Annotated in this window: 44 protein-coding genes and 8 pseudogenes (1 of these 52 running past the window's edge); 32 read left to right on the forward strand and 20 right to left on the reverse strand. The window is 62.4% G+C overall.

Translation table 11 applies throughout. The features are described 5' to 3' along the window. The 6 genes and pseudogenes from F1599_RS22800 to F1599_RS22830 form a co-directional block, all read left to right on the forward strand. Window positions 1-194 (forward strand): annotated as a pseudogene (locus F1599_RS22800) (ATP-binding protein); the annotation flags it as partial. Window positions 195-196: 2 nt separating this feature from the next. After that, window positions 197-1,621, forward strand: a complete 1,425-nt coding sequence (locus tag F1599_RS22805; protein ID WP_150084669.1) for a TniQ family protein — start codon at window positions 197-199, stop codon at window positions 1,619-1,621. Between the two features lie 1,249 nt (window positions 1,622-2,870). Next, window positions 2,871-3,614: a hypothetical protein gene (locus F1599_RS26360; protein WP_223819829.1), complete on the forward strand. Its 744-nt coding sequence runs from the start codon at window positions 2,871-2,873 to the stop codon at window positions 3,612-3,614. Further along, the gene (locus tag F1599_RS22820; protein WP_150084670.1) at window positions 3,611-6,574 is read left to right on the forward strand and encodes an HsdM family class I SAM-dependent methyltransferase; all 2,964 of its coding nucleotides are present in this window, start codon (window positions 3,611-3,613) and stop codon (window positions 6,572-6,574) included. Before F1599_RS26360 ends, F1599_RS22820 begins: the two co-directional genes overlap by 4 nt. Continuing rightward, on the forward strand, window positions 6,571-7,224 hold the full coding sequence (locus tag F1599_RS22825) for a hypothetical protein (RefSeq protein ID WP_223819830.1): 654 nt from the start codon (window positions 6,571-6,573) through the stop codon (window positions 7,222-7,224). The genes F1599_RS22820 and F1599_RS22825 overlap by 4 nt, the downstream gene beginning before the upstream one ends. A 37-nt stretch (window positions 7,225-7,261) precedes the next feature. Then, window positions 7,262-7,477 carry an AbrB/MazE/SpoVT family DNA-binding domain-containing protein gene (locus F1599_RS22830; protein WP_150084671.1) on the forward strand — a complete coding sequence of 72 codons (216 nt, stop codon included), beginning with the start codon at window positions 7,262-7,264 and terminating at the stop codon, window positions 7,475-7,477. Window positions 7,478-7,497: 20 nt separating this feature from the next. Here F1599_RS22830 and F1599_RS22835 read toward each other — a convergent pair whose 3' ends face one another. Further along, window positions 7,498-9,051 (reverse strand): sensor domain-containing diguanylate cyclase, encoded by a 1,554-nt coding sequence (locus tag F1599_RS22835; protein WP_223819832.1) that lies wholly within the window; start codon window positions 9,049-9,051, stop codon window positions 7,498-7,500. Window positions 9,052-9,421: 370 nt separating this feature from the next. Here F1599_RS22835 and F1599_RS22840 point away from each other — a divergent pair, with 370 nt between their 5' ends. From F1599_RS22840 to F1599_RS22850, 3 genes are all read left to right on the forward strand, one after another. Further along, a complete protein-coding gene (locus F1599_RS22840; RefSeq protein ID WP_150084672.1) occupies window positions 9,422-9,679 on the forward strand; it encodes a hypothetical protein in 258 nt (85 codons plus the stop codon). 289 nt (window positions 9,680-9,968) lie between these two features. Further along, on the forward strand, window positions 9,969-10,253 hold the full coding sequence (locus tag F1599_RS22845) for a hypothetical protein (protein ID WP_116359808.1): 285 nt from the start codon (window positions 9,969-9,971) through the stop codon (window positions 10,251-10,253). Between the two features lie 160 nt (window positions 10,254-10,413). Next, window positions 10,414-10,653, forward strand: coding sequence for an AbrB/MazE/SpoVT family DNA-binding domain-containing protein (locus F1599_RS22850; RefSeq protein ID WP_116359809.1), 240 nt, complete (start codon window positions 10,414-10,416; stop codon window positions 10,651-10,653). Between the two features lie 640 nt (window positions 10,654-11,293). Here F1599_RS22850 and F1599_RS22855 read toward each other — a convergent pair. Together F1599_RS22855 and F1599_RS22860 are read right to left on the reverse strand one after the other, a co-directional pair. After that, entirely contained in the window at window positions 11,294-12,070 is a 777-nt protein-coding gene (locus F1599_RS22855; RefSeq protein WP_223819833.1) for a DUF305 domain-containing protein, read from the reverse strand. Between the two features lie 101 nt (window positions 12,071-12,171). After that, window positions 12,172-12,474, reverse strand: a complete 303-nt coding sequence (locus tag F1599_RS22860; protein ID WP_217435658.1) for a DUF305 domain-containing protein — start codon at window positions 12,472-12,474, stop codon at window positions 12,172-12,174. A 129-nt stretch (window positions 12,475-12,603) separates the two neighbouring features. On the opposite strand from F1599_RS22860, the gene F1599_RS22865 reads away from it, so the two are divergent. From F1599_RS22865 to tnpC (F1599_RS22885), 5 genes are all read left to right on the forward strand, one after another. Next, window positions 12,604-15,603, forward strand: a complete 3,000-nt coding sequence (locus F1599_RS22865) for a Tn3 family transposase (protein WP_150084673.1) — start codon at window positions 12,604-12,606, stop codon at window positions 15,601-15,603. Beyond that, window positions 15,596-15,940: a Tn3 family transposase post-transcriptional regulator TnpC gene (gene tnpC / locus F1599_RS22870; protein WP_053821762.1), complete on the forward strand. Its 345-nt coding sequence runs from the start codon at window positions 15,596-15,598 to the stop codon at window positions 15,938-15,940. Before F1599_RS22865 ends, tnpC (F1599_RS22870) begins: the two co-directional genes overlap by 8 nt. 423 nt (window positions 15,941-16,363) lie before the next feature. Then, entirely contained in the window at window positions 16,364-16,828 is a 465-nt protein-coding gene (gene tnpA / locus F1599_RS22875) for an IS66-like element accessory protein TnpA (protein ID WP_017514071.1), read from the forward strand. Next, entirely contained in the window at window positions 16,828-17,178 is a 351-nt protein-coding gene (tnpB, locus tag F1599_RS22880; protein ID WP_017514072.1) for an IS66 family insertion sequence element accessory protein TnpB, read from the forward strand. Before tnpA ends, tnpB begins: the two co-directional genes overlap by 1 nt. Before the next feature lie 31 nt (window positions 17,179-17,209). After that, window positions 17,210-18,799, forward strand: a complete 1,590-nt coding sequence (tnpC, locus tag F1599_RS22885) for an IS66 family transposase (RefSeq protein ID WP_034021473.1) — start codon at window positions 17,210-17,212, stop codon at window positions 18,797-18,799. Window positions 18,800-19,510: 711 nt separating this feature from the next. On the opposite strand, the gene F1599_RS22890 is transcribed toward tnpC (F1599_RS22885), so the two are convergent. The 3 genes and pseudogenes from F1599_RS22890 to F1599_RS22900 all read right to left on the reverse strand — a co-directional run. Next, window positions 19,511-19,849 carry a copper-binding protein gene (locus F1599_RS22890; RefSeq protein ID WP_053821763.1) on the reverse strand — a complete coding sequence of 113 codons (339 nt, stop codon included), beginning with the start codon at window positions 19,847-19,849 and terminating at the stop codon, window positions 19,511-19,513. After that, window positions 19,846-20,703: pseudogene (locus tag F1599_RS22895) on the reverse strand (efflux RND transporter permease subunit); the annotation flags it as partial. The pseudogene F1599_RS22895 and the gene F1599_RS22890, both read right to left, overlap by 4 nt. Further along, window positions 20,703-21,473 (reverse strand): annotated as a pseudogene (locus F1599_RS22900) (type II restriction endonuclease); the annotation flags it as partial. The pseudogenes F1599_RS22895 and F1599_RS22900, both read right to left, overlap by 1 nt. A 280-nt stretch (window positions 21,474-21,753) precedes the next feature. On the opposite strand from F1599_RS22900, the gene F1599_RS26555 reads away from it, so the two are divergent. The 5 genes from F1599_RS26555 (at window position 21,754) to F1599_RS22925 (ending at window position 26,270) form a co-directional block, all read left to right on the forward strand. Then, window positions 21,754-21,924, forward strand: coding sequence for a DUF2933 domain-containing protein (locus F1599_RS26555; protein WP_223819837.1), 171 nt, complete (start codon window positions 21,754-21,756; stop codon window positions 21,922-21,924). A gap of 13 nt (window positions 21,925-21,937) precedes the next feature. Then, on the forward strand, window positions 21,938-24,379 hold the full coding sequence (locus F1599_RS22910) for a heavy metal translocating P-type ATPase (RefSeq protein ID WP_116359819.1): 2,442 nt from the start codon (window positions 21,938-21,940) through the stop codon (window positions 24,377-24,379). Between the two features lie 64 nt (window positions 24,380-24,443). Continuing rightward, the gene (locus F1599_RS22915) at window positions 24,444-24,860 is read left to right on the forward strand and encodes a DUF411 domain-containing protein (protein ID WP_053823085.1); all 417 of its coding nucleotides are present in this window, start codon (window positions 24,444-24,446) and stop codon (window positions 24,858-24,860) included. A 28-nt stretch (window positions 24,861-24,888) separates the two neighbouring features. After that, complete coding sequence (locus tag F1599_RS22920) at window positions 24,889-25,452, forward strand: c-type cytochrome (protein WP_395896956.1); 564 nt, start codon at window positions 24,889-24,891, stop codon at window positions 25,450-25,452. A gap of 620 nt (window positions 25,453-26,072) precedes the next feature. Beyond that, the gene (locus F1599_RS22925) at window positions 26,073-26,270 is read left to right on the forward strand and encodes a hypothetical protein (RefSeq protein WP_082371627.1); all 198 of its coding nucleotides are present in this window, start codon (window positions 26,073-26,075) and stop codon (window positions 26,268-26,270) included. Window positions 26,271-26,484: 214 nt separating this feature from the next. On the opposite strand, the gene F1599_RS22930 is transcribed toward F1599_RS22925, so the two are convergent. From F1599_RS22930 to F1599_RS22955, 6 genes are all read right to left on the reverse strand, one after another. Beyond that, on the reverse strand, window positions 26,485-26,832 hold the full coding sequence (locus F1599_RS22930) for a CzcE family metal-binding protein (RefSeq protein WP_082371461.1): 348 nt from the start codon (window positions 26,830-26,832) through the stop codon (window positions 26,485-26,487). 385 nt (window positions 26,833-27,217) lie between these two features. Then, window positions 27,218-27,694: a cupredoxin domain-containing protein gene (locus tag F1599_RS22935; RefSeq protein WP_053821774.1), complete on the reverse strand. Its 477-nt coding sequence runs from the start codon at window positions 27,692-27,694 to the stop codon at window positions 27,218-27,220. A gap of 69 nt (window positions 27,695-27,763) precedes the next feature. Beyond that, window positions 27,764-28,681, reverse strand: a complete 918-nt coding sequence (copD, locus tag F1599_RS22940) for a copper homeostasis membrane protein CopD (RefSeq protein ID WP_053821775.1) — start codon at window positions 28,679-28,681, stop codon at window positions 27,764-27,766. A 7-nt stretch (window positions 28,682-28,688) separates the two neighbouring features. Then, the gene (copC, locus tag F1599_RS22945; RefSeq protein WP_053823086.1) at window positions 28,689-29,075 is read right to left on the reverse strand and encodes a copper homeostasis periplasmic binding protein CopC; all 387 of its coding nucleotides are present in this window, start codon (window positions 29,073-29,075) and stop codon (window positions 28,689-28,691) included. Between the two features lie 38 nt (window positions 29,076-29,113). After that, window positions 29,114-30,400 carry a copper resistance protein B gene (locus F1599_RS22950; protein WP_223819834.1) on the reverse strand — a complete coding sequence of 429 codons (1,287 nt, stop codon included), beginning with the start codon at window positions 30,398-30,400 and terminating at the stop codon, window positions 29,114-29,116. Window positions 30,401-30,417: 17 nt separating this feature from the next. Next, window positions 30,418-32,304, reverse strand: a complete 1,887-nt coding sequence (locus tag F1599_RS22955) for a copper resistance system multicopper oxidase (protein WP_053821776.1) — start codon at window positions 32,302-32,304, stop codon at window positions 30,418-30,420. Window positions 32,305-32,506: 202 nt separating this feature from the next. Between F1599_RS22955 and F1599_RS22960 the strand changes: the two genes are divergently transcribed. Beyond that, a complete protein-coding gene (locus tag F1599_RS22960; RefSeq protein ID WP_053821777.1) occupies window positions 32,507-33,193 on the forward strand; it encodes a heavy metal response regulator transcription factor in 687 nt (228 codons plus the stop codon). Next, window positions 33,190-34,584 (forward strand): heavy metal sensor histidine kinase, encoded by a 1,395-nt coding sequence (locus F1599_RS22965; RefSeq protein ID WP_053821778.1) that lies wholly within the window; start codon window positions 33,190-33,192, stop codon window positions 34,582-34,584. The genes F1599_RS22960 and F1599_RS22965 overlap by 4 nt, the downstream gene beginning before the upstream one ends. Before the next feature lie 118 nt (window positions 34,585-34,702). Here F1599_RS22965 and F1599_RS22970 read toward each other — a convergent pair. The 6 genes and pseudogenes from F1599_RS22970 to F1599_RS22995 all read right to left on the reverse strand — a co-directional run bounded on the left by F1599_RS22970 (window position 34,703) and on the right by F1599_RS22995 (window position 41,727). Beyond that, window positions 34,703-35,739: pseudogene (locus F1599_RS22970) on the reverse strand (IS630 family transposase). A gap of 70 nt (window positions 35,740-35,809) precedes the next feature. Next, window positions 35,810-36,883, reverse strand: a complete 1,074-nt coding sequence (locus F1599_RS22975) for a porin (RefSeq protein ID WP_053821779.1) — start codon at window positions 36,881-36,883, stop codon at window positions 35,810-35,812. Between the two features lie 918 nt (window positions 36,884-37,801). Continuing rightward, window positions 37,802-38,086: a periplasmic Cu(I)/Cu(II)-binding protein CopK gene (gene copK / locus F1599_RS22980; protein ID WP_150084674.1), complete on the reverse strand. Its 285-nt coding sequence runs from the start codon at window positions 38,084-38,086 to the stop codon at window positions 37,802-37,804. A gap of 89 nt (window positions 38,087-38,175) precedes the next feature. Next, window positions 38,176-38,562 carry a hypothetical protein gene (locus tag F1599_RS22985; RefSeq protein WP_144200242.1) on the reverse strand — a complete coding sequence of 129 codons (387 nt, stop codon included), beginning with the start codon at window positions 38,560-38,562 and terminating at the stop codon, window positions 38,176-38,178. Window positions 38,563-38,800: 238 nt separating this feature from the next. Then, on the reverse strand, window positions 38,801-39,793 hold the full coding sequence (locus tag F1599_RS22990) for a copper resistance protein B (RefSeq protein WP_223819835.1): 993 nt from the start codon (window positions 39,791-39,793) through the stop codon (window positions 38,801-38,803). Further along, entirely contained in the window at window positions 39,790-41,727 is a 1,938-nt protein-coding gene (locus F1599_RS22995; RefSeq protein WP_053821781.1) for a copper resistance system multicopper oxidase, read from the reverse strand. Before F1599_RS22995 ends, F1599_RS22990 begins: the two co-directional genes overlap by 4 nt. Before the next feature lie 265 nt (window positions 41,728-41,992). Here F1599_RS22995 and F1599_RS23000 point away from each other — a divergent pair, with 265 nt between their 5' ends. The 5 genes and pseudogenes from F1599_RS23000 to F1599_RS23020 form a co-directional block, all read left to right on the forward strand. Next, on the forward strand, window positions 41,993-42,319 hold the full coding sequence (locus tag F1599_RS23000) for a four-helix bundle copper-binding protein (protein ID WP_062799392.1): 327 nt from the start codon (window positions 41,993-41,995) through the stop codon (window positions 42,317-42,319). 197 nt (window positions 42,320-42,516) lie between these two features. Then, on the forward strand, window positions 42,517-44,331 hold the full coding sequence (locus F1599_RS23005) for a glycoside hydrolase family 15 protein (RefSeq protein ID WP_053821782.1): 1,815 nt from the start codon (window positions 42,517-42,519) through the stop codon (window positions 44,329-44,331). Continuing rightward, window positions 44,332-45,327, forward strand: coding sequence for an SDR family oxidoreductase (locus tag F1599_RS23010; RefSeq protein ID WP_053821783.1), 996 nt, complete (start codon window positions 44,332-44,334; stop codon window positions 45,325-45,327). It begins immediately after the preceding gene. A gap of 21 nt (window positions 45,328-45,348) precedes the next feature. After that, window positions 45,349-48,039: a vitamin K epoxide reductase family protein gene (locus tag F1599_RS26560; protein ID WP_116359820.1), complete on the forward strand. Its 2,691-nt coding sequence runs from the start codon at window positions 45,349-45,351 to the stop codon at window positions 48,037-48,039. Between the two features lie 249 nt (window positions 48,040-48,288). Beyond that, a pseudogene (locus F1599_RS23020) lies at window positions 48,289-50,040 on the forward strand (Tn3 family transposase); the annotation flags it as partial. Window positions 50,041-50,386: 346 nt separating this feature from the next. Here F1599_RS23020 and merR read toward each other — a convergent pair. Beyond that, window positions 50,387-50,794 (reverse strand): Hg(II)-responsive transcriptional regulator, encoded by a 408-nt coding sequence (gene merR, locus F1599_RS23025; RefSeq protein ID WP_062799388.1) that lies wholly within the window; start codon window positions 50,792-50,794, stop codon window positions 50,387-50,389. 71 nt (window positions 50,795-50,865) lie between these two features. Between merR and merT the strand changes: the two genes are divergently transcribed. The 6 genes and pseudogenes from merT (at window position 50,866) to F1599_RS23055 (ending at window position 57,055) form a co-directional block, all read left to right on the forward strand. Beyond that, window positions 50,866-51,216 (forward strand): mercuric ion transporter MerT, encoded by a 351-nt coding sequence (gene merT, locus F1599_RS23030; RefSeq protein WP_062799386.1) that lies wholly within the window; start codon window positions 50,866-50,868, stop codon window positions 51,214-51,216. A gap of 13 nt (window positions 51,217-51,229) precedes the next feature. Next, window positions 51,230-51,502: a mercury resistance system periplasmic binding protein MerP gene (merP, locus tag F1599_RS23035; protein ID WP_062799383.1), complete on the forward strand. Its 273-nt coding sequence runs from the start codon at window positions 51,230-51,232 to the stop codon at window positions 51,500-51,502. Window positions 51,503-51,530: 28 nt separating this feature from the next. Beyond that, complete coding sequence (merC, locus tag F1599_RS23040) at window positions 51,531-51,950, forward strand: organomercurial transporter MerC (protein ID WP_062799381.1); 420 nt, start codon at window positions 51,531-51,533, stop codon at window positions 51,948-51,950. Window positions 51,951-51,990: 40 nt separating this feature from the next. Then, window positions 51,991-53,676, forward strand: a complete 1,686-nt coding sequence (gene merA, locus F1599_RS23045; RefSeq protein ID WP_062799379.1) for a mercury(II) reductase — start codon at window positions 51,991-51,993, stop codon at window positions 53,674-53,676. Then, window positions 53,636-53,899 (forward strand): annotated as a pseudogene (locus tag F1599_RS23050) (DoxX family membrane protein); the annotation flags it as partial. The gene merA and the pseudogene F1599_RS23050, both read left to right, overlap by 41 nt. Window positions 53,900-54,117: 218 nt before the next feature. After that, window positions 54,118-57,055 (forward strand): annotated as a pseudogene (locus F1599_RS23055) (Tn3 family transposase). Window positions 57,056-57,113: 58 nt separating this feature from the next. Here the strand turns inward: F1599_RS23055 and dsbD are convergent. After that, window positions 57,114-57,671 (reverse strand): annotated as a pseudogene (gene dsbD / locus F1599_RS23060) (protein-disulfide reductase DsbD); it runs 1,379 nt beyond the window's last position.

Genomic DNA, 57,671 nt, shown 5'->3' on the forward strand with positions numbered 1-57,671 from the left:
AGTTGTCACCGCAGCAGGCGCGACGGCGGCATGAGTTTCCGATGCAACACGTTGCCAAGGCGACCGAGAGCGTGCTGTTCCAACTGGCCCGCGGCATGGACTGGGACGAGGCGACCTGCTACGAGAATTGGCTCAGAGAATTGGCCAAGACCAACTTCTCTGACCACATGAGAATCATCGCCGCGGGCAGTTAGCAGTGGCGGGCTATCCTTCGGTCAACTGGTGGCCACGCAATCTGCGCCCCTACGAGTCGGCGCTGTCGTTCGTCGCCAGGTTTTGTGCGCTCAATGGCGTCCCCGCGCGGGCCGGCACCGCGTTCCTGGGCGTCGAACCGCGCCATCTGGGGTTCGCCTCCGATGATGACGTCGCGCGGGTGTCTTCGCTCTTGGGCGAGGACCCGGCTCGGTTGGCCGATGTCCTCCAGCACGCCCTCGATTTTCGTCAGTGCGGCACCTATGCGCCCCCTGCGGCTTACAGTCAGGGGCCGAGCGTCCGGTATTGCGCAGCCTGTGCGCAACAGGGCTATCACAGTTACCTGCATGAGGTGCCCTGGCTAACCAAGTGCCCCATCCACCTGACGGCGCTGACCACCGTACCGGCCAACCGGACCGGGAACATAGGCGAGCGCCGCTTGGGGGCGTTCAAGCGCCTGATGCAGGGGCATTGCGCCGCTTGGCCGCACTTCGCCCCGGACGGATTTCCGACGCGCGAGCCCGGGGCGCTGCTGACCTTGGCAGCGTGGGTGCGCGACGCGTGCGACGCTTCCAAGCGGATGCAGGCAGGCGAGCTGTGGCGGTCCGAGGCAGGGACGCATCGTGGCGCAGTCACGATGACGCAGGCCCTTGGCCAGCTGCATACGCTTACCCCCCTGCCCACCGAGCTCGAGCCACTGCTTGCCGACCGCGGTGGCGCGTGGGTCGTCCATCAGGCGCGCTTTCCGCGCGCAGTCAGTCGCGAGCTGGCGCGTCTTGGCGAGCGTGGCTTGCGGTTTGACTCTTTGTTTGCGTTCTACAAGGACAGCGGCGATACGTCCGAAGGCTCGCCAGCGTGGTACTGCCAGGCCGTTCAGCAGCAGATCCGGCAGCGCCATGGCACCTGCGGGTGTCGGTGGGAGCGCGTCAAAGCCGGGTTCGGCGAGTTCTGTTGGATCCAGATCCCTCCTGATGAGTTGGGCGAAGCATCACGGCAGTGTCCGTTTGAAGTGGCACTGCAGGACCTGGAGCTGGACTGGGGAAGCCGGGGCAGGGCGCTGCCGTCGCGGCTCGCGCAGCAAGAGATGTATCGCTTTCTGAAGGAATCGCACGCGATGCGCGATGCTGGCGTGCTCTCCTATAAGGAGGGAGCGCAGGTGTCCCCGGACGGTTATCTTTACCTCATGCAACGGGTATGGCCCTGCTGCGAATGGATTTGGGACTCTCCTTTGCTTGGACTGTTCCGGACTGCCGCGCGTTGGGAGATCGACAGCGAGCATCGCGCCATCACGCGCTGGTTGGACGATATTGAAGCCGGCAGCCCCCCTTCCCACCGACAGGATCCCGTCTACTGTGTGCGCTTGCGCAGTGATGAGCAGGGAGCGTCGCTTCTGCATTGGCGATCGGCCGACCACCGGGGTCGAGGGTGAGGGGGCGGCGCTGGCGGGCCGGGCGCACGAGGGACCGCCGGCGGCCGCCAACCCTCTACGGTCAAATCCCAGCCCGAAATCAGGGCACCGACCGGGCCGGCAGCTATCAGTTGGGCATCGTGGTCGCGTTCCGCGGATGTTCTGGGACAGCCGGCCGTAGCGAGTAGGCTGGTGCGGCCAGGGATGAAGCGCACCGATCGGCTGCCGGTACGGTGGGGCGACAAAAAAGCCGCCTGTGACGGCAGGCGGGCTAAAACGGTCGACGCGGAGGCGCCTTAACGCGCCGTTCCAGCTGCAGGGCACTGGCGGCAGCGCGGTCGCGGCGCGCGATCTGCACCGCTACGAGTGACGCCGGGCTGGCGAGGCGGTGCCCTGTTTCAATCAGCCGACCATACAAACCACAAGCGCGCGTCGCCTCAGCCATCGAATAGTGATGGCCATCAATCAACGCAAGGCGCACTTGGTCGCCATAGCGTATGCGCGAGCCATCCACGGGTTTCATGCATCGATTGTATAGCAGCCTGGAAGAGGAGCCGCTGTGCCCGCAGCCATCATGGCCGGCGTCTGCTCGGTGAATGGGGCTTGGCAGACGTCGTTTGATGGCCGGATGTCTGCCGTTCTTGGCCCACGGCCGGGCCGAAATCCACTTCACCGTGGCGGTTTTCAGGTGTGATGCCGGTGATCAGAGCCTCTACGTCATACTCATCCCTGGTCGCTGCCACGATCTCGGCCGGGAGCCGGAGCGAGGCGCCCTTGCCCGACTTCCGTATTCTTGTTCGCATCCGATGCTCCCGACGTTGCCACCCCGTCGATACTATACCGTGCCCCCGTTGCCAAGCGGGGCAAGCGCGCTCATGCCGTCAGCGGCAATCCCGGCCTCCGGTGGGCTTAGCAAGGGGTTACGCCACTGTACCCAGCGCCGGGCTGCCGTCAGGCGAAATCAGGCGCCGGCTCAGCTCCAGGAATTTATCGCTCGGCTGCAGGCGCCCTTGAAACGGCCGGCTGATGTACAGCCCGGCGTAATCCCAGTGGCGCGCCTGAAAAGTAATCGCGATGTGCGACGTAGAGCGACTTGACGGCCACTGCTGCGAGTCAAAGCGCAAGTTTTCCTTGCGCATCGCTGACGAACAATGATCCCGTGTCCTGGGCATTGATGGCGAAGTCGAAGAGGGCGCGCTCCCGCAGGAGGCGGGCAGCGACACGACAGCGGGTTCCTGCAACGAAGTTGCGACGCCGGCGATCGCAAGTCATGCACCTGCAGGGTGCGGGAGATGCTGCGCTCGAGCGTCAGCGCAAGATTGCCCCCGGTCTCCAAGGAAATCAGCAGAGCGAGGGTGACCGCGCCGTCGAAGACCAAGCCGGCCATGTCAAGCGCCGGCTGTGGCTTAGTAGATGTCTTGTCATTCCAGCGTCGCTCGCATGGAACTCCGTCGTGCCGCGATTGTTATCGCAGTATGCCGTTGCCTCAAACGGAAGTACATGGGAGAATCAACGCATATTTATGTTGTTAGCAACGCGAATGCCGACTGTTACCGCTATTCAGTTCACGCAGGATCAAATGCGTACCCTCACCGGGGTGTCGACGGAAACCGTCAGGCATTGGCGCAAGGCCATCCCCTACCTCGCTTCGAAGACGGGGAAAGCGGCCCGCTTTAGCTTCGCCGACTTGCTCGGTTTGTCCGTCACCCAGGCGTTGGTTAGTTCATTGGGCGTTCACATCGGTTCGGTCAGTGTCGGTGTGGATGCGTTGTTCCGGGTGCTCGCCGCAAGCGCGCCACTGATGGAAGGCGCCATCGTGCTGGTCACACCGACCACGGCCAGCCTGCATGGGGCCGATTCGTGGAGCGGCAAAGACGTACTGACGGAACCGACACTGGTGGTTGCGCTCGATCCGTTGATTGCCCGCTTGCAACAACAGGTGTTGCCCGCGATGAGCGCGCCGGCGCAAGCTGCGCTTCCCTTTCCACCCGAAGCCGTACGGAGCCGGGCGTGATATCGGCAACGCTAGAGCACGTTCTTGCGGCAACGGGTTTTCTTCCCGACGGACAACCCGCAGCCGGCCTGCGACTGGGCCGCGATGCCCAGGCTTCCCGGCGCGGCCGCGCCTTCGTGCCGGATGCATCATGGCGTAGCGCCTCGGCGCTAACGGTCTACTTCAAGTTCGAGGCGACTCCCCCGACCGATGACGTTGTCAGCCAATGGCGGCGTGAAGTATGGAACGAAGGATTTTCGCCACTGCTGTGGGTCGTTTCCCCCCAGCGCATCGACTTGTACAACGGCTTTGGTACCCCGCTGCAGGAGGGCGACGCGCAAAAGCACTTGATCGGGCGCTTCGAAACGATCGAAGACTCCCTGCATCGACTGGACGAACTGGCCGGGCGACTGGCGATTGAAACCGGTCAGTTCTGGGCGCAAGTACCGGCGGTGGATCGCAAGACCGGTGTCGACCAGAAGCTGCTTTCGGACCTGGCCTTTCTCGAACGGGATTTGGTCGCCGGCAATCTGGTACGCAGCGCGGCGCAAGCGCTGATCGGACGGGTGATCTTTACCCAATACCTGATTGACCGCGGCATCGTCAGTGCCGCGCGCCTGCGGCGCGTGTGCGGCTACACGGCGCTGCCGGCGATTCTGCGCGACCGCAGTGCTACAACCAAGCTGTTTCAGTGGTTGGCGCAAACCTTTAACGGGGACATGTTCCCGCCGTCGTCGGTGAGAACGACGCCGGCCGCTCAGCATTTGCAGCGCGTCGCCGAGTTCCTCGAAGCGGTCGATCCGCAAACTGGCCAGCTGACATTCTTCCCGTATCAGTTCGACGTCATCCCGGTCGAACTGATCAGTTCGATTTATGAACAGTTCGCGCATGCCGATCCGGACGCGAACGGGCAGAAATCGGAGGCATTGCGCAACGGCGTGCACTACACGCGCCTGTCAGTCGTGTCGCTGATTCTCGACGAGGTCATGGATGGCCTGACGGGACGGGAATCGGTGCTCGATCTGACCTGCGGGTCAGGGGTCTTCCTAGTCGAAGCACTGCGGCGCCTAGTGTATCTGCGCGCCGGTGGCAAACCGCCCACGCGGGAGTTGATTCGCTCCACCCTCTATGGACAAGTGCATGGTGTGGACATCAGCGAAGCCGCGATCCGGGTGGCCGCCTTCAGCCTGTACCTGGCCGCGCTCGAACTCGATCCGGATCCGCAGCCATCACAGTCGCTCAAATTCGAGCCGTTGATTGGCAGAACGTTGCTCGTGGGCGATGCCAGGACCATCGAACGGCAAGGCGACGGCAAGGCGGTGCTAACCACGTCGACGGGGCTCAAGCAGTTCGACCTGATTGTTGGCAATCCCCCCTGGAGCTTCAAGGGACAATCCGGTACGCAGGCACGGCGCCAAGCGATGACCACCGGGGTACCCACGCAGCCGCGGGGAGAGGGCCTGGACTTTGTACTGCGGGCGGCCGAGTTTTCGCATGCGCAGACTCGCTTTGGCGTGATTCTGAGCGCCACGCCGTTCTTCAGCCGCAGTGGCACGGGAATGAAGGCGGCCCACCATGTCATGCGCATGCTGGCGCCGGTGACGCTGGTCAATTTATCGAACTTGTGCAGCTGGCTGTTCGCCACCGCCACGATGCCGGCAGTGGTGCTTTTCGCCCGTCATCGGTCCGAGCAGCGGGCCGATCAGATCACCGTCGTGCAGATTCCATGGACACCCAGCGGCGCGAAAACTCATTCGTTCGAAGTCGCTCCAAGTGACATCCTCAAGCTCACCCTAGGTGAAATCGAAAAGCAGCCCCTGAAGCTCAAAGCGGCCGCGGTGGGGCGTCGCCGGGATCTGATGTTGCTCGATGAGCTGACGATGACGCATGGCAGTCTGGGGGAGCGGCTTGCCGTCCTGAATGCCAAATTCCGAGATGGGCTGACCCAAGGCAAACGGGAAAACTGGACGCTCGATGCCAGCGAGCTCAACGGATTGGGGCTGCTGCAGACCCGTGATATGCGGCACTTCCAGATTGCCGACGGTCTTGCGAGATACCACCATGCCAAGGCGCAACGACCGCGCGCACGCCAAATCTATCGGGCGCCCCTGCTGATCGTCAAGGAGATGCTGCTCGCTCAGCCAAGGGCGATCGTGGCGGTGGCTGAACAGGATCTGATCTTCACCGACGCATTTTTCGCAGCGTCATTGCCTGCGCGCCAGAAGCCGGTGGCCGATCTGCTCGCCATGATTCTGAGTTCCGCATTGGCTTCGTGGTTCTTCAGCCTGACTGCTTCCGAGTTCGGCGTCTACAAGCGAAAGCTGCTGATTCGAGACGTTGAGATGCTGCCGGTGCCGGAGCTCTCGTCCGCCGTCAGTTCGGCCGCAGGCCAGCGGCTTCTGGTGCTCGCACGGGCATTGCGCGAACGCGAAGTCCAGGCCGAAGACTGGAAGGCCTTGGATGATGCCGTGTTCGATTTGTATGAGCTAGGGCAGGCCGACCGCGTAGTGATCCAAGACGGACTATTGCGTGCGGGCTGGCAATGGGAGCAGGGGCGTGAAGCCGCCATGGCGCCATCGGACAGTAACGTGGAAGTGACCTCGTATGCAGGGACCTTCCTGTCCGTCATGGACGCGTGGCTTTCTGTGCGCAAGAAGCGGCATATGCGCGCAGAGATTATCGATCTGCCGAAGGAGGCCGCGCTTCGCGTCGTGCGCTTCATTTTGGAGGAGGGGCCGGGAAAGAGCAGCGTGTCCATGATCCGTCCGGGCGGGAAGTTGCGCGACGTGCTGGCGGGAATCGGCAATCGTCTGCAAGTGAAAATTGCCACGGCAGTCAGTGCCGAGCGAGAACTGCGCGTGCACGGGCGCAACGAGGTGGTCATCATCAAGCCGGCAGCGCGCCGTCACTGGATGGACATTGCCGCATTGGAGGATGCCGATGCCGTTGTGGCGGAGAGTTTTGTAGGGGGGCGCGCTTGAGGATTCCTTATGAGACGTCATCGGCCCTTGGCAGGCAGTTCATCGAACTGGCTCCCGAGGTGGTGGCTGCTATCTTGGTGACGGTGGCAGCAGGTTGGCAGCACGCGTGTGCGGCCGCAGACGTGAACACCGACGCAGGTGAGGTACTGATGACCGAGCGCTTGCGCGATGGCATGCGCCATGCACTGAAGAACTCGCCCTTGCAGTTGGTCGTGCTGCCGGGCACCGAGTCGCGCTCGACGCCCAGCGTGGTGCTGCCGGATGGGCGCACCGACATTCCGCTGGTTTTAATCGAAGTGTTCTTGCGCACGCAGGAGCACGATCCCCATGCCATCATCGAATGCAAGCGGATCGCCGGATCGAATACGCATTTGTGTCGCGAGTACGTGATCGAAGGCGTCGATCGATTCGCTGCCGGCAAGTATGGTGGGAACCACGCGGTCGGTTTCATGGTTGGCTATGTGCTCTCGGGCACCTGTGCAGCGGCGGTGCGCGGCGTCAACGCCTACTTGTCCCGTGTCTCGCGCCACGCGGACCGCCTAGCGCCAGCCATGATCATTGAGGGGCAAACGTGGCAAAGTCGGCATGCGCGAACCCCGCCATCCGAGGCCATCGCCCTACACCACGCGTTTTTGCCCCTGGACCATTGAAGTAAAACGCGGCGAGAGCCTGTGAGGGGGGAAAGAAGTGGGGAATAGCGCATCAGTGCGCATCCCGGCCGCGATCATGGAAGCGGCTAACTTGCGCGTGAATGCGGCCGTTGACGTACGCGGAGAGCACATTGTCATCGAGCCGCTGCGCGAGGCGCAGTACGACCTCGATGGGCTGCAAGCTGGCATCACGCCTGAGAATCTCCATGGGGAGGTGGATTTCGGTCCGCCCATCGGCAAGGAGCCTCCCTGATGGGTGCGGCCACTAGCCCATCATGCTGGTGAATCGGCAGCGCGCAAGCTCAACACGCGGTTGCGGCCGGCGCGCTTGGCCCGGTACAACGCCTCGTCGGCTGCACGAAAGAACGCCCGCAGGTCCGGATAGACGGGCGATGCGCTACCATTGCCTTCAGTCACCACGCCAACGCTGACGCTGATTCGGCCAAAGGGGCTTCCCGCGTTCTCTATGCCGAGCGCAAGCACCGACGCCCGTACGGCTTCTGCGATGGCCGCTGCGCGCGCCGCGTCAGTGCCGGGCAGCAACACGGCAAATTCCTCCCCGCCATAGCGGCCCGCGTAGTCGCCCGCACGGCGCAACTGCTGGCGAACGCATTTGCCCACGGCGGCGAGCGCATCATCGCCAGCCACATGGCCGTAGCGGTCGTTGAACTGCTTGAAATAGTCCACGTCGATCATCAACAGCGACAGCGGCCGCACCTCGCGCCGGCTGCGGCGCCATTCGCGGTCGGCGATTTCATCCAGGGCGCGGCGGCTGCCCAGGCCGGTCAAGCCGTCAGTGTCCGCCAGCCAGCGCAGGTGCGCTTCGACCGCGAGGCGTCGCCGCCATTGCCGTGCCAGCGAGATGGCCAGTGTCACGATGGCCAGGTTCATCGCCATCACCAGCCCGGCAAACCACCACGCTCGCGTGCGCCAGACGGCCAGCACGTCGTCCATCGCACGCCCCACCACAATCGTCAGCGGAAAACCATCGACCCGGCGGAAGCTGTACAGGCGCCGTATGCCGTCGACTGTGCCTGCCGCAATCAGTTCGCCATGCGGTTCACGAAGCATGGGGGCAAACGCGGGCGTGGTCGGCACCGTGCGGCCGATCAGGCTGGCATCCAGGGGCCGGCGCATGAGGATGGTGCCGTCATGGCGCATCAACGCCAGCGCGCCGCCTTCGCCCAGGGCCACGCCAGCGAACAGCTTGCGGAAATACTCCAGCCGCAGCGTGCTGGCCACGATGCCCGCGAATTGGCCGTCGGGGCCCGGCACGCGCAGACTCAGTGCGATCGATGTCGGGTTGTCGGGGACTAAGCGAGGCTGGAACGGCCGGCTCAAGTAGACCGCGGACTGCCCCAGGTCTCGTTGCGCGATGAAGTAGTCGCGATCGGCCAGGTTCACCGCGCGCGGCGGCCAGTGCCGGGAATCGAGGATCAGGCGCCCTTGTGCGTCGGCCACCAGCAGTGCGCCGATGTCTTCGCCTTCGTTGAACGCACCGAACAGCACGCGCTGGCGCAGCGACGGGGCCAACGCCATGACGGCCGGATTGCGCATGGCATCGAGCGCATGGCGCATCGAGGCCTCGTGCAACTGGAGGTTGCGCGCGATGCTGCGCTCCAGAGTCAAAGCAAGATTGGCTGACGCCTCCCGGGCGCTGGCGAGCGCGTCCCGGCGCATCTGCAGGAGTGCGGTGGCTGTCAGCGCCGTGATCGCGGCCACCAGCATCAAGGCAAGCGGGACCATCAACGCGGCCGGCGAAAAGCGGGCAGCCGTCATCGGCTGCGGCGGCAAGGGGGCAATGGCGGTGTCTGGAGCTGAGGTCATCGTTGTCGTCCGCGGGTTGCCCATTCGCTACACCGTAGCCATGGGCGGCAAATCCACGCTCGCTCGTCGGATTGGCGTTGTGCCTTCGCGCTCGCCAGGTAGCGCTCGAGCAGGGCGATACGGGCATGCAAGCGCCACAGCACGCTGTTCGCATGCGCCACACAAATGCGGCCAGGGCGCCAGCGTTGCCTGAATAGGCGACGGCGTTGTGCGGCCGCCTGCGTGTGCAGCAGGAGCAGAGTTGCCTCAAGTCGGGCCAGATTCATTGCGCGGGACAGTGTGGTTTTCCCGACGCCGATTATGTACCGTCTCTGGCACTTTATGGCGACTGGACTCTACAATCGCTGCCGTGCCCACTTTCATGTGTGCGATGACCGACCGAGCCGACGACCCGTTGATTGCCGCCCTCTACAATGTACCAGAAGGCTGGATGGTGGCGGAAGTACAAGGCAGCCGGGTCTTGCAACTGGGCCCGTTGCCCACCGAACCGATGCCGACCGATCTGATCGCGGCGATATTTCCCGACGCCCCGGTGTTGCACCTGGAGCCAGCGCCGGCGCCGTTGGAGGACGCCGTGCTGCTGCAGCGCCTGACAGCACACTCAGGCCCCTTTTCGGACCGTCGCTAGCGCGCCGTGTTCACCGGACGATCGATTTCGCCGGATTCCCGACCCGGCGTAGCGCCCGCTGCGGCGGGCGTCTTTTTCAGCGGTGGTGTTCGGTCAAGGCCGAGGACTGCCATGACTAGATACAAATAAGACATGTCCCAGCGCCCTCACGGCTCGCCCACAGGATGCCTCCATCGTCAACGTTTCGGCGGGGCATAATGGCGCGCAACGCCGGATTCTTCCCGTTATGCGCGGTGCCGGACCAGGGCGTGGCGTTACGGCATTTCCCTATAATCAACCAGGACATCAAGTGGCCGAAGACAACAATGACGCGAGCGCACAGCAGCGGGCCGAAGACGCCGCGGCGCAAAACCGCTCGTTGACCATTCCTGTTGATGGGCCGTTGAGCGTGACGCTGAAAGGTGACCGCGTCGACATCAATATCGTCATGGGCGTCTCTGGCCAGGTGGAGGGGCTGCCCACCGTGTTGAGCTTGACGCCGCAGGCCTCAGGCCAATTGATTGGCTGCATCAAAAAGGCGCTCGATGAGGGGCTGATGACGTTCACCTTAGGCGGAGCTACCCCACTGCAGTGAACCGGGCGCGGCCGTGCACGGCTTGGCTGGATCGCTGAGACTCTGTTACCTTCTTCGCCTTAGGTGCGTCGCGGGCTGCCGTCACCGGCGAAGCAGCTGCCGGTTATTGTGCGCAGCGCTAAGCCCGGTCGCTTGCAACGTGACGACCGTCGGAGGAAAAATGGCCATCACGAGAGCCTTCAAGTATGGCGACGCGTTCGCGGTTTGTATTCCGGCCGCGCTTGCATACGAGGATACGGATATCGAACTGGAGATCGAGCGCATCGGCGACGAATTGCGGATCCGACCTGCACGGCGCTCGCTTGCCGGTGTCGTGCAGAAGTTCGCCAGTTTTTCCCCTGACGGATTGCCATACGAACGCGACGACCAGGAGCAGGCCGATCGCCAAGCCCCGTCATGACGGCCTTGAGCTGGCGCAAAAAAAAGCGCGAGCTTTCTGGGAGCGTCGCGCCAATGTCCGCATTGGGGTGCGGGCGGGGGAATTCTGCCATCGAATGGAGCCGTCAGCAATCCTAGTGGGCGCTGCAGTCCGTGAGCCCACGGGCTTGGCCAAAGACCCAGTCGACAAGTGCGCCAAAGGGCCAGTCGGCATTCTTATTTTGCCTTCGGTCGAGCCGCACGCGGGACACGCAATGCGATCACCGGCTCGAGCGGCAAGATTTGCTCGCACGCTCCTCAGTCGAACACAAAATCGGTCATCTGCATTCTCCCCGATGCGCCACTGCTTGAATCGGGCCGCATTGCGTCGCTAACCCAGTTCCACGCGCGGTCCTACAGCAATGCCCGCCGGGTTGCACCTACATCGAGCTTGGCCATCCGGCTGGCGACCTTGCCTACCGACACGCCGTTGCACCGAGCGGTTTCGATGAGCCGCTGGTGGCGCGCGCATGACACCGTGGCTTGGCCAGACAACAATGGGCGTGGGCGCACACTCGATGCGCGGCGTTCGTCAAGTAAAGTGACTGCTGTAGCCACGGTCGGTTTACGTGTTGGGGCACTAGTGCCTCCTCGACCGTGGCCCTGTTGGTCCCCGCTTGGGACTAGTCTCCTCCGCTATGCTGCCCTCTCGGGCTACCCGCTTGCCCGTGCAGTGGGCGGTCTACGCTGAAGGGCTGATAGTCGGCAATGTGGAAATGGCGTTCAAGCAGCTGTCGCATCTCGTCGACGGCCGCTGTCTGGACGTGCCACATCTGGGTGCAAAGGCGGATCAGCTCATCATGGCGCCGGTCCGCCCCGGTGATACATGCGTTCAACGGTTGGAGCAACGTGTAGTGATGGCGGCTGAAGACTTCCAGAAAAACATGGTCGAATTGCCTACCGGGTTGCGCGTTGTCCAAAAAAGCCAGCATTTGCTGCTGTTCCTGTCGCACACGAGGTTCATAGTCGATGCCGTACCATTGCCGCAACAACACGCGCAGATGTGCGATCTCTTCGCGCTGCGAGCGATTCTCCATCCTCGCCATTGACTTCACTTCATCAAGGGAAGACTTCGGGCGGGTGACCGGGTAGCCAGGCGTTGGCGACGTGCCTTCGTCGGGCGTAAGGTTGCCGGTGCGTTGTGGGTCGGTACCTGCCGCCAACTCCGTCATCCGCAATGCGGAATAGTGATGGTCAATAATCAATTGAATCAGTCGGACTTCGAAGCCCGCAGTGATCCCTCTGCCCGGCTGCGACCCGTGGGACAGCGGAGGGATCAATGCCATCACCAAGCCCAGACCGATTGCCCTTATAGCAACTCGACGAGCGAGATAGTCGCTCAGTTGGAATAGCGGTGATTGGCTGTCCCGGAGGGACTCGTTAGCGTTTTGCGTCGACATTTCCATTCTCCGGGTACAGGGTTCACTTCACTGAGGATTGGCCGGGGCGCAAGCAACCGCGCATTCCGGAACCGGATGCCAATAGCCGGTTCGTTTTACCGCTATTTCCTCTGCTCCAGCCATTGGTCGATCTTTCTGATATCGCGTTGAGACTCCTTGATGATATCGTCGGCCATCCTTTTCATCTCAGGCGATTTACCCTTTTCCGCTTCCGTTCTCGCCATATCGATCGCCATCTGATGGTGCATCTTCATCATGTTTGCGAAGTCGCGATCAATGTCACCGGTCGACTGCATCGACATCATGTTGTTCATGCCAGGCGCCATCGAACGGTGCATGTCCTGATCGCCTCCTCCACCACCCATGGTGTGACCATGATGCGGGTCGTGCCAAGATGCGGGCAATCGGCTATCATAATCCCTGAGGTTATATAGACAAGCAAAAACATTCAGGTTAGTTATAACGCTGGTCTAGAATTTTGCCACCGTTCTCGGCTAGACTGGCTGGCCCTTCAGAGATTGCCGAGATCCTGTATGGCCACCGTCGAGCGTACCGCCTACCCGCGTTTCCCGAAGGTTTTCTCCACCAAGGAGCTGCAGGCGTGCTACACGCCGGATGCCGAGGAACTGGAGTGGGCCACCCGCTCAACCCGTGGACAAGGTCCGCGACTTGGCTTGCTGGTGCTGCTGAAGGTCTTCCAGCAACTGCATTACTTCCCCAACCTGGACAGCATTCCCGTCGTCGTGATCGACCACGTGCGCGCCAGCGCTGGTCTGGCGTCAGATGCCGCGTTTGGCTATGACCGCAAGCTGTCCCCCACGCTGTACCGGCATTACACGGCGGTGCGCGAATTTCTCGGCGTCCAGCCCTATATTGGCACCGATGCCAACGAGGTCACGATCCGCGCCGCGCGCGAAGCCGCGGAAACGATGGACCAGCAGGTGGACATCATCAACGCCACGATCGATGCGCTGATCCTGCACCAGGTCGAGCTGCCAGCGTTTTCCACCCTGGTCAACATTGCCGAGCAGATTCACAGCCGCACGCAGACCGCGCTGTTTCGACGCGTCGCAAGGCGCTTGTCGGATGAGGATCAGCAGCGGCTGGACCGGCTTCTCACCCGGGAATTCACCAACCGCCTGACCGCCTACAACAACATCAAGCGCCACGCGCGCCGTCCATCACGCAAGCATCTCAACTTACTCATAGAACACCTGACCTTACTGGACGGTTTTGGCGATTTCTCTCGAGCAATCGCAGGCGTACCTGCCTCGAAGCTGCGCTCGCTGGCCAGCCAGGCCATGAGCCTGGACGCGGCCAATCTACGGGAGATCCTGCCTGAGAAGCGCTACACGCTGATCGTCGCCTTGCTCAATCATATGCGCGTGCGCACCCGCGACGACCTCGCGGAGATGTTCATCCGTCGCATGGGCGCGATCCACAAGCGGGCGCGCGACGAGATGGAGCGCATCCAGTCGCGTCAGCGCGCGCAGATGGAGAAACTCGTCACTGTGCTCGACGGCGTGGTCGATATCGTCGCCGATGGCCAGGACGACGCGCTGATAGGCCGGCAGGTGCGCCGCTTCCTCGCGCCGTCCGGCGATCTGGAGCCGCTGCGCGAGAGTTGCGCGGAGGTGCGGGCCTTCAGCGGCAACAACTACCTGCCGCTGCTATGGCGGCATTTCCGGGCGCACCGCTCGGTGATGCTCCGTCTGGCACAGGTGCTGGAATGGGAGTCGACCAGCCAGTCTCGCACCCTGCTGGCAGCGCTGGAGGTGGTGCTGGACAACGAATCCCTGCACCGCGAATGGATCGCCGACGAGGTCGATGTCAGCTTCGCCTCGGAGCGTTGGCGCAAGCTGGTGCGCCGCCCCCACGACCAGGGCGCGCCCACCAACCGCCGTTATCTGGAACTTTGTGTGCTGTCGCATATGGTCAACGAGCTGCGCTCGGGCGACCTGTGCGTCGTAGGGTCGGACGCCTTTGCCGATTACCGTGCGCACTTGCTGCCCTGGCGCGAATGCGAGCGGCGCTTGCCGGAATACTGTGCCAAGCTTGATATGCCGGCCAACGCGCAGGACTTCGTGGCGAATTTACGCCAGTGGCTCGCCGACGCGGCGCGCAAGCTGGATACCAGCTTTCCCGACAAGCGCCAGCACGTCACCATCGGCCAGGATGGCGAGCCGGTGCTCAAGCGCACCGTCGCCCGGGAGATTCCGGCCAGCGCCGTTGCCTTGCAGCAGGCGCTGATCCGACGTATGCCGACGCGCAACCTGCTGGACGTGCTGGCCAACATCGAGCACTGGACCCGCTTCACACGGCACTTCGGCCCGCTCTCCGGCAGCGACCCGAAGATCCGCAATGCGGCCGAGCGCTACCTGCTGACCATCTTCGCCATGGGCTGCAACCTGGGACCCACCCAGGCGGCCCGCCATATGGGGGAACGGGTCACGCCGCACATGATGTCGTTCGTCAACCGCCGGCATCTGAGCCTGGAGCGTCTCGAAACCGCGCAGCGGGAATTGATCGAGCTGTATCTGCGGCTCGACCTGCCCAAGCACTGGGGGGATGGCAAGACCGTCGCGGCTGACGGCACCCAGTACGACTTCTACGACAACAACCTCCTGGCCGGCTACCACTTTCGGTACCGCAAGATGGGCGCGGTGGCCTACCGGCATGTGGCCGACAACTACATCGCGGTGTTCCGGCATTTCATTCCGCCCGGCGTGTGGGAAGCCATCTACGTGATCGAGGGTCTGCTCAAGGCCGGCTTGAGCGTCGAGGCCGATACCGTGCATGCCGACACCCAGGGTCAGTCGGCCGCGGTGTTCGCCTTCACGCATCTGCTGGGCATCAACCTGATGCCGCGCATCCGCAATTGGCAGGATCTGAAGCTTTACCGTGCCGATGCGAACATCAAATACAAGCACATCGACCGGCTGTTCTCGGACACCGTGGACTGGGACCTGATCGCCTTCCACTGGAAGGACCTGATGCAGGTGGCGCTATCGATTCAGGCCGGAACAATCTCCTCGCCGCTCCTGCTGCGCCGGTTCGGCTCGGAAAGCCGCCGCAACCGCCTGTTTCTGGCGGCGCAGGAACTCGGCAAGGTCGTGCGCACGGCGTTCCTGCTCGAATGGATTGGCAGCCGCGAGTTGCGCCAGGAGATCACCGCCACCACCAACAAGATCGAGTCCTACAATGGCTTTGCCAAATGGTTCTCGTTCGGCGGCGATGTGCTGGCCGAGAACGATCCCGATGAGCAGCAGAAGCGTCTGCGCTACAACGACTTGATCGCCTCGGCCGTGATTCTTCAGAACACGGCGGACATGATGCAGGCCCTGCGCGCGATGGTGAAGGAAGGGATCAAAGTCGACGTGGCCGACATCGGCTTCCTGAGTCCCTACCTCACTAGCAACATCAAGCGCTTCGGCGACTATAAACTCAACCTGGAGCGGGTGCCGGAAGCCTGGATTCGCGACAGCCTCTTTGCCGCTCCCGCCCATTCCGTCCGCAAGCCTCGCCATGCCTGATACCGATACACCTTACGGCAGGGTCGACGCTGAGGCGTTGCAAGCGCTTCGGGACACGTTCGACACGACCACCATCCTGCGCGTGGTGGAACAACTCGATGCGATCCGCGCGCGTTGCTGTGAGCCAGCCGGACTGCGCGACGATCTGCTGCGCTTGCACGGCATGGCACATACTCTGATCAACGGCGCCGCATTGTCGTATCCAACCACTGGCCCGACCCTCGTGGACGAAACCGAGGCCATCATAGAGGAGTTGGATGACTGGATCTTGCTGCTCAAGCGCGCCGTTCAAGCGCTGCGCCCGCTGGAGCCGCTTCGCCCTCGCGACGATAGCTGACTCGGCTAGGTCGCTTGCGCGTCGAGACGGCGCATGTGAGGCCGGTTCCGACGAAGCAGCAGGACAAAAGTCAGTACGATAGCCGGAGCAACTTAGCCGCGTCCATTAGGCCCTTCGGCGCACTTTTTCCGCTTGCAGCGATGCGATCAACTGGCAGTACATTGCCTGTCGGGCATGGCAGGCGAACAAGCTCGGACATCATCAGATGTGTACAGTCGAGGTTGGTGTAGGAAATTGCAGCTATTTTTCTGACTTTCTGGTGCGCGCCAGTGAGTCGGCGCCGCATTGATTGGGCAGCCTTCGGTCGGGCTTGTGGGCGTCGCGGATACCAGGCAAACAGTGTAAGCGCTCAATTGACGACGTCTGGTATTGAAGGCTGAACGTTGGCAGGCTTGCGTCCGCAAAGACTTTGCGGACGCAAACATGATCCAAGACGAGATTGACCTATTTCCGCTGCAGGCGGTGCGAGTCCGCTCCAATGGGAAGCGCGACTACGAGCCAGCGGCCAAGCGGCGTCTGATTGAGTTCTGCCTTCAATCGGGAGCATCGGTTTCGGGCACGGCTCTCAAGGCTGGCATCAACGCTAATCAGTTGCGCAAATGGATTCGGGAGTACCGAGATTCAGCGCAGGCGCGAGGTGCATTGCCGGCATTCGTGCCGGTTGTCCAGGAGGTTCTGGATTCGCGGCCGATCGAGACACCTGCAAAGGTCGTGGTGCCTCGCCGCGAAGCGGCCTCAGCGACTGCCGATTCGCCACCGCAGCGAGCGCTACCGCTGGCACTCTTGAGCGCGAAGCTACCCAACGGGGTATCACTCGAGCTCGAATGCGACGAGCGACACGTGGCGCTCGTAAGGGCAATGATCGAAGCCCTGAATGGAGGCCATTGATGTTCCGCCTCGACGCTGGGCTGCGGGTGTACCTGCATCGCGACGCTGTGGACTTCCGTAAGAACATCAACGGCCTGGCACTGCTGGTCGAGCAGGCGCTCGGGCTGGATCCGTTTGCATCTGCTGTATTTGTGTTCCGCAACCAGCGGGCCGATCGCATCAAGATTCTCGGCTGGGATCGCAACGGCTTCTGGCTACTGTTGAAGCGATTGGAGGCGGACCGGTTTGCTTGGCCACGCGAGGCGTCGGTGGCCACGCTGACGGTCGAACAGTTGCACTGGCTGCTCGAGGGAATCGACATCGAGGCGATGCGCCGGCACCCGCACCGAGAATACCATCGCGCTGCGTGAACGCTGCTTGGCGGCAGCGGTCTAACCCGCCATGCCATCCACGCCCGTCACCGTTACCGCCGCCGAGCTGCAACTGTTGCGAGACGCCGAGCGCGAGCTCAAGGCAATACTCGCGGAACGCGAGGCAATCAAGGGCGAGCTGCGTGTGATGACGGTCCAGCGAGACCTGCTCTTGGAACAGCTCAAGGCGTTCCAGCGTAAGCTGTTCGCCGCCAAGAGCGAGGCGCGAGGCTCGGAGCAGAAGGACTTGTTCCTCAATGAGGCCGAAGCCATGGCGGCAGCGGCCGCGCAGCCGGCGCAGGAAGAAGAAGGTACGCCCGAGACCGAAGTGGCCGGGCACACACGCAAGAAGCGTGGCCGTAAGCCGCTCGACCCGGCGCTGCCCCGTGTCGAGGTTCGTCACGAACTACCCGAATCGGAACGCGTCTGCCCCCTCGATGGCCAGACTCTGGTCGAGATTGCCGTTGAGGTCAGCGAACAGCTCGACATCGTGCCGCAACAGGTCCGCGTGATCCAGCACCAGCGGGTCAAGTACGCCTGCCCATGCTGCGACGGCGGCATCAAGACGACGCCGGCACCGGCACGCATTATTCCCAAGGGACTCCTTACCGAATCGGCGCTGGCCTGGTGCATCACCTCGAAGTATCAGGATGGCCTGCCGCTGTACCGCCAGGCAGCGCTGCTGCATCGCTTCGGCGGGGACCTCTCTCGCGGCACCCTGGCCGCAAGCATAGTGCGAGTAGGCCAAGCGGTGCAGCCAATCATCAACCTGCTGCGTGACCATCTGCTGGAAGCAGACGTCGTGTACGGTGATGAGACAACGGTACAGGTGCTCAAGGAGTCCGGCAGGCCTGCCCAGAGAAAGAGCTTCCTATGGGCGCAGATGAATGGCACGGGCCCGCCGGTACGGTTGTTTGCCTATAGCCCCACACGCGAGACAAAGCAGGCTACGGCTCTCTATGCCGGCATCAAGCCTGGGTCGGTGTTGATGACCGACGGCTATGCACCATACGACGACGTCGCAAACACCTATCAGTTGGTGCACCTCGGATGCTGGGCGCACGCGCGGCGCTACCTGGTCGAGGCGGAGCAAGCCTTGCCCAAGGACAAGCGCGCCGACCACACGGTCACCGGATTCCTGCAGCGCATCGGCAAGCTGTTTGCCATCGAACGCCACACGCTCGAGATGAGGCCGGAACAACGGCAGCAAGTTCGCGCCGAACAAAGCCAGCCGCTGCTGGCCGAGATCGAAACGATGCTGCTGCAACACCTGCATACCGTACTGCCGCAAAGCCTGTTCGGCAAGGCGCTGCACTACCTGCATGGGCAGTGGCCAAAGCTCGTGCGCTACATCGAGAACGGAACTTGGCCGATCTCGAACAATCCCTGCGAGAACGCGATTAGGCCATTCGTGATCGGACGGAGAAACTTCCTCTTCTGCGACACCGTGGCCGGTGCCAACGCCAGCGCAAGTCTTTACTCACTGGTGGAAACCTGCAAGGCCAACGACGTCGATCCGTATCAGTATCTCGTTGCCTTGTTCAAGGCGTTGCCACACGCACAGACCGCCGACGACTACGAGGCTCTGCTGCCCTGGACGCTCAAGTCCTCAGACGCCTAGCGGATACCGCCGGCGGCCGCAAGGGACGCCCTCAAAAGACCGCTTACCAAACAGTCATACAAAAGATCCTTGTCAAGGAAATCAGGGGCGACGATCAGCACCAGGTGCGGCACATCAATTGGCGCGAAAGCGTACACAGGCCGCTAGGAGCGAGAGTATGAACAAATCGTCAATTTGGAAAGTCATCTTGATTGTGTGCGCCGCCGTCGGCGTGATTGCCATCCTTGGTGTGGTAGGGATGCTTTTGATGCATCAGCGCATGATGGGCGGTCTGAGCTGTTGCTAGTCCGGGTAAGCAACGTAGCGGCGCCTGGGCACCGGAATGGAAGCCCCCAGCCGTGCGAGCCATTGCAAGGAGGTAACCAGTGGACGCCCCCTTTCCGACCGCTATTTGCTCCGTCTGCTCGACTTCCTGGTGCGCTTGCGCGAGACCGTGCCATGCTGGTCGCGAATTCGCCGGGGGCCGTGCCGTCGTCGCAGATACCAAGCAAACAGTCCGAGCATACAAAGGAGGATGGCCAGTGAGCTCAGGACGACGACGAGGACATCGTGGGGCAGATCAAAAGGGTTGTGGCGCACGGTCTGATTCGATTCGGAGTTGGCTTGCCAGGATCGTTGCGCAGTGGCGCCCATGGCTGCCAGCGTGACGTTGCTAGGCCATGCCGTGACGCGCACGGCCGCCGGCGGCGAACCCGTGCGCGCATGGGGCGATTACTTGCGCTGCATATCCACGACCGTCGGCGCGCCATCCACCTTGTCGAATGTCACCGACACGGCATCGCCTTCCTTGAACTTGCCAAGCGAGGCGCGATCCTTGACCGGGAACACCATGGTCATGCCGGGCATGCCCAGATTCTCGATCGGGCCGTGCTTGAGCGTGACCTTCCCGGTTTGCGCATCAATCTTCTTGATTTCTGCGGGCACCGGCCGAGCTGCCTGTTGCGAGGCGGCGGGCGCCTTCATGTCCATGCCGTCCATCGAACCCGCGGCGAACACGGCCGGCGCGGCAATGATGGCCAGGGCGGCGGCGAGGGTCTTGAGGTGTTTCATTGTGATTCCTCCTGAGGTGTGAGGTTGGGGGAAAGGGAAGCCTGCTTGATCTGACGGCGGCGTAGCAGCAGATACACCGCCGGGACCACAAACATGGACAGCAGCGGCGCCGTCACCATGCCGCCGACCATCGGTGCAGCGATGCGCTGCATCACTTCTGAGCCGGTTCCGTGCGACCACATGATCGGAAGCAGGCCGGCCAGAATTACAGCTACGGTCATCGCTTTCGGGCGCACACGCAGCACGGCGCCTTCCTGGATGGCATCGAGCAGGGCCGCAAGACTGTTTTGCCCATCCTCGAGCCGTTCCTGCCAGGCATGCTTCAGATAGAGCAGCATGATGACGCCGAATTCCGCAGCGACCCCGGCCAGTGCAATGAAGCCGACAATCCCGGCCACCGACAGGTTGTATCCCAGCAGATAGAGTAGCCAGAAGCCGCCGATTAAGGCCAGCGGTAGAGTGCCCATGATGAGCAGCGCCTCATCCAGCCGGCCGAATACCAGGTAGAGCAAGACGAAGATGATCAGCAGGGTGAACGGGACCACTACCTTCAGCTTCGCGGTGGCGCGCTCGAGATACTCGAATTGTCCCGACCAGCTCAGGGAGTACCCGGCTGGCATCGGGACGGCTCTGGCGACTGCCACCTGCATGTCTTGCACGGCAGAGCGCAGGTCCCTGCCGCGAATGTCGACGTAGATCCACCCGGAGAGCCGCGCATTTTCACTGCGCAACATGGGCGGCCCTTGCACAACCTGGATGCGCGCAACGTCGGCCAGCGTGATTTGCAGCCCCTTGTCGGTCACGATCGGTAGTCTGCGCAGTTGCTCGATGGAGTCCCGATAGTCGCGCGGATATGGGTGGCGTCTTCGGCCTGCCCCAGCTGAATCTGCCTGGCAAGCGCGGCAGCCTGCTCGCGCACCTTGGCCAGTTCCTGCTGCCAGACGGCCACATCGTGGGCCTGCGCTTGCCGCGGTGGCAGCGGATAGCGCTGCATGCCGATGTCAAACAGCAGGCCCGCGATCGCGCCAAGGTCATTGGAGAGCAAATCCCGATAACGCTGATTCAGGGCGAGCACCCCCTCGCGCATCGCCAGATAGTGATCCCATTTGCCAAGCTTGACCGACGAGCCTGTCAGGGCGTTATAGCCATTGACAATCGCGGTATTGAATGGCATCACCAGCGTGGGATGAATGAAATACAGCAGGTTGGCCGCCGCCGGCCCGAGACCCTTGATGCCGAGGCTGCTCAGCTGGCGAATCGCATCAAGGACTTCGGATTCGGTGTCACAGCAGTTGCAGGTATGGAGCAGTCTGGCAAAAGCACGCTGATTGTCGGCATGCTCATAGATGTCTGGAATGCGCAGTTTTGGCTTCCACAGAAAGGCGTGATCCGCGCCTTTGAAAATCTGCCGTTGCTCTGCGATTGAAGACACCACGGTCTCGAGCGATGACCCCCGATACGCGTTGCCGAATGTACCGGCCTGGATCTCGTCGACCACCGCGCCGATGCCACGCCGAATCGAGCGGAAATTCTTCAGCCGCTCCGGCCAAAGAAACCAGGTTTGATAGGCGCCGGCGGGATCGGTCTTCCAGCGCTCAATGAGGATGCGGATGGTGTCGGTCATGGTGTGCATTTTTGCCGGGCAGTGTATCACCGTGAGGCCTTTTGACCTGGCGCAATGTTGACGCGAACCGGCTTGACCTTCCCATTATCGGAAGCTCTACCGTTATCACAAGAAAGCTGGGCGCGGCGATTGACTGCCGGTCAGCTTCCCGTCATGGTCAAGTAAAGAGTCTGTCATGAAAGCATGTCATTCCCCATCGACGCATCACGGCACCAACGCCGGCCAAGTCCGTCGGTTTCGCTGGTCGCTGCGTTGGGGGATCGTCCTTGCTGCCGTGGCAATGATCGCCGCCATCGCGCTCGGGATGCCGCGTTGGAGTGCGGTTGCTTCCTGGTTGCCGTTTGCGCTAGTGTTATTGTGCCCGTTGATGCATCTATTCCATGGCGGCCACGGGCGCAGCGCGCCTTCGAAAGAGGGCGGCGATCCAGTGGACGGACAGCGCCACGACTAACAGGAGGCCTTCCATGAATGAACCCAGCAGCCAGCGCCACCCACCGAAAGCGGGCCACCATGACAACGCAACAAGCCCCGGTCATGGCGCGCATGCTGACCAGCACCATTCCCATGGCCACGGTGCGCCGCACGAGAGCCCTGTGTCAAGTGTCGGCACGGCCAAAGATCCGGTCTGTGGCATGGTGGTGTCGGCTGACTCGGCATTCCAGACCCAACACGCTGGCAACCCTTATTATTTTTGCAGCGCATCGTGTCAGCGCAAGTTCGAGGCGGACCCGGCCAAGTATGCCGTGGCTGCGGCAGCGCCTGCCGCGGCCCCTTCAGCCGCCCCGGATGCGGAATCGGGGCCGCCGGGCACGATCTACACCTGTCCGATGCACCCCGAGATCCGGCAGGATCATCCCGGCAACTGCCCGAAATGCGGCATGGCGCTGGAGCCGCTGTTGCCAGACCTGGACGAGACCGAGAATCCGGAGCTGGTGGATTTTCGGCACCGTTTTTGGTGGACGCTGCCGTTGACGGTGGTGACCACGGTGTTGGCCATGCTCGGCCATCGATTCGGGTGGATGCAGGCGGCGACGCAGAGCTGGGTCGAATTGGTCCTGTCGACGCCGGTGGTGCTTTGGGCGGGTTGGCCTTTTTTCGTGCGGTGCGCCCAGTCGTTCCTGCATCGCAGCCCCAATATGTGGACGCTGATCGGTCTGGGGACCGGTGCGGCCTATGCCTATAGCGTGGTGGCAACCGTGGCACCGGATGCGTTCCCGCAGACCTTTGCCGCCCACGGCCGCATCGGCGTGTACTTTGAGGCCGCGGCCGTCATCATCTCGTTGACGCTGCTCGGCCAGCTGCTTGAACTCAAGGCGCGATCGCAAACCTCCGCGGCGATCAAATCGTTGCTCGGGCTCGCGCCCAAGACGGCGCGCCGCATCGGGCGCGATGGCGCCGAGGAGGATGTGCCTCTCACTCATGTGCATGTCGGCGATTTATTGCGCGTCAGGCCCGGGGAAAAGGTGCCAGTCGACGGCATCGTGACCGAAGGCAGCAGTTCGGTGGACGAATCGATGATCACCGGTGAACCGATGCCGGTCACCAAGCGCGAAGGCGACCGCGTTATTGGCGCCACCATGAATACCTCAGGCAGCCTGATCATCCGGTCGGAGAAGGTTGGCGCACAAACGGTGCTCTCCCAGATCGTGCAGATGGTGGCGCAGGCGCAGCGCTCAAAGGCGCCGATGCAACGCATGGCCGATAAGGTCGCGGGCGTGTTCGTGCTCGGCGTCATCGGCGTCGCCGTGGTGACGTTCTTTGCCTGGGGCCTGTTCGGTCCACCGCCGAGTTGGGTGTTCGGTCTGATCAATGCAGTTGCGGTCTTGATTATCGCCTGTCCCTGTGCATTGGGGCTGGCCACGCCGATGTCGATCATGGTTGCCAGCGGCAAGGGCGCCACCAACGGCGTGCTGTTCCGCGATGCCGCCGCGATCGAGAACCTGCGCAAGGTCGACACCCTGATCGTCGACAAGACCGGTACGCTGACCGAGGGGCGGCCAGCCTTCGAGCGTGCAATTGGCGCCAATGGCTATGCCGACGACGAGGTCCTGCGGCTGGCGGCGAGCCTGGACCAGGGCAGCGAACATCCGCTGGCCGCGGCGCTGGTGGAGGCGGCCCGCATTCGTGGCTTGGCGCTGGAGAAGCCACAGGACTTTGAATCGAGCACGGGCATCGGTGTGCGCGGTACGGTCGGTGGGAAGACACTCGCCATTGGGAACACGGCGCTGATGCAAGCCGACGGCATCGACACCGAGGCGCTGCGCGCCCAAGCCGATACGCTGCGCGTACAAGGCGCGAGCGTTATGTATCTTGGCGTCGATGGCCGTCTGGCCGGGCTGCTGGCGGTGTCGGATCCCGTCAAAGGCTCAACGCCCGAAGCGCTGGCGGCCCTGAAGGCCGAGGGCATCCGCGTGGTCATGGCCACCGGCGACGGCGTGGCCACGGCAAAGGCGGTGGCCGCAAGGCTGGACATTGCGGAGTTCCACGGCGAAGTGAAGCCTGCGGACAAGCTTCAGCTGGTGAGCCAACTGCAGCAAAGCGGGGCGGTGGTCGCCATGGCCGGTGACGGCATCAATGATGCCCCGGCGCTGGCCAAGTCGGATGTGGGCATCGCCATGGGCACGGGCACCGATGTGGCGATGAACAGTGCTCAGGTGACGCTGGTCAAAGGCGACCTGCGTGGCATTGCGCGCGCACGCGAGCTATCCGAGGCAACCATTCGCAACATGAAACAAAACCTTGGCTTCGCGTTTATCTATAACGCGCTCGGGGTACCGTTAGCGGCAGGGGTGCTGTACCCGTTCACCGGTTTGCTGCTTTCGCCTATGATTGCCGCGTTGGCAATGAGCCTGAGCTCGGCCTCGGTGATCTCCAATGCGCTACGCCTGCGGCAGGCAGAGATTTAAGCTGGCGATGAGGCACTCGACCGGTGCTGACTTGTCTATTGACATGATGTTTTTCGGAGAATCCATGAAGTATTTCTTGGCCACTGCCGCATTGCTCGCGGCCGCCACCGGCGCGCAAGCGGCCTCGCCGACGCTAACGGTGTACAAGGATCCCAGTTGTGGCTGCTGTGCAGAATGGGTCAAACACGTGAACCAGGCCGGCATCCAGACCAAGGTCATTGATTCGTCCGACATGACGGCGGTCAAAGCCAGGCTCGGCGTCCCGACCCAGTTCGGCTCCTGCCATACCGCGGTGATCGATGGCAGCGCGCAGGTGGTGGAGGGGCACGTGCCGGCAGCAGCGGTGCGCAAGCTCGCTGCGAAGCCGACCTTGAAAGGGGTCGCAGTGCCCGGCATGCCGGCAAACTCGCCAGGCATGGGGCAGATGGACGGAAAGCTTGTGACAGTGGATTTTAGCGGCAAGCCATTCTCGAAAGACTAGGACTGCAGCGGGGCTGCGCGGGTAAGCGTTGCCAGAACTTCAGAACTGCCAGACAAAGGACATGGAAGAGTCAACTCAGTCGCGCTGGATCGTGGCCTGCGTGTTGGTGGTGGCCGCCGCGGCGGCCACCGGGGTCGCGCTCAAGGCGAAACGCTATCTGGAGCCACCCTCCGGTGGACCGCAGACGCTCAGGGAAGGGCGCCAACTGCGCATCGATGCCACGGATGCCGCGCAGCTCGGTCGCGGCAGGCAGCTGTACGCACAGGCCTGCGCGTCGTGCCATGGCGTCAAGCTCGAAGGCCAGCCTAACTGGCGCGAGCGGCTCGCAAATGGCCGGATGCCGGCGCCCCCGCATGATGCATCGGGTCATACCTGGCACCATGCGGACGCGGTGCTGTTTGCCATCACCAAGAACGGGCTCGTTGCCGGCGTGACCGCGCCGAGAGGCTATGTCAGTGACATGCCAGCCTTCGGCCAGTCGATGTCGGATGACGACATCATTGCCGTGCTCGCGTACATCAAGAGCACTTGGCCTGAGAAAATGGCAGTAGCGCAGCGCGAAGCGACCGCGCAGTATGCGAGCCCGAAGTAGCGACCCAAGCAAACACCGCAAGCAGGCGCTCCGGTCAGCGATGGCGCCTACGTCCGTTTCGAGCCTAGCCTGGGCTGCTGCAGTGACCCTGCACGAGCTGTCGCGGTGTGTACGCCACAGCTGACGAACATGTCGCGTTGAGCGGCCGGCTTGCTGGTATTCAGGCGCTTGGATCGCGCCTGGTAATTTCTGTCTCTTGCCTGCCTGCCCGCTCGCGCGTGGCACACAGCTGTATGCGAGCAGCGGTCGCGCGCCGTCGAAACGGCTCGAACACGCGTGCCGCTACGCCGATGACTCGTCGTGGGCGAAGATCGGCGAACGCTGCGCCGCACTAATCCCCTTACGTCGTCCAGAAGAGATACAAAAGCCCAAGCACGACCAGCGCCGCCCCAATGATCGAGTAGTAGCGCATGCCATGCAGGGGCTGGTCTGGATGGCCTCGCCGGTGAAAGACGAGTCTCATAGCCGTTATGGAAAGTCGAGCATTGCCATATGGTAGACCCAGCGCCGGTGATTTACCTTGACGTGTCTGCACGGCGGTCATTGAATGAATGCTGAAACGCGTCGCCACGAGAGCGGAACCATCCGCCGATTCACTTCTAGGGGTCCTGGAGACTACGATGCTGACACCACATGAAGTGGCCACCCTTATGCTGATCGACGACGCAGCCCCCAATCTCGCCGACCTCGATCACGCGTCGATCGAGGCATTGATTGAGCGGCAGCTGGTGCATCTGGAAAAATTGGCTTACGGCGATCGTCTGCACATCACGCCGCGGGGCAGTGACTTTTTGCATGCTCTCGCTAAATTGCATTAGGCTGGTCTGCAAACGCACTTGCGCACTGAAGGCTATGCGTTGCGCGTTGCGCAGTATGCCGCGATATGGCTAGACCCGGCGGTGCCCCTCGGGTCTGCAAGCGCCAAGTCAGCGGACCAAGGCGGACGTTCCACCGCCTACTGGTCCGGATGCGGCGTGGGGGAGGGCTGTCGAAGTGGTCGTCTGGCACAGCGTCCAGTAAGCAACCAATACGTCATGAGCTGCCCCGATAGAGCGGGCTTGGCGCGATGATGGCCGTGATGCCTTTGGCTTCCGGCAGATCCGGCAAAAGGAAGTTCAGCGCAACTGCCGATCGTCCACTACTTGTGGTCATAAAGGTCCAAGCCACCGTGCGGTTGGCGCCCCGGAAAGCAACGGTTTCTCCAGAGGTGACATTAACGTATCGCGCACCTGGCCGCAGCGTGATCGACCGAGTCGCCGTCTCGACGGCAGCGACGGTACCATACAAATCGGCCCTAGCAGGTGGCAAAGGCGCACACGCCGACGCCATGCCGAAGGCAGAGAGTGCCAGTGCGATCCGTAAAGCCTGCGTGGTAGTCATAATGAGACTCCCTGTCGATGTGCGGCAAGGTCTAACGGACCCGCCTTTGCGACAACCCGACTTCCACCCGCGCCAAGGACGCACGCAGCTTGGTGCTGCGCTGATCTGTGGGCAACTGGCAAGGCTACCGGCACCCAAACGCGAGTTGCCGCACGATCTAGTCTAATCAGGGCATTCCAACGATAACGTTGCCCAAACGTTACATTCTGGACAGGTAACAATGTGGTCCACGTCATGCCCCACAAGTCAACGCTTCCAAGTGGGGAGGATCACGCGCAAGAAAACGGGTCCGCCACGGCGGCACCATGACCCAACCTACGCTGTCGAACCCTCAGCATCGGTGCGCCGTTTTGTTCGCCGCCGGACGCACCCGTCGTCGCGCTTTTTACTTGACGGCCACCTTGCCGACCATGCCGGCTTCGAAATGGCCCGGCACCAGACAAGCGAAGTCGACGGTCCCAGGACCGTCGAACTGCCACACCAGTGTGCCTTGTTTGCCAGGTGCGAGCATAATCTGGTTCGGGATAGAGTGCTTAGCATCAGGCATGCTGCGCATCATCTGCGCGTGCTCTTTCAACTCAGCGGCGGTACCGATCACCATTTCGTGCTCCACTTTGCCGACATTCCGCACGACAAAACGCACGGTTTCACCGCGCTTGACCTGAATCGAGTCGGGCGCGAACCGCATCGTGTCGCTCATGGTCACGTTAACCGTGCGTGAGACCTTGGCCGGCTTGCCCGGCTGACCGGCAGCGGACTTACTGGCGCTAGCTGGGCTCGCATGGCCCTCCATGCTGCCGGCAGCCCACACCAGCATCGGCGACAGCCCCAACACCAGCAGCAACGACTTGAGCGTCTTCATGGCATCTCCTTGGCGGTTGTTTGAGAGCAAGACAAGCGCAGCCTTGCTGCGCGGTTCGTGAAAACGTGGCTACATGCCCGCGGGGGATAGGATGCCGAGCGAGGCGACAAGAGCTAGAATGAGCGTTGCCGCACTGGTCTCGAACATCAGGCTGCGCCGCAAGGTACGAACGGCGACGGCATGGTCGCCCGTCCGTAGGGCATGCTCCAGGCGCGGGCTCAGATGAAAACGGTTAGCCGCGGCAAGGGCGAGCATGGTACCGAACAGCGCCAGCTTGGACGCCAGCAGTCCACCGTATGAGTTCAGCGACAGTTCTGGCAAGACCGGACCGACAATCAACCAATAGTTCACTGCGCCGGTAATGACCAAGGTTGCGACAACGATCATACCCACCTGAGCGAAGCCGTTTGAGGTGCGGCTCAGTAGGGCAACCTTGGCAGGTGTGGCAGAGGGATGCGACAACAACACGAACGCGAGCAGAGCGCCGACCCATGCGCCGGCGGCCATTAGATGCGCGATATCCGAGGCAAGGTGAATGTAGCGTCGAATGCCATCATCCATGGCGCCATGGCCGCCCCAGGCAAGCGTGGACAGCGCGACGCCGCCCGCTGCAGCCAGAACCCAGAATTGAAGTTCTGGCCGTTTGCGGACAAACAACGCGACCAGCACGCAGAGGACCAGGGCAACGAGTCGCACGACCCAGGCCGCGCCAAACGCGGTGCCTGTCACAATCATTTCGAAGACATGGCCTTGCAGTTCGGCGTAGGATGCGGCACCGGTCATGCCCTTGGCCATGATGGTGATATTGGCCAGCGACAGGACGATGCCCAGGGCCGCGACCGCCGCGCCAAGCGTCAAAAAGCGCGCACCCGTTGGCGACGCCATTTCCTCACGGCGCAGTGCGTACAAGCCAAACAGCGGCAGACCAAACAGTGCAGTCAGGTCGAAATAGAGTGCGAAACGCACTGCAACAGTTGCCCAGTCCATCGGCGGATCACTTCACGGTGAACGCGATGTTGCCATTAATCGGGTGCGTGTCGGACGACACTGCACGCCAATCGACGCGGTAGCTGCCAGGCGCCAGCGTCTGGGCCGGGGTGATCACCATGGTCTTGGGGTCGTCGCTGCCGGCAACCTTGGCGGCAATTTTCATCGGCGCATGGTTGGCCATGCCGGGCATGCTGGTCATGACGAGGCTGGCCCCGGAGAATTGGGTCGCGAGGTTCTCTGAAAACTTCAGCTCGATCTTCTGCGGCGCCGCCACCTCGGCCTTGTCGGCGGGCATGGACGATACCAGCTTTGGATGGGCGAAGGCTGCAGTACTAGCCAGCACAGCGGCGGCTGCCAGAGCGGCACGAATGGTGAAGCGGGGCGCTTGCATGGTGAACTCCAAATATGAGTGTGGATTGAAATACGTGGTTAGAACCACATGCGAACACCCGCTACAAAACGGGTTTCGCCACTTCGGCCGCCGGCGGTGCGAACCATGTCGGCGGTATTGCCAAAGGTTTGGTACCGTTCAATGCCGATATAGGGAGCGAACTGACGGCTGAACTCATAGCGCAGGCGCAGACCCACGGCACCGCTGGAAAGCCCGCTGCCCACGCCGACCTCGGGATCGTTCTTGCCATAAAGATTGGCCTCGATTCGGGGTTGCAGGATCAGGCGCTGGGTAATTAGCAATTCATACTCGGCTGACAGGCGCAGCGCAGTGCGACCTTCGGTGCCGATATAGCCAGTAGCGTCGACCTCGAACCAGTATGGCGCCAGGCCCTGGATACCGAAGGCCAGCCAGTTTCGGGTTGGCCGGCCATAGCCGGCATCGTTGCGGATACCCAGCTGCGTGTCCCAATAGGTGGCAATGGCATGACCCCACAGCAATTCGGTCCGCGCCTCGTGGATCTTGCGCCTCTCGGATTCGCCTTCGGCCTTGATCACGAGGCGGTTAAAGCTGCTGCCAATCCACGCTTGCGCCTCATAGGCAGCGGCATTGCTCTCATTTCCCTTGACCCATTCCAGCCGGTCAACGAGTACCGAGGCAAATAGGTGTTCGTCTGCCATGTGCAGCGAACGGTGCGGACCAATGGCGTATTGACCCACGCCGAGCTGATAGCCCCCTGAGTAACCGTGCGGGTCGCGCGCATCCGCGGGCGCGCTCCCCCCTTGCATCTGCATGTCGCCATGATCCATGCCTTGCATCGAACCCGTGCCTTGCATCTGGCTGTGGTCCATGCCCTGCATCGAACCCATGCCCTGCATCTGGCTGTGGTCCATGCCCTGCATCGAACCCATGCCCTGCATCTGGCTGTGGTCCATGCCCTGCATCGAACCCATGCCCTGCATCTGGCTGTGGTCCATGCCCTGCATCGAGTCCATGCCCTGCATCTGGCTGTGGTCCATGCCCTGCATCGAGTCCATGCCTTGCATCTGGCTGTGGTCCATGCCCTGCATCGAGTCCATGCCTTGCATCTGGCTGTGGTCCATGCCCTGCATCGAGTCCATGCCTTGCATCTGGCCGTCGGTGGCAGCGGTGCCGCCAACCTTGCCCGAAGACTTTGCTTTCGGAATGGACTTCGCCTTTTCCGCGACGGCGGGCGACGAAGTTTGCGTTGGAACCGCTTCGGTGTGGGCGTGCTGGGCCCAAGCTGCGCTCATGCCAGCGGAAGCAAGCACGGCGGCAAGTACTGTTCTTGTTGGTTTTTCCATGTGCATATCGGTTAGGGTCAGGCCACCACCACTTCGCGGAACATCCCGGCGTCCATGTGCAACATCAGGTGGCAATGCCAGGCCCACCGGCCCAAGGCGTCGGCGGTGACGAGGAAGCTGATGCGTTGCGCCGGTTGCACCGCGATCGTGTGTCGACGCGCGAGGAAGGCGCCATCCGGCGATTCGAGTTCGCTCCACATGCCATGCATGTGCATTGGGTGCGTCATCATGGTGTCGTTGTGCAAAATGACGCGCAGCCGCTCGCCATACTTAAAGTGCACCGGCGTCGAATTTCCGAACTCCACCCCGTCGATGGACCACGAGTAACGCTCCATATTACCGGTCAAGTGCAGTTCCACTTCGCGCCCGGGACCGCGTTTGTCCAACGGACCGCCAATGGTGTGCTGATCGGCCAGTGTCAGGACGCGGCGCCCGGTGTCGCGCAAACCGATGCCCGGGTCGTCCAAGTTGGTGCGCGCCATGTCAACGCGCATATCGGTGGTGGCGCCATACTCGGTCTTGGCGTGGCGCGCCTTGGTGCTGGGCACCTTCAGCGACGCATCGGTCGCCATGCCCCCCGACATGCTACCCATGGCATGCTGGCTGTGATCCATGGCCATAGCGCCATGGTTCATGCCTTGCATGCCCATCGAGCCGTGGTCCATGCCTTGCATGGCCATGCCGCCATGGCTCATTCCGCCCATGGCGCTGTGATCCATGCCGCCCATGCCTCCCATACTGCCCATCATGTCGGCCATGGTGAGCCACTGCGGCTTATCCACGGCGGGCACCGGTGCCGCCAGCCCGGCTCGAGTTGCCAGGGTGCCGCGGGCATAGCCGGTGCGATCCATCGACTGCGAGAAAATGGTATAGGCCTCGTCGCGCGGCTCGACCAGCACGTCACAGGTCTCGCCCGGGCCGAAGCGGAACTCATCGACGGTTACCGGTTCGATGTTCTGTCCATCGACTTGGATGACCTTAAGCTTGAGGCCGGGAATGCGCACATCGTAGAACGTGTTGCCTGCGCCGTTGATAAACCGCAGACGAACCTTCTCGCCCGGCTTAAACACGCCGGTCCAGTTGCCGGCCGGTGTGACGCCGTTCATCAAGTAAGTCAGCGTGGCGCCCGAGAGATCCGCCAGATCGGTCGGGCTCATCCGCATCTCGTTCCACATCTTGCGCTTAGCGAGCGCGCTCTTCATCCCTTCACTGGAGACGTCGCGGAAAAAATCGATAACCGTCGGCTGGTTATAGTTGTAGTAGTCGCTCTGAACCTTCAGTTTCGAGAGCACGCGCATCGGATCTTCGTCGGTCCAATCCGAGAGCAGCACGGTATAATCGCGATCGGCTCGCACGCCATCCACGCCGGTGGCTGGATCGATGACAATGCCGCCATACACGCCGGTCATCTCCTGGAAGCCCGAATGCGAGTGATACCAATAGCTACCAATCTGGTCGACCTTGAAGCGGTAGGTGAAGGTCTCGCCCGGCGCAATGCCCGCAAAGCTGATCCCCGGCACGCCGTCCATCTCGAACGGCAGAATGATCCCGTGCCAATGAATCGACGTGTGCTCGCGCAACCGGTTCGTGACCCGAATCGTCACCGTTTCGCCTTGACGCCAGCGCAGCGTCGGCCCCGGCAACATGCCATTGATGGTGGTCGCGACGCGTGGCGTCCCGGTGAAGTTGACCACCGACTCGCCGATCACGAGGTCGAAGTCGGTCCCGCGCAGCACTGGTGCTGTGCCGGATAAGACATCTGCCGGTCGGCCTGACGGCTGAGCCCAGGCCGCACCGCCCAAGCCAGACAGCCCCGCCATCACGCCACCGGCGGCCAGACCCTGTACAAAACGGCGGCGCGGCAGATTAGGCAGCACAAGGCCAGACGGTCGATCACGTCGCATGAAATAGTCCTTTTTGCTTGAATGGCCGCGTCGGAAGGCGGCAGCAAGAGAGTAACGACAGCGAGGCTACCGTCAACTTACCCAAACATTACATTCCGGTAAGGTCTGGGTTACCCACAGAGCGTCTCGGTAGACTACCCCGTATTAGAGCCGGTCCAACAGGCGGGCACATAATCCGAAAGACGAGGGGGAGGGCACGAAGATGAAGCTGCTGGTGGTAGAAGATGAATCCAAGACCGGCGAGTACCTGCGCCAGGGGCTGACCGAGGCAGGATTCGTGGTCGACTTGGTCGCCAACGGGCTGGACGGACAGCACTTGGCGCTTAACGAAGCGTACGACCTGATTATCCTCGACGTCATGCTACCCGATCTCGATGGCTGGCGTATTTTGCAGACGATCCGCGCCGCGGACAACCCGGTTCCGGTGTTATTTCTGACCGCCCGCGACAGCGTGGCCGATCGGGTCAGGGGGTTGGAGTTGGGCGCTGACGACTATCTGGTCAAGCCATTCGCGTTCTCGGAACTACTGGCGCGCGTACGTACGCTATTGCGGCGCGGTACTGTACAGCTAGCGATGGACCGCATTCAGGTGGGCGATCTGGTGCTGGATTTGGGCAGGCGCCGGGCGTCGCGGGCCGGGCGCCGCATCACGCTGACCAGCAAGGAGTTTGCGCTGCTGGAGTTGCTCGCTCGCCGGCGCGGCGAGGTGCTGCCACGCTCGTTGATTGCCTCCCAGGTCTGGGACATGAACTTTGACAGCGATAGCAACGTGATCGATGTGGCCATTCGCCGCTTGCGGGCGAAGATCGACGATGACTTTGATATTAAGCTGATTCAGACCGTGCGCGGCATGGGCTACGTGCTGGAAGCGCCGGAGGAGCAGGCATGACGCATCGCCTGTCCCTGACGATGCGTCTGACCATCCTGTTTTCGCTCTGCTCTGCCGTGGTGCTGCTGGGCTTGGGCGTTCTCATCTGGCTGGCGATGGACCGCCACTTCGCCACCGAGGATTATGTGGTGCTCGGCGACAATATTCGCCTGATCGAAAAGATCGCGCAGGAAACGCCGGCCGAGCGCTTGCCCCAGCGGCTTCGGGAAATGGTCGATCACCATCCTGGCTTCGTCGCGCAGGTGCAGACCGCACAAGGCCACAAGCTGTATGCGACCAAGGACTTCGATTTTGCGATTGCTTTCGAGGCGATTCCGCGCGAATTGGCGCGTGACAATACCTTCGTCTGGCAGCAAGGCGAGCAGGAGTATCGCGGCATGCGCGCGCAGGTTGGTGCGGCTGACCCGCGCATTGCACCTTTGCGCGTCGTGGTCGGCATGGACACGGAAATCCACGCGCACTTCATGCATGCATTTCGTCGTTCGCTGGCCTTCTATACCACATTGGCGGTGCTCGCCAGCGGTCTCTTTGGTTGGTGGGCGGCGCGACGCGGGCTCGCACCCCTGCGCATGATGGCCTCACGCGCCAAGGGCGTCACCGCGAACAAACTGGATGCGCGCATGCCGGTCGAAGCCGTGCCGGTCGAGATGGCAGATCTGGCGATCACGTTAAACGCGATGCTGGAGCGACTGCAGGATGATTTTCGGCGGCTCTCGGAATTCTCCTCCGATTTGGCGCATGAGCTGCGCACGCCCATCACCAACCTGATGACGCAGACGCATGTCGTGCTATCGCAGCCGCGAGATGCCGCCAAATATCGAGAGGTCCTGGCCTCGAATGCCGAGGAATTGCAGCGGCTTGGGCGCATGGTGTCCGATATGCTGTACTTGGCCAAGATGGAGCACGGCATCACACTGCCGAATGAGGAAGCGATCAACGTGGCTGATGAAGTACAGGCGCTGTTCGAATTCTACGACGCGCTGGCAGAGGACAAGGGCGTCAATCTACGGCTTGATGGGCAGGCGAAAATTACCGGCGACCGTCTGATGTTACGCCGAGCGCTCAGCAATCTGCTCTCGAACGCTCTACGCTATACGCCGTCCGGCAAAGAGATCCGGGTCGAGACGCGCGAGCAGGGCGGCAGCACGTCGATCGTAGTCGAGAATGAGGGCGAGGAAATCAGTCCCGAGTTGCTGCCATCGCTATTCGACCGCTTTTTCCGTGCCGACAAATCAAGGACCCGTGCGGAGTCCGAAAGCGTGGGACTGGGTCTCTCCATCACGCAAGCCATCATGTTTGCGCACGGGGGCCAGATTTCGGCGGAATCGTCGGAAGGCACTACGCGCTTCATTTTGACGTTTCCCCGCCAGCGAAACGCCGCCCGGAGCTAGACGGTTGGCCTCCAGCGCGTCGCCGCATAAAAATAGCCACGGCGTTGCGGCGCCGTGGCTAGTGGTCCTTCGGTAAAAGGACCGTTCAACCTATTGATCCGGCATTGTATCTAGAATCTCATGCGGCATCACGAAGCGGTTTGGGCTCGAAACTCGCTTTTGGTCCGCTCGGGCTGTCGTTGACACCTTCACAGGTACATGGACGTCGCCTTGACCAGTTGCAGCTTGGTGCGCGCCGGCGCCAGCGTTGTGACGGCCGGCTTGAGGTCGGCGAAGGCCCTCTCGTCCGGGGTTGAGTTCGGGTCTGTAGCTTGGCCGGTAGAAGACTTCGATTTCGTGCTTGTGCTCGGCCAACCACGCCTTTACGGGCTTGCTGTGATGCACGCGCAGATTGTCCAGGATCAGGTAGACCTTGCGCTTAATACCCTTGACCAGCCGTTTCACGAACTTGATCAGGATGTCGGAATTGAGCGCGCCGTCGAATATCTTCCAGCGCATCGTTCCCTGGTTGGTAACGCTGGAGATGACCGACAAGCCATGGCACTCGTTGTTCGCCCGTACCACCGCCGCCTGGCCTTGCGCAGCATGGCCGCGCATGCGTACGTCGTTGCTGCGCAAGCCGGTCTCATCGCCCCAATGGATCTCGGCGCCTTCTGCCTTGGCGCTCGCTAAAATGACCGGATACTCCTCATCGAGCCACTTCTTCACTGCCGCTGGCGGCTCGTAGGCCTTCTGGATCGGCCTCTGCGGCGTGAAGCCCCAGCGTTCGTGGTAAAGACCTAGGGTGCGTGCAGCGAGTTCGATGCCGTAGCGATCGCGGATCAGTTTTGCCACCGCCTGGCGCTGCCACAGCGGGTACCCCATCTTCATCTGATCGGGCGTACGGTCGCGAATCAGGCGCAGCACTTCACTCTCCTGCTCGGCCGTCAGCGTGCGTCCAATGCCGCGGGGTCGTCCCGGCCGCGTAGTGTCCACCGCCTTCCAGCCGCCCGCTTCATACGCCTTGAATGCCGCACTCACCGTCGCGCGCGTCAGCTCGCACTGCGCCGCCGCCTCGTTCACGCTCACGCCTTGAAGCCGCATTCTCACCGCTCGCCGTCGCCGCTCGTTCAACGCGTCGACCGACAGCGTCCTCGAGTCGATTTTGTCATGCATCATCTGACTAACCCTCTCGAGAACGTCCCCTATTTGTGTGCCGGATCAACAGGTATTCAGGCGGCTTTGCTTAAAACTTATGGCGTAGACCCAGCACGACACCGGTCTGGTTGTCGCCCGGCACGACATTGACCGGCGCGCCACTGCTGGCGTTAAAGCCGTTCAAGCCCAACTGTGAGCCACCTTTGTTACGGACATAGCCGACATTGAAGTACATGTCGGTGCGTTTGGAAAACGCGTAATCGGTCGAGGCCACGAACATCAGCGGATCGGCGCCGGAACCCCGCACATCGGTATAGTACGCTGCGCCGGTGAGCGACAGCGCCGAGGTCAGCTGATAACGCAGGCCTGCCCAATACAAGTTGGAGCGCATTGCGCTTACCGCGCTCGAGATATTTCCGTTGAGCCAACGATATCCGGCATACAGCTTTGCTGGTCCGATCCCATAGCTGATCCCCACTAACGCGCGCCGGTCCTTTTGCCCCTGCGATGCAACGGTTGACCCCTGGTACTCGTCGTACAGGGCGCCCAGGGAAAGCGGTCCAGTCGAATACACCAGACCCGCACTCATCTCCCGGTCCACCTTCAGCTCGCCGGGGACTTCGCCGCCGCCAGTGCGGCCGAAGCTGTACAGTGCCATGGCGGTCACGCCGCCAAACGTGCCCTTGTACTTGACGGAATTGTCCGCGCGACCGGCAATGGTATCGTCGCTCTTGAAAAGCGAGTATCGCGGCGCGAAACCCATCGGATCAAACTGAATGGCGGTGTCGTATAGCACCGTGGTCTGGCGACCAAGGGTCAGCTGACCATATGGGCTGGACAGCCCGACCAGTGCGCCCCGGTCAAATAACCGGCCGGCGCTACTCGACTGCGCGGTATCAAGGGCGAAGCCGCTCTCCAGTTCGAACACCGCTTTGAGGCCACCGCCGAGATCTTCCGTACCCCGCAAGCCCCAACGCGAGGTCGACATATTGCCGGCCGACATGCGCACCTGGTTGGTGCCGCCGCTCGACGATGGCACATTCGATAAATATTCGATGCCGACATCGGCGACGCCGTATAGCGTGACACTCGTCTGCGCATAAGCCCCCAATGACAGCGACCCCAGCAGCATGCCAGCGGCGGTCATCTTTCTTCTTTTCATAGCGTCTCCAGTTCGCCACGTTATTGGTATTCGATAGGCACTGAAGTCTAGTGAGACCAAGCTTACTGCGACATTGCAAGCCGGTTACATTGTTGGGGCGGATGCAACTTGTGCAGCGCGCAGCGGTCGCCCATTCCCACGGAGTTAGCAGGCATGCGCTCGCGCTGGGCTAATGGGAAGTAGACGACAGGAGAGTGCGCGATGGCGGGATGATGTCTTGTCATGTTCTCGTAATCTCTGTGACAGACCGGCCGCCCTAGAATCAATCGCGTTGCCGCCTTGGGTCAACAGGAGCGCCCCGTTCTTTCCAGGTGCCAGGTGGCATGCCGCGTCATGATGCTGGCCGTCAGATCCCACGAAGACAGCCTGCGTCCAGTTCTTTTTTAGGGAGACTTCGATTGAATCTGATCCGAACCGGCTTATCGGCGTTGCTTGTTAGTCTTAGCGCTTCTGCGTTGGCGCACGCCCCCATTTTGGATCTTGATCGGGGTCCTGCCGCTTTCGTGCCCGGTGGCCTGGCCGAGCCGCGCCCTACGGAGTGGCTGATCGACGTCGGGGCGCGGGTCAACGCGACCTGGCGCCGAACACTTGGTGCGGGGGAGGGGTGTGTGCTGGTTTTGGACAATCCCCGCAACGAGCCAGCCGAGGTCACCGTAGTGATTTCCCAGGATGACGCCGGACACGCGATGCCCGGAACGCGCCCGGTATCGCTGCGCATCCCTGCTCATGGTCGCCATGCCCTGACACTGCAGGCCTCTCGGTCGCTTAGCGTGTCCGTGTACGCTGAGAAATAATGCAGCGCTCGCTCATCGCTCGGGCCGCGTGGGTGACGCTGAGCATGGCAAGCGGCCCGGACGGGCTCCGAGCAAGGGCACTGCACGGCGCCCGCTTGCTCAGAGCCCGTGTCAGGTCGCCCGCTTAGCCGCCTTCGCGGTGACCTTTGATGAGGGCGTCGTCCAGACGGAACACCTCATTGCCCTTCATCAGGATCTTGCTACCGTCTTTGGTCTCCATGACCTTGCCTTCTGGCATGCTGACGGACTTGCCGTACTTGTTCTCCAGGCCCATCTTGCCGTCTTTGAAAACGTGGACTTTTGATCCGTCTTTGAGCTCATAGGTTTTCACGACCGTGCTCAAATCGGTCGCGGCGGCAGTAAGCGATACCGCGGCAATCAGGCTTGCAACGACAAGTTTGCTTTTCATCTTCGAGATCTCCTTTGGCTCGGTGGCACAGGTTGAGACTGCGTTGGCACACGCGGAAAGCGCGTACCGAAAAAGGGGGAACGTCTAGACTATTGCGGTGGCGCCGGTCGGGGCTGGCCGCAGTCACGGTTTTGTCGCTTCGCCTCTCGCGACGGCTTAGATTTGGCAGTATTCGATGGCGCCGCGGCGCCGTTGCCGTGCTTGAATAAGCGGTGCCGGGGGTTCACGGCAAGCGCATACTGCGGGGTTTCCTTGTCCCGCTGCGCTGTACAGTCCAGCGACCTGCTTTCCCATTCATGGTCCACGGCAGGCCACATCGCGGGCGCGGCAGGAGCCGGCACGCCACCGCACTGCAGCCACCAGTTACTGCTGAGCTCTTGCCTGGGCTCCCAGCCGATTTGAATGGCGCCAATCGCACCGGGCGCGATGCCCATTGCCGCGCCACCGAGCAGGACCAGCAGCTTTCCGGCTTTCATGGGTCCTTTCCTGAGTTGGCCGGCGACGTGTGCCACGCGCGCCAGCATGGCACGCGGAGAGGACGCAGACTAATGCCCCATCAAACGGGGCCCCCCTATGGCTGCTTGCACGTGCGTCATAATGACCATTCTATTTTCCCGCGCGCGGCCTTCGCAGGCGTGATACGAAATGTAATCGCACAGTAAGTTGGCGGTTAACCAGCAGCGGGCTTGAACCTGGCCGGCGTCTCAAATGGGTTCAGAACCAGATTCGCACGCCGGCAACGATTTGCTTGTCGGTGGTCCGCTCTCCGGCAGCACGCGCAAAATCCGCGGTATTGCCCAGCTTCTTGCCCCACACCACGCCTAGGTAGGGGGCGAACTGGCGACGGATCTCGTATCGCAGTCGCAAGCCAAGCTTGAACTCGGACACGCCGCTGCCAATGCCTCGCGCCTCATCTGCCTTGCTATAGGCGTTCGCCTCGAACTCCGGCGTCAACAGCAGACGTTGGGTGAAGCGAATATCGTAGGTAGCCCGCACTCGGGCGGCAGCGCGTCCCGACGACCCCAGATAAGCCGTGGCTTCGATATCAAACCAATAAGGCGCCAGGCCTTGCACGCCAAAGGCGCCCCAGGTCCGCGGCGGCCCATTGCCGAAATCCTGGCGCACGCCCAGTTGCCAATCCCAGAACGGCGCAAAGGCGTGTCCCCACAGTGCCTCAGCTCTGGCATCCTCTGTGTTGCCATACAGACGCGTGCCTTCCGACTTGACCCATAACCGGTTCAGATCCCGTCCTACCCAGGCGAGCATGTCCCAGGCCAGTCCAGAGCCGCCGGGTGCCTTGACGTACTCGAGGCGATCGAATAGCACCTGATAGTAGATATCGTTATCGGCCATCGTATCCCCAGGCATGGGAATGCCTCGGTTCGGATCTGCCATCGGCACCGGGGCCTCATTCACCTGGATGATCGCATTCGCGCCGCCGGGCACTGAGGCAGATTCTGTCGGACTGACTGCGGGATGGCTTGGCGCTGGCTTCCCGGCTGGAGCTGCGGTCTTTGGTGGCATCGGGGCATCGTGCGCCATGCCTGGCATCGGCGTATCGTGTGTCATACTTGGCATCGGCGCCATCGTCTGCGCCGCCACGCTGTGGCACTGCACGCTGGCCAAGAGAGCCAGGCTTGCGAGAAGGATGAGACGGTGGTTGGGCACGTCAATCTCCCTGGCGTTGGCGAGGTTCAACCCGCTCATGCGACCACGACCTTGCGGAACATGCCGGCTTCCATGTGGTAAAGCAAGTGACAATGAAAGGCCCATTGTCCCGGCGCATCGGCCGTCACCAGGAAGCTGACTTGTTTGGACGGCTGGACGTTGATCGTGTGCTTTCTGACCAGCGCCTGGCCTTCGTGATTTTCCAGCTCGCTGAACATCCCGTGCAGGTGCATCGGGTGGTTCATCATGGTGTCGTTGATCAGCGTGATGCGCAGGCGCTCCCCGTAGTAGAGCCGGATCGGTTCGGCTTGGGAAAACTTCTTGCCGTCGAGGCCCCAGATGAAACGGCGCATATTGCCGGTCAAGTGCAGTTCCAACTCCCGGCTGGGCGGGCGCTTGTCGATCACCGGGCCGAGCGTTTTAAGGTCCGCGTAGGTCAACACTCGCCTGCCGTTGTTGCGCAGTCTTGGCCCCGGATCCGACAGCGAGCGGGAAGGGTTCATCGAGCGCATGTCGACCTGTGGCCCCATGCCAGGCATATTGCCCATCTTGCCCATGTCATGCCCCATCTCGCCACCGGTTTTCTGCATCCCCGGCTTCGCGTCGGACTTGCCGTGGTCCATGCCGGCCATTCCGGCATGGGCGTCCTTCGCTGGCCCGGACATGGTCGACATGTCATGCCCCCCCATGCCCCCCATGGCGCCCATGCCCGCCTCCGGCGTCATTGGTTGCATCGTGGGTGCGCCACCCATGGACTCCATCCCCATGCGATCCATGGCCATGGATGGTTTCTGATCCATCTTCATGGCCCCCATTTCCATGCTGCCCATATCCATGTCCGCCATGTCGCCCATGCCCATATCGGCCATGGTGAGCCAGGTCTTCGGATCGAGCTTGGGCACGTCGGCTTCCATCCCGACTTCCGGTGCAAGTGTCGCCCTGGCGTAGCCGCTGCGATCGATCGACTGAGCAAAGATGGTGTGCGCCTTATCGTCCGGCATCTGCACCACTACGTCGTAAGTCTCGGCGACGGCAATGCGGATTTCATCCACCGGTACCGGTTCGACATCCTGCCCATCAGCCGATACCACCGTCATCTTCACGCCGGGAATTCGGACGTCAAAGTTGCTGGTCGCCGAGCCGTTGATAAAGCGCAACCGCACGCGCTCCCCGGCTTTAGCGATCGCTGTCCAATTTTTATCTGCGGGCGTGCCGTTGATCAGGTAGGTAAAAGTGGCTCCCGAAACATCGGCCAAATCGGTCGGATTCATTCGCATCTGGTTCCACATCGCGCGCTTAGCCAAGGCCTCGGACAGCCCCATTTCGGACACATCTCGGGCAAAGTCGCCCACCGTCGGCATCTGAAAGTTATAGACGTCGCTCATCTTCTTGAGCTTCGCGAACACCATTTCCGGGTTTTCATCCGTCCATTCGCTGAGCATCACGACATAGTCGCGATCGACCTTGATCGGGTCTGGATGCATTGGCTCGATGACCAGCGGTCCGTACAAGCCGGTCTGCTCCTGAAAACGGGTATGCGCGTGGTACCAATAGGTGCCGGCTTGCCGCACTTGAAAGCGATACACGAACGTCTCGCCCGGCCCGATGCCGGGAAAGGAGATACCGGGCACGCCGTCCATCTGAAACGGCAGCAAGATGCCGTGCCAGTGAATCGATGTTTGGGTATCGAGCAAGTTGGTCACGCGCAGCGTGACCTCGGTGCCTTGCTTCCAATGCAGAATCGGCGCGGGGATGGAGCCGTTCACACTGGTGGTAGGCCGGATACGGCCGGTAAACGACATGGGCGTCGCGCCAATGGCCAGGTCAAACGTGGTCCCTGTCAGCACGACCGGATAGCCTTGGCTCTTCAAGGCCCAAACGGCGCGTGGATACGCGCCCAGGCTCGCCAAGCCGCCTCCGGCGATCAGACTTCCCAGCAGTCGGCGGCGGCTCAGTGAGACGGGGCGAAGCATGGCATCGCTAGGGCGTTCGAACACGTTGTCTCCTCGCGCAATGGTGAAACGTCCACTTAGCATAGTGCGCGCCACGTCGAAGCAAAAGCTCCTTTAGCGTCATCAGCCTGGCCAAAACATGTGCTGTCACCGGTTTCGTCATCGTCGCGTAATGCTCCTGTAAGGCAGTCGCTCCCATGCTGTCGTCTGCTTCCTGTGGCGCGCGAATTGCTCTCAATTTGGCGGCGTCTCGCAACGCTGGTCGAATTTCTTTAGGAGCTTTGCCATGCCACATGAAAACTATCTATCTTGTATTGAAGCCTGTCACGCCTGCACAGTCGCCTGTCATCACTGTGCTGCGTCTTGTCTGCGTGAGCCAGAGGTTGAGGCCATGAAACGCTGCATCGCACTCGACCTGGACTGTGCCGAAACATGTGCCTATGCCGCGGCGATGATGGCGCGCGACAGCCAGTACGCGCGCGCGATATGCGCGCTGTGCGCGAAGGTCTGTGAAGAGTGTGGGACGGAGTGCGCCAAGCACGAAGCGCAGCATTGCCAAGAGTGCGCACGTGCCTGTCAGGAGTGCGCGCAGGTCTGTCGCGCCATGGCGTAGATCCAGGTAGCCCAACGACTCGATCTTGGACGGCAACGCGCGGCTCGGGTGGTGAAGCCATGGCACGCCGCGAACTTGAGCCGTGTAACGGCAGGCATAGCGCGTTGTAGTTCTTTCCCGCGCTAGCGCCAGATGTAAGCCAGGATCCCGACCTCGGCAACGCGTGTTGCCAGCGTGGCGAGGGTCAAGGAGACGGAGTGTTCACCAACCCCAGGTATCCGCCCATTGCCGACTATGCCGTCATTGGCAACACGCATAGCGTGGCGTTGGTGAGCACGTCGGGATCCATCGACTGGTGCTGTATGCCGCACTTTGACGCCGGCGCCGTATTTTGCAGATTGCTCGATGCTAACCGAGGAGGCTACTTTCAAATCCGGCCGACGGGTCGTGCGATCAGTTCGCGCTATTACCGGGTCCCAGGGGGCGTACTGGAAACCATGTTTGAAGCCAGCGGCGGGATCCTTCGCCTGACCGACTTCATGCATAGCGAGCGTCTCGCACGCAGTCGGCTGGACCATGACTCACCCGAGTGCCATCGGCTGTTGCGGCGCATTGAGGCGACCGTTGGCGAGGTGAGGGTGGAACTAGTGTTCAGTCCGAGCTTTGACTATGCGCGCAAGCCCCACCAATGGGAAGTCGGTTCGCATGGCGTGACCGCTGTATGCGAACACCAACGTCTCAGCCTGGTATGTTCGCCGCCGCTGCCGCTGGCGACCGAAGCGCACCGCGCCAAAGGCGTGGCCATCGTGCGGCCCGGCGCGCCGCTGTGGGCGATTGCGTCCTTCCAACAAGACGGGCCGGACCGGCCTGTGCACGACCCCCAGGCGGTCCTTGATGAGACCCTACGACATTGGGGCGAGTGGCAGCAGCAATGCACCTATCGCGGTCCCTTCGAACGAGAAGTGCGCACCAGCGCCTGTGTTCTCAAGTTGCTGACGTTTGGCCCGACCGGAGCACTGGTGGCGGCGCCAACCACCTCGCTGCCGGAGTGGATCGGTAGCAGCCGCAATTGGGACTATCGGTTTTGTTGGCTGCGCGACTCGGCCATGGTGCTGCGCGCGTTGATGGCGCTGGGCCATCACGAGGCCGCAATGGACTTCTTTCGTTGGATCGAGCGATTTTGCGATCTCAAACGACTGCAGATCATGTACCGGATCGATGGCAGCCCGAACCTGCCTGAGCAGGAGCTTCGCCATCTTGACGGGTACCGTGCGTCCCGTCCGGTGCGTATCGGCAATGCGGCGGCGGAACAGGTGCAACTGGATGTCTATGGGCATGTCCTCGACGCGGCCTGGGTGTGCCAACAGGGCATGCCAATGACACTGTCCGCCCCAATGCGGCGCGTGCTCGCCCGGCTAGCCGACGCCGCCGCGGCGCGCTGGCGTGAGCCGGACCAAGGATTCTGGGAAACGCGCGGGGTGCCCCAGCATTTCGTATCATCCAAGCTGATGTGCTGGGTCGCGTTGGACCGTGCCATTGCGCTGGCACAGGCTGGGCAACTCGACGGAAACGTTGCTGTCTGGAAGCTCGAACGGGACGCGCTGCGTCGCGTCATCGAGGGGCAGGGGTTTCACCACGGGACTGGCGCGTTCACGCAAAGTTTCGGATCGCCAGCTTTGGATGCGAGCGCGCTACTGATCCCGCTGACCGGCTTTCTCCCCCCAACTGACGCGCGCGTGAAAGCAACCGTGGCCCGCATTCAGCGGGATCTCACCAAGGATTCGCTGGTCTATCGGTACCGCATCCACGATGGCGTGCCAGGAGAAGAGGCGACCCTCGCCATCTGCAGCTTCTGGCTGGTACAAGTCCTGGCCCGACAAGGCCGGGCCAAGGAGGCGATCAAACTCTTTCGGCACATCTGCTCGTTTGCCAGCGATCTCGGCTTATTCGCGGAAGAGATCGACCCGGATAGCAAGGCGCTGCTGGGCAACTATCCGCAAGGCTATACCCATCTGGCACTGATCCAGGCTGCGCTGGACATTCAGCAAGCGCAGCAACGCGGGGAGGCCTGAATGCATCCGCCCAACGTTGTTGTCGTCACCGGTGGCACCGCAGGCGTGGGGCTCGCTGCCGTGCGGGCCTTTGCGCAGCGCGGGGACTGGATCGCAATCCTGGCAAGAGAGCCGGATCGCCTGGCCCGGGTCTGTAGCGAATTGCGCGACCTGGGGATCCTGGCGCTGGGCATCCCCGTCGATGTCGCCGATGCCCAGCAGGTGGAGGCAGCAGCGTCGCGCATTGAGCTCGAACTGGGACTGATCACGATTTGGGTGAACAATGTCTCGACGACCGTGTTTGCGCCGGTCGCCGAAACAACGGCGGCCGAGTATCGCCGCGTCACGGAAGTGGTCTATCTGGGCGCGGTGCATGGCACGTTGGCCGCGCTGAAACGCATGTCGGCGCGCAATCATGGCTGTATTGTGCAGACCGGCTCGGCGCTGGCCTATCGGTCCATCCCGCTACAGTCAGCATACTGTGGGGCGAAGGCGGCGATCCGTGGCTTTACCGATTCCCTGCGTTCGGAACTCGTTCACGATCATTCGTCGGTGAGACTGACGATGGTGCATTTATCGGCGTTCAATACGCCGCAATTCGATTGGTGCCGCAGCAAGTTGCCACGCCGTGCCCAACCAGTGCCGCCAATATTCCAGCCGGAAATCGCCGGCGAGGCCATTGTCTGGGCAGCCACGCACGGCCCTCGCGAGGTATGGGTGGGCTGGCCAGCCGCCAAAACCATTCTGTCCAGTCGATTTTTCCCAGGCCTGGGTGATCGTGTGGCGGCCAGACAGGCCTATGAGGCACAGCAGACCCAGGAACCCGCCCACCCCGATCGGGCCGATAACCTGTTTGTACCGGTCGTGGGCTTGTTTGCAGCACATGGCCGCTTTGACAATCAAGCGAAGTCAACCAGTGCGCAGTGGTGGATCTGCGTGCATCGCTGGCAAGTGTCCGCAGCGATCGGTGTGGCCGCCGTGGCTGGCCTGCTCGGTCTCTTCATGATAGTCAGATAACACCCCGGCAAGGAGTCGGCGTTGGCACATAGCACGGACACGATTTTGGTAGTGGGGGCAGGATCGCTGCTCGGCCGCGCCGTAGTGGCGCGCCTGTTGCAGCAATACCGTGTGGTCGCGCTCGATGGCGAAGACCTTGCCGCAGCGTTCCCCAGTGCGCTAGCGCTTCGCATCGACGCGACACGTGAAAAAGATATGGCGCAGGCATTCGATGCGGTGATAGCCGGTCACGGCGAGCTTATAACGTCGGTCGTCTATGTGGTCAGCGAGATGGAAGACGCGCCCAATGCGGACGGCAGCGTGCAGCGGATCGCGGCGGAACTCGACCTTGTCGGCAACCTGCAACGCATCATTGTTGAATTGCTGCGGTGCGCGGTGGGTCAATTCGTGCTGGCCGGCACCTTGCTAGTCCATGCCCCGTCGCAACCCGGCAATCCGATCAATGAAGCCTCGCCCATCGATCCCAAATCGCCATTGCGGGCGATGATGATCAGGGCGGAGCACCTGCTCCAGCACGAACTCGGCGCCGTACCGCGGTTGATGCTGCGGCTCGCGCCGCTCTACGACGATCTCGGTCATAACGCTTTCCTGGTGCAGCAGATCGCGGCAAGCTACGAGTCCAGCCTTGTCGCCCGGGCCGACGCACATCCGGACACCGCCCATGTGTTCCTGCACGTCGATGACGCGGCAGCGGCGGTCGCGCACGCTGTCGCAGCGCGCGGCCAGTTGCCTTGCAAGTTGTCGTTAGTGCTTGCCGAGGAGGAGGCAGTGACACCAAGGCAACTGCGGGCAGCAATTTTGCACGCACTGGATGGCCCGGGCGAAGCGATGCGGCCGCAGGCCGGCGTCGGGGCGCGCCTTTACTCACGCTGCCAGCATGCGCGAAATGTCGGTGACGCCTCTGACCCGGAACTGCGATGCCTGGCAAGCGATCATTATGAAGTGGACAGCGCCAGCGCGCGCGAGAGGCTAAATTGGCGGCCTGAGCGCCGAATTCTAGAAACGATGCCTCGCATCATCGCGGCGCTGAAGCAGGACCCGGTCAGTTGGTATCGCGCTAACCGGCTAAACACGGCCATCATCGCCGACCATCACCCCGTGGTGCGACACGGCAGCGTGACCGTCAAGGGCGCGCCGGAAATCAGCGGCTCCGCCGCTAAGCACGAGCACGAGCACGAGCACGAGCACGAGCACGAGCACGCGCAGCATATGCGCGACGCCCATTACAGCCTGTTATGGGCGCATTATCTCAACATCTTGCTTGGTGCCTGGTTACTCACAAGCCCTTTTGTCTTGGGCGCCTTTGATACTCGGGAGTTTGGCACGCTGGTAATGCAAGTGACCGCAGAACGCGGTCTTGCGCCCCCTGCGTTGCGCATGACGTGGCTGGGCTGGAGCGACATGGCCAGCGGCAGCCTGATCATGGGCTTCGCCACATTGTCTCTTTCGCGTCGCTTTTCATGGGCGCAGTGGGGCAACGCCTGTGTCGGGCTCTGGTTGCTGTTCGCGCCACTGGTGTTCTGGGCGCCGTCCCCGGCCGTCTACAACAACGATGTGATCGTCGGCGGCTTCCTCATCGCCTTTGCCATCCTCGTACCCATGATGCCAGGCATGAGCATGGCGTCGATGAAGGACCAGTCCGATCTGCCGGTCGGGTGGACGTACTCGCCGTCCACCTATTTGCAGCGGCTGCCCATTATCGGGCTGGCCCTGTTCGGGTTCCTGATCGCACGCCAGCTCACGGCGTATCAACTCGGCCATGCGGCGGCGGTTTGGGAGCCGTTCTTTTCTCCTGACGCGCAAAAAAACGGGACGGAAACCATTATTACCTCCGCCGTGTCCCGGTCCTGGCCGATTCCGGACGGTGGCCTTGGCGCGGTCAGTTATCTGCTGGAGGTGTTGATGGGCGCGATGGGTGGGCGCCAGCGTTGGCGCACCATGCCTTGGATGGTGGCGGCATTTGGGATCGTCGTCGTGCCCCTTGGCGTGGTGAGCATCTATTTCATCATTATCCAGCCAATCGTGATCGGGACCTGGTGCACGTTGTGCCTGATCGCTGCGGGCGCAATGACGCTGATGATCCCTTATACGTTGGATGAACTGGTTGCAATGGGTCAGTTTCTGGGACAAGCGCATCGGCGCGGCGAGCCGGTACTTCGCCTCTTCTTCGTGGGCGGCGCCTCGCCAGGAAGCCAGCGCGACCGGCGTCCCGGTTTCGATAGCGCATTGTCCGACGCGATGGCGTCGGCGTTGCGTGGTGTGCAATGGCCCTGGACACTGGTTGCGTGTGTCGGAGTTGGCATCGCGCTGATGTTCACGCGCCTGTTGTTTGGCACCATTCCGCCGTTAGCGGACAGCGATCATTTGATCGGTGCGCTCGTAATTGTTGTCGCTGTGGCCGCGCTCGCAGAGGTAGCAAGGTTACTGCGCTGGATCAATGTCGGCTTTGGCGCTTGGTTGGTCATCGCACCGTGGGTGCTCAGCGGCGGAAATTCCGCGGCGGCGGCATTTGGGGCCGTCGCAGGGCTTGCGTTGATCGGATTGAGCCTGCCGCGCGGCTGGCGCAGCCGGGAGCACTATGGTAGCTGGGTCGGCTCATTCGGTAGCGGAATGCGGCGAACTGGCGGCGGAGTCGCCGCCAGTTTGACCGTCGGCCAGCGTGCCTTTGTTATCGGACCTCGCCTTCATGCATCATGCCTAACAATCATCTAGCCATCATTAACCTCTCCCGCCTTGACATCCTGATTGCGTCGCTTCAGGCAAACGCCGCCTTGCAACGTCGCCGACTTGTGCGCAGTCGGCCAGCAGCAGCGAAGGACGGCCGGGCGCAAAACTTGCTGGAAGTACAACTCGCAGCGCTCACCGCCCTACGGGCGATACGCTTTAATCTAGTAGAGTCGGCACCAGCGCCACGCAATGTTGATGGCGCCGCAATATTTGATCAGGCCGCACGGCGGCAGTCTGGCTGCCATCGATACGATCCGGACGATGAACGTCAACGATGTGCGCAAAGTCCCGGCCGACGCGCCGACCTCCTTCATCAAGAAGCGCTGGGAGCCACTGGTACGCACCAAGAACGGCATCGATCGTCGCTACTATGAGCTGTGCGCGCTGTCCGAACTCAGAAACCGCCTGCGCTCCGGCGACATCTGGGTCCAGGGCTCGCGCCAGTTCAAGGATTTCGATGAGTACCTGCTGCCCGCCGAGAAATTCGTCGCACTCAGACAGAGCCGCTTGCTGCCCCTGCCCATCGCCACCGATTGCGAGCGCTACTTGAGCGAGCGGCGCGGGCTGCTTGAACTGAAGCTGGCCACCGCCAACCGGTTGGCCGCCGCCAACAAGCTGCCGGACGCGATCATCACTCAGTCGGGCCTGAAGATCTCGCCGCTCGATGCGGCCGTCCCGATGGAAGCGCAGACCCTGATCGATCAGACCGCGCTCATGCTGCCGCGCGTCAAGATTACGGAACTGCTGATGGAAGTCGACGGCTGGACCGGCTTTACCCGGCATTTCACGCACCTGAAGACCAGTGAGCCTGCCGCCGACAAGACGCTGCTGCTCACGACCATTCTTGCCGACGCCATTAACCTCGGGCTAACGAAGATGGCGGAATCCTGCCCGGGCACCAGTTACGCCAAGCTCTCCTGGCTGCAGGCCTGGCATATTCGGGACGAGACCTATGCTCAGGGCCTGGCGGATCTGGTCAACGCGCAGTCCGCCCATGCGTTCGCTGCCCATTGGGGCGATGGCAGCACCTCATCGTCGGATGGCCAGCGATTCAAGGCGGGCGGCCGTGCCGAAAGCACCGGCCACGTCAACCCAAAGTATGGCTCGGAGCCCGGCCGGATGATCTACACGCACATCTCGGATCAGTACGCGCCGTATCACTCCAAGCTGGTGAACGTCGGCGTCCGTGACTCCACCTATGTGCTCGACGGCCTGCTGTACCACGAGTCGGACCTGCGGGTCCAGGAGCACTACACGGACACCAACGGCTTCACGGACCACGTCTTCGCCCTGATGCATCTGCTCGGGTTCCGGTTCTCCCCGCGCATTCGCGACCTCGCGGACTCAAGGCTGTACATCCCCGGCAATCCTGACGACTATCCGGCATTGGCCCCTATGATCGGCGGCGCGTACAAAGAGAGACTGATTCGCACGCACTGGGACGAGGTGCTGCGCCTCGCGACGTCGATCCGGCAGGGCACGGTCACCGCCTCGCTGATGCTGCGCAAGCTCGGCAGCTACCCGCGACAGAACGGACTGGCGGTCGCCCTCCGCGAGCTCGGCCGCATCGAGCGGACGATATTCACCTTGGACTGGCTGCAGGACCTGGAACTGCGTCGGCGCTCCCATGCGGGGCTCAACAAGGGGGAAGCGCGCAACGCCTTGGCACGGTCCGTGTTCTTCTACCGGCTTGGCGAGATCCGCGATCGCAACTTCGAACAGCAGCGCTACCGTGCCAGCGGACTGAACCTGGTCACCGCGGCCATCGTCCTGTGGAACACGGTCTACCTTGAACGTGCCGTGCAGGCGCTGGTGGAGCGCGGCATGCCCATCGATCCGTCCCTGTTTTCGTACCTGTCGCCGCTCGGCTGGGAACACATCAACCTGACCGGCGACTACGTGTGGCGTCAGAGCCAAAAGCTCCAAGATGGAAAATTCCGCCCGCTGCGATCGCTTCCGGAGGTGCGTTGGCCTAGCGCTGCCTGAACCCGCAATTCACCGGCGTTACGACTTCACGACCGTTCTCGGGCAGGGCCAACACCGGCATGGCACTTACACGGCGCCACATTGTCGTATCCAACCACTGGGCCGCCCCTCGTTGGCCAAGCCGAGGGCGTCGTAGAGGAATGTACGACTGGATCTTACAGCACAAGCGCGCCTTGCAAGCGCTGCGCCCGCTGGTGCCGCTTTGTCCCCCCGACGATGTCTGACTCGACTAGGTCGCTTGCCCCTCGATACGGGGCATATGAGGCTGGCTGCGCCGAAGCCGTACAAAAGAAGCCGGAACGAACTGGGGCAGCGTAGCCCGCGTCCACTACGTCCTTTGGCGCACTTATCCCGCTTGCAGCGCTGCGATCAGCGGGCAGGATACGTTACCCTGGCTGGCATGACAGGCGCCCACCAGTTCGGACAGCACGGCCTCCATGCGTCTCAGGTCGGCCAGCTTTGCGCGCACGTCATTGAGCTTGCGCTCGGCTAGGCTGCTCGCTTCCTCGCAATGGGTGCCGTCCTCCAGGCGAAGCAGTTCACCGATTTCTTCCAGACTGAATCCCAGCCGCTGCGCCGATTTCATGAAGCGCACCCGGACCACATCCGTTTCGCCATAGCGACGAATCCCGCCGGCGGGCTTATCTGGCTCTGGCAGCAGCCCCTTGCGCTGGTAGAACCGGATCGTTTCCACGTTGACACCAGCCGCCTTGGCGAAGGCGCCGATGGTCAGGCTCTCCAATCCGCTCCGCATATCGCTTGACTCCGTACATAAGTACGGAAGTAAGGTTACGCTATCCCTACCTACTAAGAAAGGAAAAACGCATGTCACGACTGCAAGCCGGGCGCCGTGCGCTCTTTGCCGGTGGCATCGCCGCAATCCTCGCCTCCACCTGCTGCTTGGGGCCGCTGCTCCTGATCGCGCTCGGTTTCAGCGGGGCCTGGATCGGGAATTTAACGGCGCTGGAGCCATATCGGCCGCTGTTTCTCGGCACCGCAGTGCTGGCTCTGTTCGTCGCCTGGCGGCGCGTTTTACGCCCGGCGCAAGTCTGCAAGCCGGGCGAGGCCTGCGCTATCCCGCGGGTACGCGCCACCTACAAGCTCATTTTCTGGGTCGTCGCCCTGCTGGTTCTGGTTGCGCTCGGCTTTCCCTACGTGATGCCATGGTTCTACTGATCAGGAGTTCGCCATGAAGAAGCTGTTTGCCGCCCTCGCTCTCGCCGCCGTTGCTCCGGCGTGGGCCGCCATGCAAGCCGTCACGCTGTCCGTGCCGGGCATGACTTGCGAAACCTGCCCGATCACGGTCAAAAAGGCGCTCTCCAAGGTCGACGGCGTGACCAAGACCGAAGTGAGCTTCGAGAAGCGCCAGGCCGTCGTCACCTTCGACGATGCCAAGACCAGCGTGCAGAAACTGACCAAGGCGACCGAGGACGCGGGCTATCCGTCCAGCGTCAAGCGGTAAGCCCCGGATCGAACATGGGAGTGACCGCATGGGACGGATCACGCGCGTGACCAACAAGGCAGGGGCGCTCGGCGGTATCGTCTCGGCGATGGGTTGCGCGAGTTGCTTTCCCGCCATCGCCGGCTTGGGCGCGGCTATTGGCCTAGGCTTCCTGAGCCAGTACGAAGGGCTGTTCATTAGCGTTCTGCTGCGGGTGTTCGCTGGTATCGCGCTACTCGCCAATGCGACTGCCTGGTTTAGCCATCGGCAGTGGCAACGGACCGCACTCGGCGTGATCGGCCCACTCCTGGTACTGACGGCGGTGTATTTGACGGTTGGCCGGCGCAGCGAGGCGCTGCTCTATGTCGGCCTGAGTTTCATGGTCGGCGTATCGATCTGGGACTTCATCTCGCCGGCAAAGCGCTGCGGGGCACCGAACGCCTGTGAACCCCCGGTCAAGCGCGGCTGACCGCATTGGCCGCTGCCGAAGTGAACATTGGAACTGTGGTATGACCCACTTGAAGATTACTGGAATGACCTGCGACTCGTGCGCCGTCCACGTCAAGGATGCCTTGGAGAAGGTGCCGGGCGTGCGGTCTGCGGTCGTGTCCTACCCGAAGGGGACGGCGCAAATCGCCGCCGAACCCGGCACGTCGCCAGATGCGCTGACTGGCGCCGTGGCCGGACTCGGCTACCGGGCCATGCTCGCCGAGGCCCCGCCGGCGGAAAAGCGCGGCAGCCTGCTCGACAAGGCGTTCGGCTGGCTGGGCCGCGGTGAGAAATCCGCAGGCGAAGGCTGCGGGCTTCGCATCGCCGTCATCGGCAGCGGCGGCGCCGCGATGGCGGCGGCCCTCAAGGCCGTCGAGCAAGGCGCCGAGGTGACCCTGATCGAGCGCGGCACCATCGGCGGCACCTGCGTCAACGTTGGCTGTGTGCCGTCCAAGATCATGATCCGCGCGGCCCACATTGCCCATCTACGCCGCGCAAGCCCGTTCGACGGGGGCATCCAGGCCACGCCACCGGCGATCCTGCGCGAGCGCCTGCTCGCCCAGCAGCAGGGGCGTGTCGATGAGCTGCGCCACGCCAAGTACGAGGGCATCCTCGCGAGCACGCCGGCCATCACGGTGCTGCGCGGCGAGGCCTGCTTCCAGAACGGACACACCTTGAGCGTGCGCCTGGCCGAAGGCGGCGAGCGCGAGGTGGCGTTTGACCGCTGCCTGATCGCTACTGGTGCCAGTCCGGCTGTGCCGCCGATCCCCGGTCTGAAGGACACCCCGTACTGGACCTCGAACGAGGCGCTGGCCAGCAACATCCTTCCTAAGCGGCTGGCCGTGATCGGCTCGTCGGTGGTGGCCGTGGAGCTGGCGCAGGCCTTCGCCCGGCTCGGCAGTCAGGTCACGATCCTGGCCCGCAGCACGCTGTTCTTCCGCGAGGATCCGGCCATCGGCGAGGCCGTCACGGCCGCCTTCCGTGTCGAGGACATCACGGTGCTGGAACACACGCAGGCCAGCCAAGTGGCCTACGCGAACGGCGAATTCGTGCTCACTACCGGGCACGGCGAAATCCGCGCCGACCAGTTGCTGATCGCCACCGGCCGCGCGCCGAACACGCGTGAGCTGGCACTGGAGGCGGCGGGGGTGACGGTCAACGCGCAGGGCGCCATCGTCATCGACAACGGCATGCGAACCACCGCGCAACACATCTACGCCGCCGGCGACTGCACCGACCAGCCGCAGTTCGTTTACGTGGCCGCGGCGGCCGGCACCCGCGCGGCGATTAATATGACCGGAGGCGATGCCGCGCTTGATCTGAGCGCCGTGCCGGCGGTCGTGTTCACCGACCCGCAGGTCGCCACCGTGGGCTACAGCGAGGCGGAAGCGCACCACGACGGCATCGAGACCGATAGCCGCCTGCTCACGCTCGACAATGTGCCGCGCGCGTTGGCCAACTTCGACACGCGCGGCTTCATCAAGCTGGTTGCCGAGGCAGGATCGGACCGCCTGATCGGCGTGCAGGCGGTGGCGCCTGAAGCGGGTGAGCTGATCCAGACGGCGGCGCTGGCGATCCGGGCGCGGATGACCGTGCAAGAGCTGGCCGACCACTTGTTCCCATACCTGACGATGGTCGAGGGGCTGAAGCTCGCGGCGCAGACCTTTGCCAAGGACGTCACGCAACTGTCTTGCTGTGCGGGTTGAGAAAAAGCCAACCGTCTGGAACTCGGCGATGGCCAAGCTGGCCAACTGGAATACCGCCCTCGAACTGTTCCGCGGGGACTACCGGGTGCCGCTGGTGCCCTCGAAGTCTGCGGCCTACCTGGCGGTGTCAATCGAGCTGACCGCCCCAGCTCTGCTGTTGCTGGGACTAGCGACCCGCGCCGTGGGGATGGTCCTGCTCGGCATGACGGCGGTGATCGGCGTCCCCTTGATTTCGGTGCAATTTACCGGGGTAGCCACCCTTAGCATTCACGCGGGTTTCCGGGCGGCGTCCGGGAAAATACCCCAGTAAATCAATAAGTTGCTGTCTACTGTCGCCAGTTGGGCGCGATTGCCTCATAGCGCACTTATTGTGTCGAAACGTTGCGTCCCGGTCTCATTGCCGATAACCTCAGCGGTCCGTCTTACGCTTGGGAGAGCGCGATGGATCACTGGCAACTGGCGTATCTGGGCATGCGGCAGATTCCGCGCGAACTCAGCGAGTTTGAGCTTACCACGTTCTTCACCTTCTCCGCCAAAGAGCGGGCCCTGATCCATGCGCGGCGCAGCCATTTGTACCGCTTGGCCTGTGCCGTTCACATTGGCTTTGTCCGCATGACGGGGCGCACCCTCGATGCCTACAAGCAGGTGCCAAAATTCCTCTGGGCCTTTGTGGGCGCGCAACTCGGCATCACGCCGCCGGACATGGGCACGCTGAGCGCGCTGTATGACGGGCGCACCGATACCTTGGTGGACCATCAGATGCTGGCCTACCAAGCCCTGGGGTTCAGCCCGATGGCAGAGCATCAGCGACGTTACGTGACGCGCTGGCTCAAGGAGCGGCTGGCAGGGCAACCGAGCCGCAGTGACCTGCTGCACGAGTTGAAGCGCTGGCTCTACGAGCATCGCATCCTGATTCCGCATGACCGAGCGCTGAAGCGGCTGATCAGCCAGGCCGGAGAGGCATTCGAGTCGGCCCTGGCTGACGCGCTGGTGCAGGCCTACGGCGAGGTTTCCCTCGATGCGTGGGGTGCCCTGCTACCGCGGCCAGAAAACGACCGGCCGAGCCTACAACAATGGCTGTGGGCTGTCCCGCTACGCAATTCGACCCATCAGATGGGCGAGTTGTTCGACAAGATCGACCGCCTGTACAAGCTGGGCATCCACAGCGGTTGGCCGGCAGCCTGCAATGAGGCGGTGGTGCGGCACTATGCGCGGCGCTGTGCCAACCGCCCGGCGTCGGTCAGCAAGCGGGTCGCGCAACAGTCCCGCCGCCTGGAATCGGCTTGCTTTTTACGCTATGCCTTATGCGCGGCCACGGATCAATTGTCGTCCATGCTGCGGCACTGGATTCGCAAATGCGTCAACGATGCCGGACGCCTAATTGACGCGGGCCGACCGGACCCAGGTACCAAGTTGGGGGAATTCGCTGCCGCCGTCAAAGCGCTGGTCGCAGACGAGACGCAGACAAGGGATGCCCTCTGTCAGCAACTGAGCAATCTGGCTGACGAGGCAGCTGGTCAGCATCTAGCGAGCCGTGCCAGCCTCATCCGCGCGCAACTCCTGTCGCGACACAGGCTATCCCGTGCCTTGCTGGGCAGACTGGTTCATCTGCCATTTGCGGCACAGTCGGCCCACCCGGTGATCGAGGCAATGGAGGTACTGCGCAAGCTCTATGCGCGCAGGGCCGACTGGCTCCCTGATCGGGTGATGGTTCGATTGGGACGCGCCTGGCAGCCAGCACTAGAGGGCTTGGATCGCAAGCGGGCCCTGGCCGCCTTCGAGTGGGGGACGCTGTTTGCCCTGCGGGTGGCGCTGCGCAATGGCTCGGTCTTCCTGGACCACAGCTTCGCCTTCCGCAGTCAGGCGGCCCTACTCATCTCCAAAGAGGATTGGCAAGCCCGGCGTAACCATTTCTACGGTCATCTCAAGCTGCCGCAGGACGCCAAGGCGTTCCTCGATCCTGTGGTGGCGCACCTGGACGCGGGGCTCGCCAGGTTGCGCGATGCAGTCCAGCGTGGGGAGCTGAACATTGATAGCGCCATCCATATCGATCCGCTCACGGCAAAGAAACCGGAAGCCTCTGTGGAGGCGCTGCGACGCGCGCTGTTCGAGCGGCACCCCGGTGGACAATTGCCCGAAATCCTGCTGGAGATTGACAGCAGCACCCACTTCAGCTGGCTCCTGCTGGGTCGGGAACCGCATTCGCGCAGCGAGCTGCTGATGATCTACGCTGCAGTGCTGGCGCACGGCACCTCAATGTCGGCGGCGGACCTCGCACGGATGGTGCCGGAGTTGTCGCCCAGCGCGATCCGGCAAATGATGCATCGCATCGCGGACGAGCGCAAACTGCGCCAGGCCGCCGATGCCGTCCTGATCTTCATGCATCAGCACCCGATCGCCCAGCACTGGGGGCGCGCCGATCTGGCGTCGTCGGACATGATGTCGCTGGAGACCACGCGCACAGTCTGGCGGGCACGGGCTGATCCGCGCCGGCGCACGGCATCGATCGGTATGTACACGCATGTCCGGGACCGCTGGGGCATCTTCTATGACCAGCCGATCCTACTGAACGAGCGGCAGGCCGGTGTCGCCATTGAGGGCGTCATCCGCCAGAGCGGATCGGAAGACGTGGCACAACTAGCGGTCGATACCCATGGCTACACCGATTTCGCCATGAGCCTGTCCCGGCTACTTGGCTTCGATCTCTGCCCGCGGCTTGCCCACCTGCGCGATCGCCGCCTGCATGTGCCCAGGGATCACGAGATACCGGCGGAATTGGCTGCGGTGGCGGACGCGGATGTCCGGCTGGTCTTGATCGAACGTGCCTGGGACGAACTGGTCCGGATCGCGGCATCGGTGCAAAGCGGGGCAATGTACGGCAGTGCAGGCCCTGATGCGTTTCGGTGCAGCGGCGAAAGGTCAACCCATCTATGAGGCTGGCGTGCATCTCGGGCGGCTGTTTCGCACGATCTTCCTCATCGACTATTTCACCAATCCCGCGTTCCGCCATGAGATGCAGCATGCCTTGAACCGCGGCGAGGCGGTCCACACGGTGCAGCGGGCCATCCACTATGGCAAGATTCCGTTGGAATTGACCCGGCACGATGCGTCGCTGGCGGCGGTGTCGTCGGCTCTGACCTTGTTGTCCAATGCCGTGATGGCCTGGAACACGCTGCACATGCAGCGCGCGCTGGACGCGATTGAGGCCATCGGCGGCGAATCCATGCGTGCCGAGGATTTGCGCCAGATTGCGCCGACTCGTCTGGAAGGCATCAATTTGCGTGGTACTTTCGATTTTCCGATTGCACGTTACGCCCATCGGCTGCTGCCGAGTGCGACGAGCACGCCGGACTCACCATCGCAGTGGCGCACTGCATAGCCCATTTTTTTTCGGATTGTGCCGTTATCCTCGCGGGTTGGAGTCGGTGATGTCATCCTTAGGGCCTGCCTTCCTTACCGAAGGCGCGCTCGAGGCTATCAAGGAAACGCGATGCGGATTGATAGCCGATGACCCGCACCGGGCTCTCTCGCCCATCGGCGCCGAACAAGATGATGCCGGGCGGCCCGAATAGGCCGAAGCGCTTTAGCAACGCCTTGTCGTCGGCGTTGTTTTGTGTCACATCAGCTCGAAGTACGACAACCCCGGCCAACTGCGTCTGAACTCCGGGATCGCTGAAAGTCGTCTCCATCTCCTTACAGCTGACACACCAGTCGGCATAGAAATCGAGCAGTACCGGCTTGCGGGCCGCAACGGCCTGCGCCAGACGTGCGTCGAGCTCGGCCACCGAGCGGATCCGCGCGAAGTGCACCACCGCGTGGTCGGCGGCGGTGGCTGGCGACGACTGGCGAGTGCGCAGGTGCGACAGAGGCTGCAGCAGATCCCGCCCGCCCGACGCCAGCCCGACCAACAGGATGGTTCCCGCCAGCGCGGCGATCAGGCCCAGGCCCTTGCCCAGCCGGGCCACGCCATGCGGTTTGGGGCCAAGCGAATCGAA

Origin of the sequence: Cupriavidus cauae (genome assembly GCF_008632125.1) — a bacterium.
In the GTDB taxonomy this organism is placed as follows: domain Bacteria; phylum Pseudomonadota; class Gammaproteobacteria; order Burkholderiales; family Burkholderiaceae; genus Cupriavidus; species Cupriavidus cauae.

What these genes read in the sequence shown, in the direction of transcription:
- merC (WP_062799381.1), top strand. Translation starts at nt 51,531, where the DNA reads ATGGGACGGATCACGCGCGTGACCAACAAGGCAGGGGCGCTCGGCGGT.
- merR (WP_062799388.1), bottom strand. Translation starts at nt 50,794, where the DNA reads ATGCGGAGCGGATTGGAGAGCCTGACCATCGGCGCCTTCGCCAAGGCG.
- tnpB (WP_017514072.1), top strand. Translation starts at nt 16,828, where the DNA reads ATGTTCCGCCTCGACGCTGGGCTGCGGGTGTACCTGCATCGCGACGCT.
- F1599_RS22955 (WP_053821776.1), bottom strand. Translation starts at nt 32,304, where the DNA reads ATGCGACGTGATCGACCGTCTGGCCTTGTGCTGCCTAATCTGCCGCGC.
- F1599_RS22850 (WP_116359809.1), top strand. Translation starts at nt 10,414, where the DNA reads ATGGCCATCACGAGAGCCTTCAAGTATGGCGACGCGTTCGCGGTTTGT.
- F1599_RS22835 (WP_223819832.1), bottom strand. Translation starts at nt 9,051, where the DNA reads ATGACCTCAGCTCCAGACACCGCCATTGCCCCCTTGCCGCCGCAGCCG.
- F1599_RS22925 (WP_082371627.1), top strand. Translation starts at nt 26,073, where the DNA reads ATGCTGACACCACATGAAGTGGCCACCCTTATGCTGATCGACGACGCA.
- F1599_RS26555 (WP_223819837.1), top strand. Translation starts at nt 21,754, where the DNA reads ATGATCGCCGCCATCGCGCTCGGGATGCCGCGTTGGAGTGCGGTTGCT.
- tnpA (WP_017514071.1), top strand. Translation starts at nt 16,364, where the DNA reads ATGATCCAAGACGAGATTGACCTATTTCCGCTGCAGGCGGTGCGAGTC.
- F1599_RS22865 (WP_150084673.1), top strand. Translation starts at nt 12,604, where the DNA reads ATGGCCACCGTCGAGCGTACCGCCTACCCGCGTTTCCCGAAGGTTTTC.
- F1599_RS26360 (WP_223819829.1), top strand. Translation starts at nt 2,871, where the DNA reads ATGCACCTGCAGGGTGCGGGAGATGCTGCGCTCGAGCGTCAGCGCAAG.
- tnpC (WP_053821762.1), top strand. Translation starts at nt 15,596, where the DNA reads ATGCCTGATACCGATACACCTTACGGCAGGGTCGACGCTGAGGCGTTG.
- F1599_RS23010 (WP_053821783.1), top strand. Translation starts at nt 44,332, where the DNA reads ATGCATCCGCCCAACGTTGTTGTCGTCACCGGTGGCACCGCAGGCGTG.
- merT (WP_062799386.1), top strand. Translation starts at nt 50,866, where the DNA reads ATGTCACGACTGCAAGCCGGGCGCCGTGCGCTCTTTGCCGGTGGCATC.
- merP (WP_062799383.1), top strand. Translation starts at nt 51,230, where the DNA reads ATGAAGAAGCTGTTTGCCGCCCTCGCTCTCGCCGCCGTTGCTCCGGCG.
- merA (WP_062799379.1), top strand. Translation starts at nt 51,991, where the DNA reads ATGACCCACTTGAAGATTACTGGAATGACCTGCGACTCGTGCGCCGTC.
- F1599_RS23000 (WP_062799392.1), top strand. Translation starts at nt 41,993, where the DNA reads ATGCCACATGAAAACTATCTATCTTGTATTGAAGCCTGTCACGCCTGC.
- F1599_RS22965 (WP_053821778.1), top strand. Translation starts at nt 33,190, where the DNA reads ATGACGCATCGCCTGTCCCTGACGATGCGTCTGACCATCCTGTTTTCG.
- F1599_RS22910 (WP_116359819.1), top strand. Translation starts at nt 21,938, where the DNA reads ATGAATGAACCCAGCAGCCAGCGCCACCCACCGAAAGCGGGCCACCAT.
- F1599_RS22950 (WP_223819834.1), bottom strand. Translation starts at nt 30,400, where the DNA reads ATGGAAAAACCAACAAGAACAGTACTTGCCGCCGTGCTTGCTTCCGCT.
- F1599_RS22990 (WP_223819835.1), bottom strand. Translation starts at nt 39,793, where the DNA reads ATGAGCGGGTTGAACCTCGCCAACGCCAGGGAGATTGACGTGCCCAAC.
- F1599_RS22930 (WP_082371461.1), bottom strand. Translation starts at nt 26,832, where the DNA reads ATGACTACCACGCAGGCTTTACGGATCGCACTGGCACTCTCTGCCTTC.
- tnpC (WP_034021473.1), top strand. Translation starts at nt 17,210, where the DNA reads ATGCCATCCACGCCCGTCACCGTTACCGCCGCCGAGCTGCAACTGTTG.
- F1599_RS22855 (WP_223819833.1), bottom strand. Translation starts at nt 12,070, where the DNA reads ATGTCGACGCAAAACGCTAACGAGTCCCTCCGGGACAGCCAATCACCG.
- F1599_RS22995 (WP_053821781.1), bottom strand. Translation starts at nt 41,727, where the DNA reads ATGCTTCGCCCCGTCTCACTGAGCCGCCGCCGACTGCTGGGAAGTCTG.
- F1599_RS22890 (WP_053821763.1), bottom strand. Translation starts at nt 19,849, where the DNA reads ATGAAACACCTCAAGACCCTCGCCGCCGCCCTGGCCATCATTGCCGCG.
- F1599_RS22975 (WP_053821779.1), bottom strand. Translation starts at nt 36,883, where the DNA reads ATGAAAAGAAGAAAGATGACCGCCGCTGGCATGCTGCTGGGGTCGCTG.
- F1599_RS22935 (WP_053821774.1), bottom strand. Translation starts at nt 27,694, where the DNA reads ATGAAGACGCTCAAGTCGTTGCTGCTGGTGTTGGGGCTGTCGCCGATG.
- copK (WP_150084674.1), bottom strand. Translation starts at nt 38,086, where the DNA reads ATGAAAAGCAAACTTGTCGTTGCAAGCCTGATTGCCGCGGTATCGCTT.
- copC (WP_053823086.1), bottom strand. Translation starts at nt 29,075, where the DNA reads ATGCAAGCGCCCCGCTTCACCATTCGTGCCGCTCTGGCAGCCGCCGCT.
- F1599_RS22915 (WP_053823085.1), top strand. Translation starts at nt 24,444, where the DNA reads ATGAAGTATTTCTTGGCCACTGCCGCATTGCTCGCGGCCGCCACCGGC.
- copD (WP_053821775.1), bottom strand. Translation starts at nt 28,681, where the DNA reads ATGGACTGGGCAACTGTTGCAGTGCGTTTCGCACTCTATTTCGACCTG.
- F1599_RS22985 (WP_144200242.1), bottom strand. Translation starts at nt 38,562, where the DNA reads ATGAAAGCCGGAAAGCTGCTGGTCCTGCTCGGTGGCGCGGCAATGGGC.
- F1599_RS22840 (WP_150084672.1), top strand. Translation starts at nt 9,422, where the DNA reads ATGACCGACCGAGCCGACGACCCGTTGATTGCCGCCCTCTACAATGTA.
- F1599_RS22960 (WP_053821777.1), top strand. Translation starts at nt 32,507, where the DNA reads ATGAAGCTGCTGGTGGTAGAAGATGAATCCAAGACCGGCGAGTACCTG.